51 protein-coding genes and 1 pseudogene (2 of these 52 cut by a window edge) are annotated in these 56,973 nt (G+C 71.2%); 22 read left to right on the top strand and 30 right to left on the bottom strand.

Features of this window, described 5'->3' with window-relative positions; genetic code table 11:
- The 3 genes in view from ACWCPY_RS17410 to ACWCPY_RS17400 are tightly spaced (each overlapping or abutting the next) and all read right to left on the bottom strand, a layout consistent with a single transcriptional unit that may run on beyond the window.
- Positions 1–52, bottom strand: the 5' end (the start) of a protein-coding gene (locus ACWCPY_RS17410) for an iron-containing alcohol dehydrogenase family protein (RefSeq protein WP_451265796.1). The gene continues 1,010 nt to the left of window position 1, outside the view; 52 of the gene's 1,062 nt are visible here — the first part of the coding sequence; it begins with the start codon at positions 50–52; its stop codon lies beyond the left edge, outside the window.
- On the bottom strand, positions 40–777 hold the full coding sequence (locus ACWCPY_RS17405; RefSeq protein ID WP_451265794.1) for a phosphocholine cytidylyltransferase family protein: 738 nt from the start codon (positions 775–777) through the stop codon (positions 40–42). The genes ACWCPY_RS17410 and ACWCPY_RS17405 overlap by 13 nt, the downstream gene beginning before the upstream one ends.
- Positions 774–2,543, bottom strand: a complete 1,770-nt coding sequence (locus ACWCPY_RS17400; protein WP_451265826.1) for a DUF5941 domain-containing protein — start codon at positions 2,541–2,543, stop codon at positions 774–776. Before ACWCPY_RS17400 ends, ACWCPY_RS17405 begins: the two co-directional genes overlap by 4 nt.
- Positions 2,544–2,980: 437 nt before the next feature.
- On the opposite strand from ACWCPY_RS17400, the gene ACWCPY_RS17395 reads away from it, so the two are divergent.
- From ACWCPY_RS17395 to idi, 3 genes are all read left to right on the top strand, one after another.
- The gene (locus tag ACWCPY_RS17395; protein ID WP_451265792.1) at positions 2,981–3,922 is read left to right on the top strand and encodes a cation diffusion facilitator family transporter; all 942 of its coding nucleotides are present in this window, start codon (positions 2,981–2,983) and stop codon (positions 3,920–3,922) included.
- 211 nt (positions 3,923–4,133) lie between these two features.
- Positions 4,134–5,402 carry a GNAT family N-acetyltransferase gene (locus tag ACWCPY_RS17390; protein ID WP_451265790.1) on the top strand — a complete coding sequence of 423 codons (1,269 nt, stop codon included), beginning with the start codon at positions 4,134–4,136 and terminating at the stop codon, positions 5,400–5,402.
- Positions 5,403–5,549: 147 nt separating this feature from the next.
- Positions 5,550–6,143 carry an isopentenyl-diphosphate Delta-isomerase gene (gene idi, locus ACWCPY_RS17385; RefSeq protein ID WP_072484961.1) on the top strand — a complete coding sequence of 198 codons (594 nt, stop codon included), beginning with the start codon at positions 5,550–5,552 and terminating at the stop codon, positions 6,141–6,143.
- Positions 6,144–6,182: 39 nt separating this feature from the next.
- On the opposite strand, the gene ACWCPY_RS17380 is transcribed toward idi, so the two are convergent.
- Positions 6,183–6,638 carry an ATP-binding protein gene (locus ACWCPY_RS17380; RefSeq protein WP_451265787.1) on the bottom strand — a complete coding sequence of 152 codons (456 nt, stop codon included), beginning with the start codon at positions 6,636–6,638 and terminating at the stop codon, positions 6,183–6,185.
- A gap of 135 nt (positions 6,639–6,773) precedes the next feature.
- Complete coding sequence (locus ACWCPY_RS17375; protein ID WP_451265785.1) at positions 6,774–7,397, bottom strand: HdeD family acid-resistance protein; 624 nt, start codon at positions 7,395–7,397, stop codon at positions 6,774–6,776.
- An 80-nt stretch (positions 7,398–7,477) separates the two neighbouring features.
- Between ACWCPY_RS17375 and ACWCPY_RS17370 the strand changes: the two genes are divergently transcribed.
- On the top strand, positions 7,478–8,257 hold the full coding sequence (locus ACWCPY_RS17370) for an enoyl-CoA hydratase/isomerase family protein (RefSeq protein WP_451265783.1): 780 nt from the start codon (positions 7,478–7,480) through the stop codon (positions 8,255–8,257).
- On the opposite strand, the gene ACWCPY_RS17365 is transcribed toward ACWCPY_RS17370, so the two are convergent.
- Both ACWCPY_RS17365 and ACWCPY_RS17360 read right to left on the bottom strand, forming a co-directional pair.
- Positions 8,242–8,877: a DJ-1/PfpI family protein gene (locus ACWCPY_RS17365; protein WP_451265781.1), complete on the bottom strand. Its 636-nt coding sequence runs from the start codon at positions 8,875–8,877 to the stop codon at positions 8,242–8,244. The genes ACWCPY_RS17370 and ACWCPY_RS17365 overlap by 16 nt on opposite strands.
- 52 nt (positions 8,878–8,929) lie before the next feature.
- Positions 8,930–9,892: a GlxA family transcriptional regulator gene (locus ACWCPY_RS17360; protein WP_451265779.1), complete on the bottom strand. Its 963-nt coding sequence runs from the start codon at positions 9,890–9,892 to the stop codon at positions 8,930–8,932.
- A 133-nt stretch (positions 9,893–10,025) separates the two neighbouring features.
- On the opposite strand from ACWCPY_RS17360, the gene ACWCPY_RS17355 reads away from it, so the two are divergent.
- The 7 genes from ACWCPY_RS17355 (at position 10,026) to ACWCPY_RS17325 (ending at position 19,519) form a co-directional block, all read left to right on the top strand.
- On the top strand, positions 10,026–10,889 hold the full coding sequence (locus ACWCPY_RS17355) for an SCO6745 family protein (protein ID WP_451265777.1): 864 nt from the start codon (positions 10,026–10,028) through the stop codon (positions 10,887–10,889).
- Positions 10,890–11,022: 133 nt separating this feature from the next.
- Positions 11,023–13,440 carry a Tex family protein gene (locus tag ACWCPY_RS17350; protein ID WP_451265775.1) on the top strand — a complete coding sequence of 806 codons (2,418 nt, stop codon included), beginning with the start codon at positions 11,023–11,025 and terminating at the stop codon, positions 13,438–13,440.
- A 476-nt stretch (positions 13,441–13,916) separates the two neighbouring features.
- Positions 13,917–15,527, top strand: a complete 1,611-nt coding sequence (locus ACWCPY_RS17345; RefSeq protein ID WP_451265773.1) for an ABC transporter substrate-binding protein — start codon at positions 13,917–13,919, stop codon at positions 15,525–15,527.
- On the top strand, positions 15,524–16,498 hold the full coding sequence (locus ACWCPY_RS17340) for an ABC transporter permease (protein ID WP_451265771.1): 975 nt from the start codon (positions 15,524–15,526) through the stop codon (positions 16,496–16,498). The genes ACWCPY_RS17345 and ACWCPY_RS17340 overlap by 4 nt, the downstream gene beginning before the upstream one ends.
- Positions 16,495–17,406 carry an ABC transporter permease gene (locus ACWCPY_RS17335; protein WP_451265769.1) on the top strand — a complete coding sequence of 304 codons (912 nt, stop codon included), beginning with the start codon at positions 16,495–16,497 and terminating at the stop codon, positions 17,404–17,406. Before ACWCPY_RS17340 ends, ACWCPY_RS17335 begins: the two co-directional genes overlap by 4 nt.
- On the top strand, positions 17,403–18,470 hold the full coding sequence (locus ACWCPY_RS17330; protein WP_451265767.1) for an ABC transporter ATP-binding protein: 1,068 nt from the start codon (positions 17,403–17,405) through the stop codon (positions 18,468–18,470). The genes ACWCPY_RS17335 and ACWCPY_RS17330 overlap by 4 nt, the downstream gene beginning before the upstream one ends.
- Positions 18,467–19,519, top strand: coding sequence for an ABC transporter ATP-binding protein (locus ACWCPY_RS17325; protein WP_451265765.1), 1,053 nt, complete (start codon positions 18,467–18,469; stop codon positions 19,517–19,519). The genes ACWCPY_RS17330 and ACWCPY_RS17325 overlap by 4 nt, the downstream gene beginning before the upstream one ends.
- Positions 19,520–19,587: 68 nt before the next feature.
- Here the strand turns inward: ACWCPY_RS17325 and ACWCPY_RS17320 are convergent, their stop codons facing one another.
- The 6 genes from ACWCPY_RS17320 to ACWCPY_RS17295 form a co-directional block, all read right to left on the bottom strand.
- Positions 19,588–20,796 (bottom strand): amidohydrolase family protein, encoded by a 1,209-nt coding sequence (locus ACWCPY_RS17320; protein ID WP_451265763.1) that lies wholly within the window; start codon positions 20,794–20,796, stop codon positions 19,588–19,590.
- 68 nt (positions 20,797–20,864) lie between these two features.
- Entirely contained in the window at positions 20,865–21,524 is a 660-nt protein-coding gene (locus ACWCPY_RS17315) for a GntR family transcriptional regulator (RefSeq protein ID WP_451265761.1), read from the bottom strand.
- Positions 21,521–22,996 (bottom strand): chlorohydrolase family protein, encoded by a 1,476-nt coding sequence (locus ACWCPY_RS17310; RefSeq protein WP_451265759.1) that lies wholly within the window; start codon positions 22,994–22,996, stop codon positions 21,521–21,523. The genes ACWCPY_RS17315 and ACWCPY_RS17310 overlap by 4 nt, the downstream gene beginning before the upstream one ends.
- 196 nt (positions 22,997–23,192) lie before the next feature.
- Positions 23,193–24,830, bottom strand: coding sequence for an ABC-F family ATP-binding cassette domain-containing protein (locus ACWCPY_RS17305; protein ID WP_451265757.1), 1,638 nt, complete (start codon positions 24,828–24,830; stop codon positions 23,193–23,195).
- Between the two features lie 50 nt (positions 24,831–24,880).
- Entirely contained in the window at positions 24,881–26,650 is a 1,770-nt protein-coding gene (locus ACWCPY_RS17300; RefSeq protein WP_451265755.1) for a BCCT family transporter, read from the bottom strand.
- 132 nt (positions 26,651–26,782) lie between these two features.
- On the bottom strand, positions 26,783–28,777 hold the full coding sequence (locus ACWCPY_RS17295) for a Xaa-Pro dipeptidyl-peptidase (RefSeq protein WP_451265753.1): 1,995 nt from the start codon (positions 28,775–28,777) through the stop codon (positions 26,783–26,785).
- 212 nt (positions 28,778–28,989) lie between these two features.
- Between ACWCPY_RS17295 and ACWCPY_RS17290 the strand changes: the two genes are divergently transcribed.
- Together ACWCPY_RS17290 and ACWCPY_RS17285 are read left to right on the top strand one after the other, a co-directional pair.
- Positions 28,990–30,483, top strand: coding sequence for a M1 family metallopeptidase (locus tag ACWCPY_RS17290; protein WP_451265751.1), 1,494 nt, complete (start codon positions 28,990–28,992; stop codon positions 30,481–30,483).
- A 147-nt stretch (positions 30,484–30,630) separates the two neighbouring features.
- Positions 30,631–31,680, top strand: coding sequence for a LacI family DNA-binding transcriptional regulator (locus ACWCPY_RS17285; protein WP_451265749.1), 1,050 nt, complete (start codon positions 30,631–30,633; stop codon positions 31,678–31,680).
- Here ACWCPY_RS17285 and ACWCPY_RS17280 read toward each other — a convergent pair.
- Complete coding sequence (locus tag ACWCPY_RS17280; protein WP_451265747.1) at positions 31,643–32,560, bottom strand: oxygenase MpaB family protein; 918 nt, start codon at positions 32,558–32,560, stop codon at positions 31,643–31,645. The genes ACWCPY_RS17285 and ACWCPY_RS17280 overlap by 38 nt on opposite strands.
- A gap of 294 nt (positions 32,561–32,854) precedes the next feature.
- On the opposite strand from ACWCPY_RS17280, the gene ACWCPY_RS17275 reads away from it, so the two are divergent.
- Positions 32,855–33,829, top strand: coding sequence for an oxygenase MpaB family protein (locus ACWCPY_RS17275; protein ID WP_451265745.1), 975 nt, complete (start codon positions 32,855–32,857; stop codon positions 33,827–33,829).
- Here ACWCPY_RS17275 and ACWCPY_RS17270 read toward each other — a convergent pair.
- From ACWCPY_RS17270 to ACWCPY_RS17255, 4 genes are all read right to left on the bottom strand, one after another.
- Complete coding sequence (locus ACWCPY_RS17270; RefSeq protein WP_451265743.1) at positions 33,747–34,379, bottom strand: TetR/AcrR family transcriptional regulator; 633 nt, start codon at positions 34,377–34,379, stop codon at positions 33,747–33,749. The genes ACWCPY_RS17275 and ACWCPY_RS17270 overlap by 83 nt on opposite strands.
- Positions 34,380–34,560: 181 nt before the next feature.
- Entirely contained in the window at positions 34,561–37,251 is a 2,691-nt protein-coding gene (locus ACWCPY_RS17265) for a M4 family metallopeptidase (protein WP_451265741.1), read from the bottom strand.
- Between the two features lie 131 nt (positions 37,252–37,382).
- Positions 37,383–38,489: a helix-turn-helix transcriptional regulator gene (locus ACWCPY_RS17260; protein WP_451265739.1), complete on the bottom strand. Its 1,107-nt coding sequence runs from the start codon at positions 38,487–38,489 to the stop codon at positions 37,383–37,385.
- A 145-nt stretch (positions 38,490–38,634) separates the two neighbouring features.
- Complete coding sequence (locus ACWCPY_RS17255) at positions 38,635–39,111, bottom strand: macro domain-containing protein (protein WP_451265737.1); 477 nt, start codon at positions 39,109–39,111, stop codon at positions 38,635–38,637.
- A 127-nt stretch (positions 39,112–39,238) separates the two neighbouring features.
- Here ACWCPY_RS17255 and ACWCPY_RS17250 point away from each other — a divergent pair, with 127 nt between their 5' ends.
- The gene (locus ACWCPY_RS17250; protein ID WP_451265735.1) at positions 39,239–39,970 is read left to right on the top strand and encodes a MerR family transcriptional regulator; all 732 of its coding nucleotides are present in this window, start codon (positions 39,239–39,241) and stop codon (positions 39,968–39,970) included.
- Between the two features lie 34 nt (positions 39,971–40,004).
- On the opposite strand, the gene ACWCPY_RS17245 is transcribed toward ACWCPY_RS17250, so the two are convergent.
- From ACWCPY_RS17245 to ACWCPY_RS17230, 4 genes are all read right to left on the bottom strand, one after another.
- On the bottom strand, positions 40,005–42,176 hold the full coding sequence (locus ACWCPY_RS17245) for a 3-hydroxyacyl-CoA dehydrogenase NAD-binding domain-containing protein (RefSeq protein WP_451265733.1): 2,172 nt from the start codon (positions 42,174–42,176) through the stop codon (positions 40,005–40,007).
- A 37-nt stretch (positions 42,177–42,213) separates the two neighbouring features.
- On the bottom strand, positions 42,214–43,428 hold the full coding sequence (locus tag ACWCPY_RS17240) for an acetyl-CoA C-acetyltransferase (RefSeq protein WP_451265731.1): 1,215 nt from the start codon (positions 43,426–43,428) through the stop codon (positions 42,214–42,216).
- Between the two features lie 35 nt (positions 43,429–43,463).
- On the bottom strand, positions 43,464–44,606 hold the full coding sequence (locus ACWCPY_RS17235; protein WP_451265729.1) for an acyl-CoA dehydrogenase family protein: 1,143 nt from the start codon (positions 44,604–44,606) through the stop codon (positions 43,464–43,466).
- Positions 44,607–44,674: 68 nt separating this feature from the next.
- Entirely contained in the window at positions 44,675–45,799 is a 1,125-nt protein-coding gene (locus tag ACWCPY_RS17230; protein WP_451265727.1) for a CaiB/BaiF CoA transferase family protein, read from the bottom strand.
- A gap of 205 nt (positions 45,800–46,004) precedes the next feature.
- Between ACWCPY_RS17230 and ACWCPY_RS17225 the strand changes: the two genes are divergently transcribed.
- Positions 46,005–47,195 carry a saccharopine dehydrogenase family protein gene (locus tag ACWCPY_RS17225; RefSeq protein WP_451265725.1) on the top strand — a complete coding sequence of 397 codons (1,191 nt, stop codon included), beginning with the start codon at positions 46,005–46,007 and terminating at the stop codon, positions 47,193–47,195.
- Positions 47,196–47,426: 231 nt separating this feature from the next.
- On the top strand, positions 47,427–48,488 hold the full coding sequence (locus tag ACWCPY_RS17220; protein ID WP_451265723.1) for a peptidoglycan-binding protein: 1,062 nt from the start codon (positions 47,427–47,429) through the stop codon (positions 48,486–48,488).
- On the opposite strand, the pseudogene ACWCPY_RS17215 reads toward ACWCPY_RS17220, so the two are convergent.
- Positions 48,458–48,535 (bottom strand): annotated as a pseudogene (locus ACWCPY_RS17215) (hypothetical protein); the annotation flags it as partial. The gene ACWCPY_RS17220 and the pseudogene ACWCPY_RS17215 overlap by 31 nt on opposite strands.
- A gap of 49 nt (positions 48,536–48,584) precedes the next feature.
- Complete coding sequence (locus tag ACWCPY_RS17210; protein ID WP_451265721.1) at positions 48,585–49,262, bottom strand: endonuclease V; 678 nt, start codon at positions 49,260–49,262, stop codon at positions 48,585–48,587.
- Between the two features lie 105 nt (positions 49,263–49,367).
- Between ACWCPY_RS17210 and ACWCPY_RS17205 the strand changes: the two genes are divergently transcribed.
- Complete coding sequence (locus ACWCPY_RS17205) at positions 49,368–49,667, top strand: YciI family protein (RefSeq protein ID WP_451265719.1); 300 nt, start codon at positions 49,368–49,370, stop codon at positions 49,665–49,667.
- Positions 49,668–49,729: 62 nt separating this feature from the next.
- Here the strand turns inward: ACWCPY_RS17205 and ACWCPY_RS17200 are convergent, their stop codons facing one another.
- Positions 49,730–50,830 carry a WD40/YVTN/BNR-like repeat-containing protein gene (locus tag ACWCPY_RS17200; RefSeq protein ID WP_451265717.1) on the bottom strand — a complete coding sequence of 367 codons (1,101 nt, stop codon included), beginning with the start codon at positions 50,828–50,830 and terminating at the stop codon, positions 49,730–49,732.
- Positions 50,831–51,004: 174 nt separating this feature from the next.
- Between ACWCPY_RS17200 and ACWCPY_RS17195 the strand changes: the two genes are divergently transcribed.
- Entirely contained in the window at positions 51,005–51,421 is a 417-nt protein-coding gene (locus ACWCPY_RS17195; protein WP_362450737.1) for a spore wall synthesis regulator SsgD, read from the top strand.
- Positions 51,422–51,489: 68 nt separating this feature from the next.
- Here ACWCPY_RS17195 and ACWCPY_RS17190 read toward each other — a convergent pair whose 3' ends face one another.
- On the bottom strand, positions 51,490–51,963 hold the full coding sequence (locus ACWCPY_RS17190; protein ID WP_451265715.1) for an ATP-binding protein: 474 nt from the start codon (positions 51,961–51,963) through the stop codon (positions 51,490–51,492).
- 142 nt (positions 51,964–52,105) lie between these two features.
- Between ACWCPY_RS17190 and ACWCPY_RS17185 the strand changes: the two genes are divergently transcribed.
- The 3 genes from ACWCPY_RS17185 to ACWCPY_RS17175 all read left to right on the top strand — a co-directional run bounded on the left by ACWCPY_RS17185 (position 52,106) and on the right by ACWCPY_RS17175 (position 54,356).
- On the top strand, positions 52,106–52,957 hold the full coding sequence (locus ACWCPY_RS17185; RefSeq protein ID WP_451265713.1) for a helix-turn-helix domain-containing protein: 852 nt from the start codon (positions 52,106–52,108) through the stop codon (positions 52,955–52,957).
- Between the two features lie 11 nt (positions 52,958–52,968).
- Complete coding sequence (locus ACWCPY_RS17180) at positions 52,969–53,160, top strand: hypothetical protein (protein WP_451265711.1); 192 nt, start codon at positions 52,969–52,971, stop codon at positions 53,158–53,160.
- A gap of 221 nt (positions 53,161–53,381) precedes the next feature.
- Positions 53,382–54,356 carry an acyl-ACP desaturase gene (locus ACWCPY_RS17175; RefSeq protein WP_356087370.1) on the top strand — a complete coding sequence of 325 codons (975 nt, stop codon included), beginning with the start codon at positions 53,382–53,384 and terminating at the stop codon, positions 54,354–54,356.
- Positions 54,357–54,441: 85 nt separating this feature from the next.
- Here the strand turns inward: ACWCPY_RS17175 and ACWCPY_RS17170 are convergent, their stop codons facing one another.
- The 4 genes from ACWCPY_RS17170 to ACWCPY_RS17155 form a co-directional block, all read right to left on the bottom strand.
- Positions 54,442–54,942, bottom strand: a complete 501-nt coding sequence (locus ACWCPY_RS17170) for a tetratricopeptide repeat protein (protein ID WP_451265709.1) — start codon at positions 54,940–54,942, stop codon at positions 54,442–54,444.
- Between the two features lie 31 nt (positions 54,943–54,973).
- Complete coding sequence (locus ACWCPY_RS17165; RefSeq protein WP_451265707.1) at positions 54,974–55,222, bottom strand: WhiB family transcriptional regulator; 249 nt, start codon at positions 55,220–55,222, stop codon at positions 54,974–54,976.
- A gap of 72 nt (positions 55,223–55,294) precedes the next feature.
- A complete protein-coding gene (locus ACWCPY_RS17160; protein WP_451265705.1) occupies positions 55,295–56,095 on the bottom strand; it encodes a VOC family protein in 801 nt (266 codons plus the stop codon).
- 112 nt (positions 56,096–56,207) lie between these two features.
- Positions 56,208–56,973: the 3' portion of an LLM class flavin-dependent oxidoreductase gene (locus tag ACWCPY_RS17155; protein WP_451265703.1), read on the bottom strand. The gene runs 308 nt beyond the window's last position; only the last 766 of its 1,074 coding nucleotides appear in the window; its start codon lies off the right edge, out of view; its stop codon occupies positions 56,208–56,210.

Genomic DNA, 56,973 nt, shown 5'->3' with positions numbered 1-56,973 from the left:
TGCGGATGTCGACGACGACCGGGGACGGAATGAGCCGGGTCAGTACTGGCACGCGATCTCACGGCCCTTCGCGAGGTCGTCGTGGTTGTCGATCTCCACCCACGTCACTTCGCCGATGGGGGCCACGTCGACGGTGAAGCCGCGGTTCACCAGCTCCTGGTAGCCGTCCTCGTAGTAGAGGTCGGGGTCGCGCTCGAAGGTCGTCCTCAGGGCGTCCGCGAGCTCCTCGGCGGCCTCGGGCTCGATGAGGGTGACGCCGATGTACTCACCGGTCGCGGTGGCCGGCTCCATCAGCTTGGTGATGCGCCGCACACCCTTGCCGTCCTCGGTGATGACCTTCATCTCCTCGTCGGCGAGGTGCTTCACCGTGTCGAGGGCGAGGATGATCTTCTGGCCGTTGCCCCGGGCTGCGAGCAGGGTCTTCTCCACGGAGACCGGGTGGACGGTGTCGCCGTTGGCCAGGATGACGCCTCGCTTGAGGACCTCGCGGGCGCACCACAGGGAGTAGGCGTTGTTCCACTCCTCGGCCTTGTCGTTGTCGATCAGGGTGAGGGTGACGCCGTACTTGGCCTCGAGCTCGGCCTTGCGGTCGTACACGGCTTCCTTGCGGTAGCCGACGACGACGGCGACCTCGGTGAGACCTATCTCCGCGAAGTTGGCCAGCGTGAGGTCCAGGACCGTCTTCTCGCCGTCGACAGGCACGAGCGCCTTCGGAAGCGTGTCGGTGTAGGGGCGCAGACGCCGTCCTGCACCGGCTGCCAGTACGAGGCCGATCATGCGGGTTCTCCTTCGTCGTGAACGGCGGGTGCTCCGGAGGACACCCAGAAGCGGATGGACTCCACGAGCACCACCAGTGCCACCGCCACAGCGAGCGTGGTGAGTGCCACGGTGAAAGCCGGGTGCTGAGTGAATACGGCGGCGAGTACGGCCACCACCAGGGTGCGGCCCTCGTGCCCACCGATCGTGCGTACCAGCCACTGGGGCGGCGCGCCGGTGCCGCCGCGAATGCGGTACACCGTGTCGTAGTGATGGTAGGCGACGGCGGAGACCAGCCCGAAGGCCGCAGGAAGGGCTCCCGGGACATCGCTGCGGGCCGCGAGGATCAGGATGGTGCAGTACTCGGCCGCCCTGAATATCGGGGGTACGAGCCAGTCGAGTGCGCCCTTGAGCGGGCGGGAGACGGCCATGCCGGAGAAGATCGCGTAGACCACCGCGGTCAGGATGGTGTGCCAGCTGCCGAAGGGCTGCGTGAGCGCGGAGGTGATCATGAGCACCCCGGCGAGCAGGGCCGTGAGCGGGGGGCTCCAGCTGCCGCCGAGCCGGGGCCCGACCGCGGCGACGAACTGGGCGATCGGTCCGGAGTCGGCCAGCTCGGCGAGTGCCCGGGCGGCGCGGTCGGTGCGCTCGGCCTTGCGGGTCAGGGAGCGCAGCAGCCGCCCGGCGGTGGTGTAGCAGGCGGCGAAGGCGCAGCCGATGAGCAGGGCGTAGAAGACGATCCGGGGGGTGGTCACCGCGGTCAGTACCGCGATCATCGCCCAGCGCTCACCGATCGGCAGCACTATCATCCGGCGCAGCCAGACGGTCCAGCCGACGCTGTCGAGCCGGTCGGAGAGTGCTGCCGTGGGACTCGAATTGGCCACCGCGTCGTGGTTGGCCTCGTTGAACGAGAAGTCGATGACGTGCCGGCAGGCCTGGAGCACCATCGCGCCGAGGGCGAGCGCCCATACGTCGTCGCCGCCGCGGGCGGCGCCGAGCGCGAGGCCCGCGTAGTAGGCGTACTCCTTGGCCCGGTCGAAGGTCGCGTCCAGCCAGGCGCCCATCGTCGAGTACTGGAGCGAGTAGCGGGCGAGCTGCCCGTCGGTGCAGTCCAGGACGAAGGAGAGGAGCAGCAGGAGCCCGGCGGCGATGTAGCCGCCGCGGGTTCCGGTCGCCGCGCTGCCGGCCGCGATCAACGCGGTCAGCAGGGACGCGGTGGTGACCTGGTTCGGTGTGAGGCCGCGGCGGGCGCACCAGCGGGCGATGTAGCGGGAGTACGGGCTGATGAAGAACGTGGTGAAGAAGCCGTCGTGGGCCTTCACGGCGCTGCGCAGCCGCACCGCCTCGTCGTCGACCGCGGCGCGGGCGCTCTCCGCCGCCTCGCGCGCGGGCCCGTCGACCGGCACGGCCGCGACCAGCGAGCCCAGCTCGGGGCGCTGCACGGCGGCGCCCTCGGCGTCCATGGTGGCCGCGATGCGGCCCGGCACGGTGCGGTCGGTGACCGGTGCGTCCGGCGGGCCCGTGGGGACGCCGGCGCCGACGGCCTCGGCCGTGGTGTCCAGGGCCCGGACGAGCGCGGGGCGTGCCTCCGGCTGCGCGGTGAGCGCGCCGGGCACGGTGGCTGCGGGGAAGCGCGGGTCGGTCAGTCCGAGCCGGAGGGCGTGGACATGGCCGACGAATCGGGGATCGACCAGTGCGACGCGACGGTCCGCGGGGACGGCCGAGAGCAGCCGTGCGGCCTCGGTCACATCGGCGGCGGCCTGTACGTCGAAGCCCAGTGAACGCAGGTCGTCCGCGAGCGACGACCCGGGTACCGGAGCACCGGTGAGGATGGCGGTCGACAGACGAACTCACTCCTTGGTGCTGACGGGGTCGGCGCGCGACTGTGCGGCCCGGATGCGGGCCGGCGGCACGTCGGCAGAGGCTATCGGATGAACGGAAGCGCGAGTTCACTGCCCGTTTGCGCTCTGTTCGATGTGGACCGGCATCATGCGACGCCGCCCGCGATCATCATCGTCGATCGCCGCCCCGCCTGACAAAACGCATCGGCGCGACCCACTCCCGGCCCTCGCGCCGCCGCTCTGACCTGCAAGCATTTCCGCAGGTCAGAGCATATGACAACGGTGTTCAGTACCGTATTGCCGGATACCCCCCACCCGTAGTTGACTGGCAGTGCCCGGGCCGACCGCGTCCGGGCCGGCGAGACGACCGGGAGGCGTTACCCATGGGGGCAGGGCACGACCACGGGCACACACACGGCGGGCCGCCGCCCACCGGCACGGCGGCCGCAGCACACAGGGGGCGGCTGCGGATCGCGCTCGGCATCACACTCACCGTGATGGTCGTGGAGATCGTCGGCGGTGTGCTCGCCGACTCCCTGGCGCTGATCGCCGACGCGGCCCACATGGCGACCGACGCGCTCGGCCTGGGCATGGCACTGCTGGCGATCCACTTCGCCAACCGGCCGGCCGGGCTGAACCGCACCTTCGGCTACGCCCGTGCCGAGATCCTCGCCGCGCTCGCCAACTGTCTGCTGCTGCTCGGTGTGGGCGGCTTCCTGCTCTTCGAGGCGGTCGAGCGCTTCATCACCCCGGCCGAGACCAGGGGCGGGCTGACGATCGTCTTCGCCCTGGTCGGCATGGTCGCCAACATGATCTCGCTGTCGCTGCTGATGCGCGGGCAGAAGGACAGCCTCAATGTGCGCGGTGCCTATCTGGAGGTGCTCGCGGACACGCTCGGCTCGTTCGCGGTGCTGATCTCGGCGGGGATCATCCTGGCCACCGGCTGGCAGGCCGCCGACCCGATCGCCTCGCTGGTCATCGGCCTGATGATCGTTCCCCGGACCGTGAAGCTGCTCAGGGAGACGCTCAATGTGCTGCTGGAGTCGGCACCCAAGGGGGTCGACATGGGTGAGGTACGGGCCCACATCACCGCCCTGCCCGGCGTGCTGGACGTACACGACCTGCACGCCTGGACGATCACCTCGGGAATGCCGGTGCTCTCCGCCCATGTGGTGGTGCGCCAGGACATGCTCGACTCGATCGGGCACGAGAAGCTCCTCCACGAACTGCAGGGCTGCCTGGGCGTCCACTTCGACGTGGAGCACTGCACCTTCCAGCTGGAGCCCAGCGGCCATGCCGAGCACGAGGCGAGGCTCTGCCACTGAGATGCCCGTCCGGCCGGGCCGTGTAGGGTATTCGCAGAGGCGTTCGGCCTCCCCATGTGCGAGAGAGGAGCTGAGGTTGATGACCGTCGCGACGGCGCCCGCCCGGCGCAGCATCCGGTCCTTCCTCATCTCCCGGGTTCTCGGCTAGCACCCCCGACTCGCACCGGGTCGACCCGTTGGCCGGAGCCCTCGTACACCAAGGGTTCCCACGTTGACCGACAACGACCACGCCGTCCGTACCGAGGCGTTCTTCTCCCTGCACCACGGCCTGCCCCGGCAGAGCCCCGGCTCCGATGCCACCACCCGGCGGCTGCTGGAGCTCACCGGCCCGTTGCCGCACCGTCCGCGCGTCCTGGACCTGGGCTGCGGGCCCGGCCGTGCCGCACTGCTCCTCGCCGCCGAGGCCGGCGCCGAGGTGACCGCCGTCGACCTCCATCAGCCGTTCCTCGACGAACTGCGCGAGTCGGCCGAGGCCCGCGGGCTCGGCGACCGCGTCCGTACGGTCCGGGCCGACATGGCGGAGCTGTCCGGCCCCGGTTTCCCCGACGGGTCGTTCGACCTGGTCTGGGCCGAAGGGTCGGCGTATGTCATCGGCTTCGACACCGCCCTGCGTGACTGGAAGCGGCTGCTCGCCCCGGGCGGCTCCCTGGTCGTCAGCGAGTGCGTCTGGACGACGGACGCGCCGACGGCCGAGGCGCGCGCCTTCTGGGAGCGCGAGACATCGATGCGCCCAGTGGCGGGCAACACCGCGGCGGCCGTGGCGGCCGGCTACCACGTCCTGGGGGCGCTGGTGCAGCCCGACAGCGACTGGGACGAGTACTACGTCCCGCTCGCCGGGCGCGTCGAGGCCGCCGACGTGTCGGCACCCGGCATGGCGTGGGCGCTCGCGGCGACCCGCGAGGAGCTGGCGATGCGGCGCGACCACGGTAAGGAGTACGGCTACGCCGGCTACGTGCTGCGCCCCGCCGACCCGCGCTGGGCGACCCGGCCGGAGACGGCGGCGGACACGGCGGCCGTGCACACGGTCAACGCCGCCGCCTTCCCGACCCCGGACGAGGCCGCTCTCGTCGACGCGCTGCGCGTCGACCCGGCGGCCTGGCTGCCCGGCCTCTCCCGGGTCGCGACAAACGGCCCGGACGGAGACGTCGCGGCGTACGCCCTGCTGACCCGGTGCCGGGTCGGGGACGCTCCGGCGCTCGCGCTGGCACCGGTGGCGACGGCCCCGGAGCACCAGCGCCGGGGCGCGGGGCAGGCGGTGGTGCGGGCGGTGCTCGACGCGGCAAGGCTGCGCGGCGAGTCACTCGTCCTGGTGCTCGGTCATCCCGAGTACTACCCGAAGTTCGGTTTCGTACCGGCGTCGCGGTACGGGATCCGGCCGGGCTTCGACGTCCCGGACGAGGCGATGATGGCCCTGGTGCTGGACGAATCCGCGCCGGTGCCGCAGGGCACGATCCGCTACCCGGCCGCCTTCGGCGTCTGACGCACCGTCCGGTCCCACCGCGCCCCGTGGTGCGGCGGGACCGGACATGCCAGACCCCGAGGTGCGGACAAGCGGCTTTTGTACGGCAGACTTGACCGGAATCGACGGGACCGGCGCACCGGGCCGGGACCATAGCGAAGGATGGGTATGCCGACCACACCAGCCACCGCGGCGCACAGCTCGTCGAACGGCACAGCAGAAGCGATCATGCTCGAACTGGTCGACGAGAACGGCACCACCATCGGCACGGCGGAGAAGCTCGCCGCCCACCAGCCGCCCGGTCAGCTGCACCGCGCCTTCTCGGTCTTCCTCTTCGACGAGCAGGGCAGGCTGCTGCTCCAGCGCCGTGCGCTCGGCAAGTACCACTCCCCCGGTGTCTGGTCGAACACCTGCTGCGGTCACCCCTACCCGGGTGAGGCGCCCTTCGCCGCCGCCGCCCGGCGCACCTACGAGGAGCTCGGGATCTCTCCCTCCCTGCTGGCCGAGGCGGGCACGGTCCGTTACAACCACCCCGACCCGGCCTCGGGTCTGGTGGAGCAGGAGTTCAACCATCTCTTCGTGGGAATGGCGCAGGAGCGGCCCGCGCCGGACCCGGAGGAGGTCGGTGAGACCGCGTTCGTGACGGCCGAGGAGCTCGCCGAGCGGCATGCCCGGTCGCCGTTCTCGGCCTGGTTCATGACGGTGCTGGATGCTGCGCGTCCGGCGATCAGGGAGCTGACCGGGCCGTCCGCCGGCTGGTGACGGGCGGGCGGCACCGGGCGCGCCGGCGGATGCCGGTGGTCAGAGCCTCGGGCCCAGCGGAAGCGCCGCCCAGATGATCTTTCCGCCGCCTGCGGTGTGCTCCACATCGCAGGCTCCGCCCGCTTCCCGGGTGATCTCCCGGACCAGCAGCAGACCGCGCCCGCCGGTCTGCGCGTAGTCCGTCTCCAGGGCCGTCGGACGGTAGGGGTGGTTGTCCTCGACGGACACCCTGATCCACTCCTCGCCGACGGCCACCTCGACGGCGAGCTCCGGCGAGAGCAGCGCGGCGTGCTTCACCGCGTTGGTGACCAGTTCGGAGACGATCAGCAGCAGCCCCTCGGCGACGCCCTCGTCCAGCGGCACGCCCTGGCGCTTCAGCAGATCGCGCACCGCGTGCCGGGCCTGCGGTACGGAGACCTCCACGGCCGGGGCGGTGAACCGCCAGACTCCCTCGTACGACACGGGCCGGGCCGGGACACTTCCGCGGCTCTCCATAGTCCGGTACCCGCTCTCCGCTCGATGGTGACTGCACGTCGGGTACAGAGTGCGGGGCGTAGTCGACTCATCCCGGGTCACTGAACAGAATTCGACCTCTATCGACATGTTCTGACCGGACAGAACACAAAAGACTCAATCATTGGACCGCTTCTGCTCGTCTCGCGGGGGTGAGTCGGGAAGCTCTCCGGTCACCCTCTGTTCCGAGACCATCGAGACGATGCGACGGCCGCCCACCCCCATCGCGATCAGACCGAGCCCGTCGAAGAGCAGCGCCAGGGAGAAGAAGAGTCCCAGTACGTAGAGGCTGCTGTGCGGCCAGTCGAAGAGCACCAGCAGCCCCAGCAGCAGGCCGAAGGCGCCCTGCAGCAGCGTCCAGCCGAACTGCGGGCCGCGCACCACCACGCTGCCCACGAGGCGGAACACCCCTCCGGTCAGGAAGAGCAGGGCGGCGAACATGGTCAGCGCCTCCGCCGTGCCGTGCGGGTGGCGGATGACGACGATTCCGGCCGCGATGTTCAGCGCGGCCACCACGACACCCAGCCAGAAGTAGTCGCTGCCGCGGGAGTCGATGGCGTGCAGCAGTCCGACGATGCCGCCGATCAGCAGCAGCCAGCCGAACAGGAGCATCGAGGTCAGCGTCGCGACGCCGGTGTAGACGAGACCGACGACGCCGGCCAGGACGAGAAGGGTGCCGAGCAGGGCGAGCCAGCCGAAGCTGCGGCTCAGCCTCCTGCCCTCGGTTGCGGGATCGGCCACGGGAAGCTCCTCACGGTGCGTGCCTGTTCGGCGACCCCTTCTTGATCATAGGTTCGAACGGTACGGATAGCATCCGGCGCATGGACCGTACGGAACCCGGGCTGGAACACGCCGTCGCGGACGGCGTCGCCACCGTCATGATCAGCAACCCCGCAAAACGCAACGCGATGACGGCCTCGATGTGGCGCGCGCTGCCCGGTCTGCTGGAGCGGCTGGCGGCCGATCCCGCGGTCCGGGTACTGGTGCTGACCGGTGCCGGGGACACCTTCTGCGCGGGTGCGGACATCTCCTCGCTGCGGGACCCGGCGGGCGATCCGCAGGCGCTCGCCGTGGCCGCCGAGGAGGCGCTGGCCGCGTTCCCCAAGCCGACGCTCGCGGCGATCCGCGGCTACTGCGTGGGCGGCGGCAGCCAGCTGGCGGCCGCCTGCGACCTGCGGTTCGCGGAGGAGGGCGCGTCCTTCGGTGTCACCCCGGCCAAGCTCGGCATCGTGTACGCCGCGTCGTCGACCCGGCGGCTGGTGGCACTGACCGGCCCGGCCACGGCGAAGCATCTGCTCTTCTCCGGCGAGCTGATCGACACCGCGCGGGCGCTGCGCACCGGTCTGGTCGACGAGGTGCTGCCTGCGGGCGACCTGGACAAGCGGGTCGAGGCGTACGCGGCGACCCTGACGGCCCGCTCGCAGCTGACGCAGGCGGCGGCGAAGGAGTTCGCCGCCGGGCGCGAGGACCGGGACGCGTACTGGGCGGAGCAGGCGCGCGGCAGCGGCGACACCGCCGAGGGGGTCGCCGCCTTCCTGGAACGGCGCGCGCCGCGCTTCACCTGGACGGTCCGACCGCCCGCGCCCTACTGGAGGAGATAGTGGCGCTGGGCGCGGAACCGCTCGACCATGGCCGCCGGGGCCTTCTCCGGCGAGCCCGCGTCGTACGGGGGCTGCGGGTCGTACTCGGTCAGCAGCTGTACGGCCATGGCGTGTTCGTCGCCCGAGATCCGGCCCGCCAGGGTGAGCCCCATGTCGATGCCGGACGAGACGCCCGCGGCGGTGACGTACTTCCCGTCGATGACGACGCGCTCGCCGGTCGCCTCGGCGCCGAACTCCTTCAGCACGTCCAGCAGGAGCCAGTGCGAGGTGGCGCGCCGGCCCGTCAGCAGTCCGGCCGCGGCGAGCAGCAGCGAACCGGTGCAGACGGAGGTGGTCCAGGTGCTGGTGGCATCGGCGGTGCGCAGCCAGCCGAGCAGCGTCTCGTTCTCCATCTGGTCGCGCTGGCCGGGGCCGCCGGGCACGATCACCACGTCCGGTGCCGGTACCTCGGAGAAGGTCCTTTCGGCGACGAGCGTGAGGGTGCCGGTGTCATTGCGCACCGGCCCGGACCGTTCGGCGACGAACACGGTCTCGGCGCCGGGGGTGCGGGCGAGCATTTCATGGGGGCCCACCGCGTCGAGTGCGGTGAAGCGGTCGAAGAGGACGATGGCGATCTGCATGGGTTCCCTTTCGCGGTCGAGCGGTCCAGCGGTCGGACGAGCGGGCGAGCGGTCAGTCGGTGGCCGGCCCGGTACGGAAGCGGCGGCGGTATTCGGCGGGGGCGGTGCCCAGCGCCTTGACGAACGCGCGGCGCATGGTCTCCGGGGTGCCGTAGCCGCAGGCCCGGGAGATGCCGGCGACACCGTCGGTGGTGTCCTCCAGCAGCCGGCGGGCCTGTTCCAGCCGTACACGGTCGACGTAACGGCCCGGCGTGAGGCCCGTCTCGGCCTGGAAGGCGCGGGCGAAATGACGGGGCGACAGACGGGCCCGGGCGGCGAGCGCCTCGACGCAGAGGTCCTCGCCGGGGTTCTCGGTGATCCAGTGCTGGACCTGGCGCAGCGGTTCGCGCCGGGCGGTCTGGGCGGTGAGCTGGGCACTGAACTGGGCCTGGTTGCCGGGCCTGCGCAGAAAGACCACGAGGTGCCGGGCGATGCTCAGCGCGATGTCCCTGCCGTGGTCCTCCTCGACGAGTGCGAGGGCCAGGTCGATTCCGGCGGTGACCCCGGCGGAGGTGGCGAGCCGGCCGTCGCGTACGAAGATCGGGTCCGGGTCGACCTCGACGGCCGGGTGGTTGCGGGCGAGGTGGTCGCAGACCGTCCAGTGCGTGGTCACCCGGTGCCCGTCGAGCAGTCCGGCCCCGGCGAGCAGCAGCGCGCCCGTGCAGACGGAGACGAGCCGTTCGGCCCGCGGGGCGTGTGTCCGCAGCCAGTCGACGAGTACCGGGTCCGGGGCGCGGGTGCCCTCGCCGCCGGGGACGAGCAGGGTGTGGGGCGGTTCGGCGTCGGCCAGGGCGCCGTCGGGGACGAGGACGAGGCCACTGCTGGTGCGGACCGGGGCGCCGTCGAGCGAGGCGGTGCGCAGCGCGTATCCGGCGCCGGGGAAGCGGGAGGCCCCGGCGAAGACCTCCACCGGCCCGGTGACATCGAGGCTCTGGACTCCCTCGTAGAGGACGACGAGTACGGATCGCTGCGTCATGGCTGTCATCCTGGTCGGCCCCGTATATGACCGCAATGACGAAGAACCCACCTTTTCTGCCATGACGGGGCCGCCGTGATTCGGGCACCGCCCGGGGTTACCAGGCGTACCAACCGGTCGGTAATGTGCCTTCATGAGTACTCTGCCGCCTCGCGCCGGACGCCGCTGCCACAACGCCATCAACCCGCTGCACTCGACGTTCTACTTCTCCCCCGACCTCGGCAAGGAGTTCGGGGAGCTCGGCATCGACGACTCGAACGCCGCCTACTTCGCCGTGCGTTCGGCGGCGATGGGCGCCGTCGGACCGGGCACGGTCACCGCGACGTTCTACAACTTCAACCACGACCTGGTGGCCCGGCACCTGCCCGCCGTCTGGTCCGTCGCCTCGCCGCAGGCGGTCCTGGACGCCCGGCTGCGCGCCGCCGACACCACCCTGCGGCGGCTGCTGGGCGAGGAGGTCATCGCCTCTCCGGAGCTGGCGGAGGCGGCGGAGCTCGCGCTGCGCGCGGCCGAGGGGTGCACCCGACACGCCCGGCCGCTCTACGCAGCCCATGCCGATCTCCCGGTGCCCGAGGAACCGCATCTGGCGTTCTGGCACGCCGGCGCGCTGCTGCGCGAACACCGCGGCGACGGCCATCTCGCCGCGCTCCTGGCCGCCGGACTCGACCCGCTGGAGGCCCTGGTCAGCCACACGGCGACCGGCAAGGGGATGTCCCCGGGCTGGGTGCTCGCCACCCGGGGCTGGCGCCGTGAGGACTGGGACGCGGCCTGCGAGCGGCTGCGCGGGCGCGGACTCCTGGACACCGAGGGCGAGTTGACGGAGGCGGGCGTCGCGCTCCGGGCGGAGCTGGAGGAGGCCACGGACCGGATGGACGCGGCCCCGTACGAGCACCTGGGCGCGGAGGGTGTGGAGCGGCTGACCGAACTGGCGCGCGGGTTCCTGTTCACGGCGGCTTCGGCGGGCGCGTTCCCGGCCGATCTGATCGGGAAGGGCTGAGCCGCCGTCCGGCCGACAACGGGGGTGGCCGGGCGACACGGCGCCCGGCCACCCGGCACAATGCAGGCGAAGGGGCCCTGCCCCGGCATGCACAGCCAGTAGAGCCAGTACGAGAAGGCGAGTCGGTAGAACCGTGACGACGTCCATCGAAGGCAGGATCGCCGAGGAGCTCGGCGTACGCGAACGGCAGGTGAAGGCGGCCGTCGAGCTGCTCGACGGCGGGTCGACCGTGCCGTTCATCGCGCGCTACCGCAAGGAAGCGACCGAGATGCTCGACGACGCGCAGCTGCGCACGTTGGAGGAGCGGCTGCGGTATCTGCGGGAGCTGGAGGACCGCCGGGCGGCGATCCTCGACTCGGTACGCGAGCAGGGCAAGCTGGACGAGGCGCTGGAGGCGCAGATCCGGGCCGCCGACACCAAGGCCCGCCTCGAGGACATCTATCTGCCGTTCAAGCCCAAGCGGCGCACCAAGGCGCAGATCGCCCGGGAGGCCGGGCTCGAACCGCTCGCCGACGGCCTGCTCGGTGATCCCTCGGTCGAGCCGCTCGCCGCTGCCGCCGCCTTCGTCGACGCCGGCAAGGGTGTCGCGGACGGTGCGGCGGCGCTGGAGGGGGCGCGTGCCATCCTCACCGAGCGGTTCTCCGAGGACGCCGATCTGATCGGTGAGCTGCGTGAGCGCATGTGGTCGCGCGGGCGGCTGGCCGCCAAGGTGCGGGACGGCAAGGAGGAGGCGGGCGCCAAGTTCGCCGACTACTTCGACTTCGCCGAGCCGTTCACCGCGCTGCCCTCGCACCGGGTGCTCGCGATGCTCCGGGGCGAGAAGGAGGACGTGCTCGATCTGGTCCTGGAGCCGGAGGAGCCCTCCGGGACGCCCGGCCCCTCGACGTACGAGAACATGGTCGCCCGGCGCTTCGGCGTGGCCGACCGCGGCCGACCCGGCGACAAGTGGCTCGGCGACACCGTGCGCTGGGCCTGGCGGACCCGGATCCTGGTGCACCTCGGCATCGATCTGCGGCTGCGGCTGCGCACGGCGGCGGAGGACGAGGCAGTACGCGTCTTCGCGTCGAACCTGCGCGATCTGCTGCTCGCCGCCCCGGCCGGGACCCGGGCCACGCTCGGGCTCGACCCCGGTTTCCGTACGGGTGTGAAGGTCGCCGTCGTCGACGCGACCGGCAAGGTCGTCGCGACGGATGTCATCCATCCGCACGTCCCGGCGAACAAGTGGGACCAGTCGCTGGCCGCGCTGGAGCGGCTGGCGAAGGCCCACGACGTCGACCTGATCGCGATCGGCAACGGCACGGCGTCCCGGGAGACCGACAAGCTCGCCGGTGAACTCATCGACAAGCACCCGGAGCTGAAGCTCACCAAGGTGATGGTTTCCGAGGCGGGCGCATCCGTGTACTCGGCGTCGGCCTTCGCCTCGCAGGAACTCCCCGACATGGACGTGTCGTTGCGCGGCGCCGTCTCCATCGCGCGGCGGCTGCAGGACCCGCTCGCCGAGCTGGTGAAGATCGACCCGAAGTCGATCGGTGTCGGGCAGTACCAGCACGACCTGTCCGAGGTGAAGCTGTCGCGCTCGCTGGACGCGGTCGTCGAGGACTGTGTGAACGGTGTCGGTGTCGACGTCAACACCGCCTCCGCGCCGCTGCTTTCGCGGGTGTCGGGAATCGGCTCGGGGCTCGCCGAGAACATCGTCGCGCACCGCGACGCCAACGGCCCCTTCCGGTCCCGCAAGGCGCTCAAGGACGTGGCACGGCTGGGCCCGAAGGCGTACGAGCAGTGCGCGGGCTTCCTTCGCATCCGGGGCGACGATCCGCTGGACGCGTCGAGCGTGCACCCGGAGGCGTATCCGGTGGTGCGGGCGATGGTGAAGCGGACCGGCGGTGACGTCGCCTCGCTGATCGGCAACACGGGGGTGCTGCGGTCGCTGCGGGCCGACGACTTCGTGGACGAGAAGTTCGGTCTGCCGACGGTCACCGACATCCTGAAGGAGCTGGAGAAGCCGGGGCGCGACCCGCGGCCCGCGTTCAGGACGGCCACCTTCAAGGAGGGCGTCGAGAAGATCGGCGATCTGGCGTCCGGAATGGTGCTGGAGGGCGTCGTCACCAATGTCGCGGCGTTCGGCGCGTTCGTGGACATCGGCGTGCACCAGGACGGCCTGGTGCACGTGTCGGCGATGTCGCGGACCTTCGTGAAGGACCCGAGGGACGTCGTGAAGCCGGGCGACATCGTGAAGGTCAAGGTCATGGACGTCGACGTGCCGCGCAAGCGGATCTCCTTGACGCTGCGGCTGGACGACGAGGCGGCGGCCGGTACGGGCCCCCAGGGCGGCGGCCCGAGGCGTGAGCGGGGCGAGCGCGGCGGCCGGAGCGGCCGGCCGCCGCGGCAGCGTCAGGGGCAGGGCGGCCAGGACCGCGACCGGCGCGGCGGCGGCAACGGGGGCGGCTCCGCCCGTCCGGCACCGGCGCCGGTGAACAGTGCCATGGCCGATGCCCTGCGGCGGGCCGGGCTGACGGACCCGGACCAGGGCGGCCGCGGCAGGAAGCGGTAGCAGGACCACTGAGCGGGGAGGGGCCACGCCTGCGGCGGGCCCCTCCCCGCTCCCTTTTTCTCCCGGGACCGGTGACCACACCCCGGCCCCGCCCCCCTTCGCCCCCTTCGCCGCCGTCGTCGACTCCTCCGACGGCGCACCGCAGCACCCTGGTCCAGCACCCGGTGGCAGCGGCACAACTCCCCCACGGGCGCCGGTTCTTCACCTCATTCACCAAGACTTTCCCATATCGGTATACCAAATAGGTCTCGGCTGAACAGTCGCTCCGGCACCACATAGGGCAGCTTGCCCCTTATATCCAGCATGTTTCCTTGCGGTACGACAAACGGCACACCATATTCCGATTGACGATCGAGCCTCTTGGTATACCGTTGCGCCTCAACGTGCACCCGCACCGGCAGTCGTCCGGCCCTCCGGCCGCCCTGCCGTTCTGCCGTTCTGCCGTCCTGCCTGCCGTCCCGAAGGAGGCTGTTCCCGTGCGTCGAATTCCGGCCGCTCTCTCGGTGGCCGCGCTGCTGGTGATCAACACCGCGTGCAGCTCGCTCTCTCCCCCCGGCGAGGAGACCACCGCCCGAGCCCGGCTCACCGACATGCGCCCCGTACGCGACGGCGGCACGGTCACGATCGGGCTGAAGTCCGATCCCGACATGCTGGACCCGAGCCTGACGTCGACCCTGGTCGCCCGCACCGTGTTCTCTTCCATGTGCGAACAGCTCTACGACGTGGACCAGGACAACAAGTTCGTACCGCAGCTCGCCGCCTCGATGCCGAAGATCACCGACGGCGGCAGGACCTTCACCTTCGACGTCCGCAAGGACGCCAGGTTCAGCGACGGCGCCCGGCTGGACGCGAAGGCGGTGAAGACCTCGCTCGACCGGCACCTGCGTCTGCGCGGCTCCGGGCGGGCCTCCGAGATCGACTCCGTACAGAAGGTCACGGCGATCGGTCCGTACACCGTGCGGCTCTCGCTCAGCCATCCCGATGTCCCGCTCCTGGGCCGGCTGGCCAACACGGCCGGGCTGATCATGTCCCCGAAGGCGCTCAGCACGTACGGCAGGGACTTCGCCGCGCATCCGTCGTGCGTCGGCCCGTTCCGGTACGTCAAGCGGGTCGTCGGCGACCGGATCGAGCTGGAGAAGGACCCGCTGTACTACGACGCGGACCAGGTCCACCTGGACCGCGTCATCTACAAGACGATCACCGACGGCACCATCCGGATGGCCAACATCCGGTCCGGTGACATCCAGATCGGCGACCAGATGGGCCCGGTCGAGGTACGCAACTCCATGGGCGAGAAGGACCTCCAGCTCCTCAACACCCCGTCGCTCGGCTACATGGCCCTCACCCTCAACGTCGGCAACTCGCACGGCATCGACAAGGACCCCAGCCCCGTCGACAGCCCCTTCGGCCACGACGTACGGGTACGGGAGGCCTTCGATCTCTCCCTGGACCGCGAACTGATCAACAAGCTGGTCTTCCAGGGGATGTACGAACCGGCCTGCGGCCCCGTACCTCCGGGGACTCCGCTCAGCTCTCCGCTCACCTGCCCGAAGCGGGACGTGGCGAAGGCCGAACGACTGCTGAAGGCCGCCGGGGTGAAGACTCCGGTGCCGCTGGAACTGATGATCAACACGACTCCCGACGACAGCCGTCTCGGCCAGGTCGTGCAGGCCATGGCCGCCGACGCCGGCTTCGAGGTCAAGCTGCGGCCGACCGAGTTCGCCACCGGCCTCACCCGCACCCTCGCGGGCGACTTCGAGGCACGGACGGGCGGCTGGGGCGGCCAGCCGGATCCGGCGGGCAACATCGACAGCCTCGTCGGCACCAAGGGCAGCAACAACCAGGGCAAGCTCTCGGACCCGACCATCGACCGGTTGATCGTCGAGGGCCGCAGCACCTCCGATGTCGCCGAACGCCGCGAGATCTACCGCAGGCTCACCGCCGCGATCAACAAGCAGCACGGCGTCATCTACCTCTACCGGAACATCAACTACGTCTCCGCCTCGCAGGACGTGAGCGGGATCAAGCTCTCCGGTGACGGCCTGATCAAGGTCAAGGAAGCCGGCTACACGAAGGGGAGCCGGTGAAACTCCTGCGCAGACTGCTCACGTCGTACGTGAGCCGCCGGATCGGCATGTCGCTGGTGACCATGGTGCTGGTCAGCATCACCGTCTTCCTCGGGGTCCGCGCGATGCCCGGCGACACCGCCCAGGCCCTCGCCGGTGAGCAGACCTCCCCGGAGGTCCTGGCCGCGATCCGCGAGGAGTACGGGCTCAACGACAACATCGCGGTCCAGTACTGGCGTTACGTCAGCCACGCGGCCACCGGTGACTTCGGCACCTCGGCCCGCACCGGGCTCCCCGTGCTGGACTCCATCACCCAGGCACTGCCCATCACCCTCGAACTGGCCGCGCTGTCCCTGCTGATGGCCGTCGTCGTCGGCATCGGCGCCGGGGTGCTGGCGGCGGTCCGGCGTGGCAAGCCGGCGGAGTGGCTGGCCAACGGCATCGCCCTGCTCGGCATGTCGGTGCCCTCGTTCTGGCTCGGGATCGTGCTGGTGCTGCTCTTCGCCATCGCCATGCCCGTCTTCGCGGCCTCCGGATTCGTGCCGTTCAGCACCGATCCACTGGAGAACCTGCGCCGGCTGGTGCTGCCCGCCGTGGTGCTGGGCTCCGGCCTCGCCGCGGTGGTGATGCGCCAGACCAGAGCGGCCATGATCGACGCGATGTCCTCGGACTATGTGCGCACCGCACGGGCCAAGGGGCTGGCCCCGGCCGCCGTGATCGGCCGGCACGGGCTGCGCAACTCACTCGTCACCGTGATCACCGTGCTGGGCCTGCAACTGGGCCATCTGATCTCCGGCGCCGTCGTCACCGAACAGGTCTTCGTCCTGCCGGGCTTCGGCAAGCTCACCATCGACGCGGTCTTCACCCGCGACTACGCCATGGTCCAGGGCGTGGTGCTGTTCACCTCGGCCGCCTACATCCTGATCAATCTGCTCGTCGACTTCCTGTACTCCGTGGTCGACCCGCGCATCCGGCTCGGAGGTTCCCGATGACCCTCGCCCCGTCCCCGGCGCCGAGTGCGGCCGTCGACCCCGTGCCACGGCCCTCCTCCGGCCGCGCCGCGCGGCTGGCCGCCTCGCTGCGCAGGCTGCGCCGCAACCGGCTGGCACTGGTCGGTGCCGTGCTCGCCGCGGTGTTCGTGCTCGTCGCGCTCTTCTCCTCGCTGCTGGCCCCGTACGACCCGGCCCGGCCGGACTTCGGCGCCGCGCTGGCCGAGCCCAGCTGGTCGCACTGGCTGGGCACCGACGACCTGGGCCGCGACCAGCTGTCCCGGGTGCTGGTCGGGGTCACCGCGTCCATGCAGGTCGGCGTGGCGGCGGTACTGCTGGCCTTCGTCGTGGCCGTCCCGCTGGGGCTGGTGGCCGGCTACTACGGCCGGTTCGCCGACACGGTGGTCTCCCGGCTGACCGACACCATGCTGGCCTTCCCGTTCCTGGTGCTGGCCGTCGGACTCGCCGCGGTGCTGGGCCCCTCGCTGCAGAACGCGACCATCGCGATCGGCATCTCCCAGATCCCGGGGATCGTCCGCGTCACCCGCGCCGAGACCCTGCGGCTCAAGCACCTGGACTACGTCGGCGCGGCGATCGCCAACGGCGCCGGGGACGGTGTGATCCTCTTCCGCCACATCCTGCCGAACGCGACCTCGACGCTGATCGTGCAGGCCACCGTGGGCATCCCGTCCGCGATCATCGGCGAGGCGGTGCTCAGCTTCCTCGGCCTCGGGGTGCAGCCGCCCGCCCCCTCGCTCGGTGTGATGCTCTCCAGCGCCCAGCCCTTCATCGCGGACGCGCCCTGGATGGCGGTCTTCCCCGGTCTGGTCATCGTGCTCGCCACCCTGGCGTTCAACCTGCTCGGTGACGGCGTACGCGACATCCTCGACCCCCGCGGAGGTTCCCGGTGACCGAAGTCGAAACGTCCACCGCGCCCGTGCCCGGCCCCCGCGACGGCTCCGGTCCGGTGCTCCGGGTCCGCGATCTGTCGGTCTCCTTCCACGGCGCGGAACGCACCGTGCACGCCGTGGACGGGGTCTCCTACGACCTGGCGCCCGGCGAGGTGCTGGCCGTGGTCGGCGAGTCGGGGTGCGGCAAGTCCGTCACCTCGATGGCCGTGATGGGGCTGCTGCCGCCGACCGCCCGGGTCGGCGGGTCGATCACCCTCGACGGTCAGGAGCTGGTCGGCGCGCCGGAGAAGCAGCTGCGCTCGCTGCGCGGCCGTCGGCTCTCGATGATCTTCCAGGAGCCGATGACCTCGCTCAATCCGGTGCTCACCGTCGGACGGCAGATCACCGAGGTCCTCCGCCGGCACCAGGGTCTGAGCCGGGGCGAGGCCAGGGAGCGGGCGGTCGAACTGCTAGGCATCGTCGGCATCCCGGCCCCGCGCAAGCGGGTGGACGAGTATCCTCACCAGCTCTCCGGCGGCATGCGGCAGCGGGTGATGATCGCGATCGCCGTGGCGTGCGACCCCGCGGTGCTGATCGCGGACGAGCCGACCACCGCGCTCGATGTGACGGTGCAGGCGGGCATCCTCGATGTACTGCGCTCCCTGCGGGACCGGCTGGGCACCGCGATCGTGCTGATCACCCACGACCTCGGGGTCGTCGCGGACACCGCTGACCGGGTCCTGGTGATGTACGCGGGCCGCCCGGTCGAACAGGCCCCGGTGGACGAACTGTTCGCCTCGCCGCAGCACCCGTACACCCGGGGCCTGCTCGGTGCCGTACTGCGTCCCGGCAGCCGCGGCGAGGGCGGCCGGACCCGGCTCAACGAGATCCCCGGGCTGGTGCCCGATCTGCGCGAGCAGCCCGTGGGATGCGGCTTCGCGCCGCGGTGCGCGTCGGCCGACGCGGACTGCCTGACGAGCCGTCCCCCGCTGCGGCAGGCCGCCGGGCCCCATCTGATCGCCTGCCACCACCCGGCCGGCACCGACCCGTCCCGTCCCGATCCGAGCAAGGGAACCGTCCGATGACCGCCAGCCCCACCCCACCCGCCGGCACCGCGGGGACCGTCACCCCGGTGCTGGCCGTGCGCGACCTCAAGCGGCACTTCGACGCGTCGGGCGGCACCGTGAAGGCGGTGGACGGTGTGTCGCTGACGATTCTGCCGGGTGAGGTCGTCGGCCTCGTCGGGGAGTCGGGCAGCGGCAAGTCGACCGTGGGACGCTGCGTGGTCCGCCTGGACCGTCCGACCGGCGGCAGCGTGGAGATCAACGGCACGGACGTCACCACGCTCACGCCGCGTGCGCTCCGGCCCCTGCGCAAGGACTTCCACCTGGTGTTCCAGGACCCGTCGTCCTCACTCAACCCGCGCATGACGATTCGTCAGATCATTGCGGAGCCGCTGCGCTTGCACGGCATGGCGAACCGCGCCGAGGCCGCGGACCGGGTGGACGAGCTGCTCGCCCAGGTCGGTCTGCGGCCCGAGCTGGCGGACCGCAACCCCCATGAGCTGTCCGGTGGCCAGCGCCAGCGGGTCTCCATCGCCCGCGCCCTGTCGGTCGACCCCGCGCTGCTGGTGGCCGACGAGCCGACCTCGGCGCTCGATGTGTCGGTCCAGGCCTCGGTGCTCAACCTGCTCGCGGACCTCCAGCGCGACCGGGGCTTCGGCTGCCTCTTCATCACCCACGACCTGGCTGCGGTGGAGTATCTGGCGGACCGCATCGCGGTGATGTATCTGGGCCGGATCGTCGAACAGGCCCCGGCCGCCGAGCTGTTCGCGGCGCCCAGGCATCCCTACACCCAGGCGCTGCTGTCCGCGGCGCCGGTGCCCGACCCCGCCGAGCAGCGGGGCCGCAGCCGGATCGTGCTCGGCGGCGAGCTGCCCAGCCCGCTGGACCCGCCGCCCGGCTGCCATTTCCACACCCGGTGTCCGCTGGCCACCGACCGGTGCCGTACCGAGTCGCCGGTGCTGCGGACGCTGCCGGGCGAGGGCGGCCCGGAAGCGGCGCCGCGCCAGGTGGCCTGCCACCTGGTGGCGGACGACAGTACCGTGCCGGATGCCGCGAAGGCCGCCGCGTAGCACCGCGGCACATACGCCGGAGCCCGTCCACCACGTGGTGGACGGGCTCCGGCGTATGTGCGCCCGGGTCAGCCGACGAGCTCCATACCGTCCGCGACGACGCGTCCGGCGTGCAGCACCGTACGGTCGTTCCCGCGGTCCATCACGGCGGACGTCACGGTCTCGCCGTCGACCAGCAGCAGATCGGCGGCGTCGCCCACCGAGACACCGGGCCGGTCGGCCACCGACGTCAGGCGCGGCAGCTCCGGACGCAGGATCGAGGCACCGCCACGACCGGCGACGGCCATGCAGTGCTCGATCAGCTCGTCGGCCCGGTAGCGGTTGGTGAAGGCCAGCTGCCAGGTGCGGTCCAGCATGTCCCCGTTGCCGTACGGCGACCAGAAGTCGCGTTGGCCGTCCTCGCCGAGGCCGACCCGCACACCGGCGGCCGTCAGATCGGCCAGCGGCAGCGCCCGGTGCTGCGCGGGCGCGACGGTCGCCATCGCGATGTCCAGCTCGGCGAACTCCTCGATGAGCCGCCTCGTCGTCGCCTCGTCGACACCGCCGAGGTCGTACGCGTGCGACAGTGTCACCTGGCCGGCCATGCCGAGGGCGCGCACCCGCTCCAGGATCAGGTCGACGCTGAACACGCCCAGCGGCCCGGGCTCGTGGAGGTGGATGTCGACCGGTGCCCGGTGGCGCTCGGCGAGGTCGAACACGATGTCCAGATGGCGTACCGGGTCCCGGTCCAGGGTGCAGGGATCGATGCCGCCGACCACGGCCGCGCCCGCGGACAGGGCCCGGTCCATCAGCTCCGGCACGCCCTTCTCCTTGAGCAGACCGGCCTGCGGGAAGGCCATGATCTCGACCTCGCAGCGGCCGGCGTGCGCCTCCTTGGCGGCGAGCACGCCCTCGAACCGCTCCAGGCCGCAGTCCGCGTCGATCTGCGCGTAGCTGCGGACGCGGGTGGTGCCGCGCTCGATCATGCGGCCCAGGGTGTACGTGGCCCGCTCGGCGACGCTCCATTCGTCCTCGCGCCAGTGGGCGCGGTCGTTCATGGTCATGGCCCAGACACCGGGTGCGCCGGTGTGGGGGCGGAAGGGGAGCCCGATGCGGGTGGAGTCCAGGTGGCAGTGGACGTCGGAGAACGACGGAAGGGCGAGCCGTCCCCGTCCTGCCACGGTGTCGCCGTCCTCGGTACGGTCCGGGTCGTGCGGGGTGATCGCGGCTATCGCACCGTTCTCGATCTCGATGTCGCTGGGTTCGCCGCCCCAGGGGCGGACGTTCGTGATCAGCATGTGGTGGATCTCCTTGTCTCGGGTGCCGGTGCGCGGTTCTCCGGCGGCGGCCGTCCTGCCGCCGCCGGTCACTCGGCCGGGAGCACCTCGGCCAGGGCCGCCAGGGAGGGGCCGCGGCCCCTCTCGATGTGCGCGTAGGCGAGGGCATCGGCCAGGTCGGGCTTGCCGGCGTGGATCGCGGCGCAGATGTCCTGGTGCTCGGTGCACTGGACGCGCGGGTCGAGGCCGCCGGTGAGGGTGAAGAGCCACTGCACCAGACCGAGCGAGGGCTGCAGGGCGTCCTGGAGCAGGCGGTTGCCGGTCATCGTGACGATCTCCGCGTGCAGGGCGGTGTTGGCGGCCGGGATCTCGTCGATGTCGCCGCGCCGGGTGGCGTCCCCGGCCGCCTCCATGAGCTCCCGCAGCCGCTCACCGCCGCGTCCGCCGGCGCAGGCCTCGGCGGCCCGGCGCGCGGCGAACACCTCCAGGCTCAGCCGGAGGTCGAAGAGTTCGGCCACGTCGCGGAGCGAGAGGTTGCGCACCCAGGCGCCACGTCGTGGCGAGATCACCACCAGGCCCTCCCCCGTCAGCCGGGTGAGTGCCTCGCGGACGGGGATGCGCGATACGCCCAGCGCGTCGGAGAGTTCGCGTTCGCGCAGCCGCGAGCCGGGCGGGTACGCGCCGCTGAGGACGCGGGTACGGATCGTCCGCTCGGCGTGCTCGACGTGGGACGGTCCGGACTCGGTCAAGAGCGCGTCTCCCGGAACGGCGGGAACGTCGGCGGGAACAGCTCATCGGCGCCGCGGCGCCGCACGTCGCGTTCGCTGTAGGCCTCGCGCATCCTGTCGAACAGGTCCTGGGCGCGGCGGCGCAGGTTGACCGGGTCCACGCCGGGGATGCGGCCGTCGGTCATGACCGGGCGTCCGGCCACGACGGAGTGGGTGGCCTGCCGGGCGGTGCCGTTCAGCAGGAAGGTGCGGACGGGGTCGTCCTGCACGCCGTCGCGGATGTCGTCCAGCCGGAACGCGACCAGGTCCGCCTGGGCACCCGGCTCCAGCCGGCCGAGGTCGGTGCGGCCCAGCGCGCGGGCGCCGCCGAGCGTGGCCGCCTCGACGTAGCGCTCGGCGGGCGCCGCGTCGGCGCGCCCGTCGACGACCTTCGCGAGGTGGACGCCGAGGTCCATGCCCCGGATCAGGTCCGGGGGGAAGGAGTCGGTGCCCAGGCAGAGGTTGACCCCGGCCTTCCGGTACGCGTCGAAGGAGTGCAGCACCTGGCCGTAGCGCAGCGAGGTCTGCGGGCAGTGGACGACCGAGACGCCGGCCGCCGCGAGGGTCGCCAAATCGCCGCGGTCCTCGCCGTGCACACCGGGATGCCGGTCGATGACGATGCCGTGCGGGACGAGGAGCCGGGTGTCCAGCAGCCCGGCGCGTTCGAGCAGGCGCAGGGGCGTGGTGCCGTGCAGCCGGCGCACCAGGTCCCGTTCGTGCATGCCCTGCAGGCAGTGGAGCCGTACGAGGGCGTCGCGCCGGCGCGCGATCGCGGCGGTCTCCCGCAGGAGTTCTTCGGTGAGTGTCTCGATGCGGCACGGCAGCAGTACGCCGTTGACCAGCGGGTCGTCCAGTCCGGCCACGTGGTCGAGGAAGCGCACGGCGTCCCGCAGCCCGTCGCGGCCGCGCTCCTCGTCGAACTCGACGCCGCGGCTGCCGTCGGGCAGTGTCACATTGACGCCGGACCGGTAGGCGGGGCCCAGGTAGCCCCGCAGGCCGATCCGCCGGGAGGTCTCCGCCATGGCGACGAGTTCGTCGTACGGCTCGGCCCAGGCGCTGTGGACCTCCGAGGCGATGGGCATGTAGGTGGTGATGCCGTGCAGCGCGAGCTGGACGAGTGCGTACTCGCGGACGGTGGCCCGTTCGGCCGGTGTGAAGACGTCGTGACGCCGGTCGGTGAAGTACTCCCGCGACCAGAGGAGTCCGCCGCCGGTATCCGGCGCCGCCCAGGAGTCCAGGACGAGGTGGTCGATGTCGGTGAGGGCGTCCAGGTCGATGAGCCCGGGCATCACCAGCGCCTCGCCGAGGTCCAGTTCCTCGTCCACGGGGCCGTCGTACCGCTTTCCGACGTACGCGATGGTGGATCCGTCCCACACGATCTCGCCGCCGCGCAGCAGCGCGTGACCGCCGTCATGGTGGGCGAGGATGTGGGCGGCGCGCCAGCGGGTTCGCACGGGGCCTCCTGCGGATGCGTATCAGGGCCGTTCCGGCCGGACGGCGGTCCTTGGCCGAACCGACACTAACACTTGGCATACCAAATTTTGATGCCACCGAGAAGTATGGGCGCTTGGTCGCAAATGACCCGCCGACGCAAGGCGCAGGAACGCAAGATCCGAACCTTTTGGCATACCAGGCCGGAGCGGCCCGGGCTCAGACCTCCGTCACCCTTCCCTCCGCCACCTCGACGCGCCGCGTCGTCCGCACGGCCTCCAGCATGCGCCGGTCGTGCGTGACCAGCAGCAGCGTGCCCGGGTACGACTCCAGGGCCGATTCCAGTTGCTCGATCGCGGGCAGGTCGAGATGGTTCGTGGGCTCGTCGAGCACCAGGAGATTGACGCCCCGGCCCTGGAGCAGGGCGAGCGCCGCCCGGGTGCGCTCACCCGGGGAGAGCGTCGTGGCGGGCCGCATCACATGGTCGGCGCGCAGGCCGAACTTGGCGAGCAGCGTGCGTACTTCGGCCGGATCGGTGTCGGGCACGGCCGCGCAGAACGCCTCCAGGAGCGACTCCGAGCCGTGGAAGAGCTTGCGGGCCTGGTCGACCTCGCCGACCACCACCCCCGAGCCGAGCACCGCGTGGCCGGAGTCGAGCGGGAGGCGGCCCAGGAGCGCGGCGAGGAGGGTGGACTTGCCCGCCCCGTTGGCGCCGGTGATGGCGACCCGGTCCGCCCAGTCGATCTGCAGCGATGCCGGGCCGAAGGCGAAGTCGCCGCGTACGGCGCACGCTTCGCGCAGGGTGGCCACCACCGAGCCGGAGCGGGGTGCGGCGGCGATCTCCATCCGCAGTTCCCATTCCTTGCGCGGTTCGTCGACGGCTTCGAGCCGTTCGATCATGCGCTGGGTCTGCCGGGCCTTGGCGGCCTGCTTCTCGCTCGACTCGCTGCGGAACTTGCGGCCGAGCTTGTCGGAGTCGGTGGCCTTGCGGCGGGCGTTCTTGACGCCCTTGTCCATCCAGGAGCGCTGCATCTGGGCGCGCCCTTCGAGAGCGGCGCGCTTGTCCGCGTACTCCTCGTACTCCTCGCGGGCGTGCCTGCGGGCGCGCTCGCGCTCCTCCAGATAGGCCGCGTATCCGCCGCCGTACAGATTGATCTGCTGCTGGGCCAGGTCCAGTTCGAGGACCTTGGTGACCGTGCGCATCAGGAATTCGCGGTCGTGGCTGATGACCACCGTGCCCGCGCGGAGCCCCGAGACATAGCGCTCCAGCCGCTCCAGGCCGTCCAGGTCGAGGTCGTTGGTGGGCTCGTCCAGCAGGAAGACGTCGTAGCGGGACAGGAGGAGCGAGGCCAGGCCGGCGCGGGCGGCCTGGCCGCCGGAGAGCGCGGCCATCGGCAGGTCGAGGCCGACGGTCAGCCCGAGCTCGGCCGCGACCTCCTCGGCACGCTCGTCCAGGTCCGCGCCGCCGAGGGCCAGCCAGCGCTCCAGCGTCTCGGAGTACGCGTCGTCCGCACCCGGTGCCCCGTCGACGAGGCCCTGCGTCGCCGCGTCCATCGCGGCCTGGGCGTCGGCGACGCCGGTGCGGCGGGCCAGGAACTCCCGCACGGTCTCCCCCGCGCGCCGTTCCGGCTCCTGCGGGAGGTGACCGACGGTGGCGGTGGGAGGGGAGAGCCGCAGCTCGCCCTCCTCCGGCCGGTCGAGTCCGGCGAGGAGCCGGAGCAGGGACGATTTTCCGGCCCCGTTGACTCCGACGAGACCGATCACGTCACCGGGCGCGACGACGAGGTCGAGTCCGGCGAAGAGTGTGCGGTCGCCGTGTCCGGCGGCGAGGTCCTTGGCGACGAGAGTGGCAGTCATCAGGGTGTCGATCCTAGGCCCTGTCGTACCGGGGCCGGGCAGGAGCGTCCTCAGCCGTCGCCCGGAGGACCCGTCGGGCCGGAGGTGCCCGGTCGCGGGTCGTGGCCCCCGTGGAGTCCGGTGGTGACCTCGCTGCCGCCCGGACCGATCCGGATCTCGAAGTCGCCGGCGTACTTCGCGTGCCCCTCGATGACCGCGGACTCGACCGCTTCGACGCCGAACTCGCGCCGTACGATCAGCGGGTCCTGGCGCAGGTCCCGCACCAGTGCCACGCACATGCCGATCATGACGAGGGTGAACGGCGCGGCGACCAGGATCGTCAGGTTCTGGAGTCCGGCGAGCGCGTCGCCCTTGCCGTTGCCGATGAGCAGCATGATCGCGGCCACGGCGCCGGTGACCACGCCCCAGAAGACGACGACCCACCTGGCCGGTTCGAGGACGCCCTTCTGGGAGAGCGTGCCCATCACGATGGAGGCGGCGTCGGCACCCGAGACGAAGAAGATGCCGACCAGGATCATCACCAGCAGGCTCATCACCGTGGGAATCGGGAACTGCTGGAGCACTCCGAAGAGCTGCGCCTCCTGGGTGACGGCCTTGCCGAGCCTGCCGGCCTCCTGCAGATCGATCGCCGTACCGCCGAAGATCGCGAACCAGACCAGGCTGACCGCGCTGGGCACCAGGATGACCCCGCCGATGAACTGCCGGATCGTCCGGCCGCGGCTGATCCGGGCGATGAACATGCCGACGAAGGGCGTCCAGGAGATCCACCAGGCCCAGTAGAAGACGGTCCAGTTGCCGAGCCACTCGGCCACCTCGCCCTTGCCGGTCGCCTCGGTGCGGCCGGCGAGCTGGGCGAGGTTGCCGAAGTAGGCGGCGATCGAGGTGGGCAGCAGGTCGAGCACGATGATGGTGGGGCCGGCGACGAAGACGAAGAGGGCGAGGACCAGGGCGAGCACCATGTTGGTGTTGGAGAGCCACTGGATGCCCTTCTCCACACCGGAGACCGCCGAGGCGACGAAGGCCACGGTCAGTGCGGCGATGATCAGGACCAGGAGCCCGGTGCCGGTCTTCTCCTTCCAGTGCAGTTCGTGGAAGCCGCTGCCGATCTGGAGGGCGCCCAGTCCCAGTGACGCGGCGGAGCCGAAGAGGGTCGCGAAGATGGCGAGGATGTCGATCAGCCGCCCGAGACCACCGTGGGCCCGCCGGGATCCGATGAGCGGCTCGAAGACGGCGCTGACCGTCTGCCTTCTGCGGCGCCGGAAGGTGCTGTACGCGATGGCCAGGCCGACGACGGCGTAGATCGCCCAGGGGTGCAGCGTCCAGTGGAACAGGGTGGTGGCCATCGCCGTCTGCATCGCCTCGGCGGCGTCGGCCGGGTGGGTGCCGGGCGGCGGGTTGGTGAAGTGGGCCAGCGGCTCGCTGACCCCGTAGAACATCAGGCCGATGCCCATGCCGGCGCTGAACATCATGGCGACCCAGGACACGGTCCTGAACTCCGGCTCCTCCCCCTCCTGGCCGAGGGAGATCTTGCCGTAGCGGCTGACGGCGAGCCAGAGAGCGAAGACGACGAAGCCGGAGGCGGCGAGCATGAAGGCCCAACCGCCGTTGTGGATCAGCCCGTTGAGCATGGAGCTGGAGATGTCCTGCAGCGAGTCGGTGGCGGTGGCTCCCCAGACCACGAAGGCCAGGGTGAGGACGGCGGTGACGCCGAACACCACCCGGTCCGTCGTGGGGTGCCGGTTCCGGTCCGGGTCGCCGGGGAGGTCCGCCGTCACCGGCAGCTCGCCCCGGCCACCCGTTCTCTGTTCGTCCTGCGACACGAAGGGCACCTTTCACGGAAGCAGACATTTCGCTCTCCGTAGGCAGTACCACACGCAGCGCTCCCCTCCGGGGATCAACAAGCGGTGCGAAGGGCCCCTCTCAGGAAGGGCCCTTCGCGGTCGGGCGAGCCGTTACGGTCGGACGCCACCCGGTACACGGGCGGCGGGCCGCGGCGGCGTCACGCCCCGGACGGCGTCCGCCCGGGACACGGCGGTCGCGGACGCGGAACCCGTGGTGGCCCGGACGAAGGCGCCGGCGCCACCGACGAACGGCAGCTTCGCGGAGGTCCGGGCCAGGTCGAGAGTGAGCGTGGGGGTGGAGTCCGGCGGGTCGATGAGGTCGCGGTCGGTGCCGGCGACGATGAGGGCCAGGCGGTGTCCGGCCGGGACGACATGGTCGGTGGCCGCCAGGTCGATGGTGAGGGTGACGGCCCGGCCGGGGACGAGCGGGCGGCCCTTCCCGGGGGAGGCGTACGTACCGAGGTCGGCCCAGCCGCGGCTGACCACGGTCCGGTCGACGGTGGTGGTCCGGGCCCTGGTCTCCTTGAAGCAGGAGCTGTCCCCCGTGGTGCTCGCGCCCCAGCAGCTGCGGGTGGTGAGGGTGGTGATGCCCTCCCCGGACGAGCCGTAGTCGCGGATGGTGTCGGGGCCGATGTCCACGAGGACCGCGGAGAGGTGGGCGGTCGAGGTGGTCGGGGTGGCGGTGACGGTCACCGCGGAGGATCCGGAGAGCCTGAGGTCGGCGGTGAGCGGCGCGGTGCGGAACCCAGCCTTGGCGCTCGTGGTCCGGTCCAGGTCGGCGGCCCACTCCGTCTCGCTCTGGGCCGGGTCGTCGGTGAACGTCTCGGTGGCACCGGGGCGGGCCGTCCGCAGGGACAGGGTGCCGACGCCCGGCGCGCTCCCGGCACCGGGGCGCACGGTGGTGGCGTGGGTGGTGCGGGGCGGCCAGACCCGGTCGGTGGACCACTGGTCGGGGTGGCGTTCGATGTCGGCCATCGGTTCGCGGTCGATGCCGTTGTCGTAGCCGAGGAGGTAGTGGTCGAACCAGCGGTGCAGCGTGTCGACCCATTCGGCGCGCCGGTAGTCGAACGGGTCGACGTGGCCGGTCTGGGAGAGCCAGATCTTGCGCTCCACGCCCCGGTCGGCGAGCGCGTCCCACCACTGGCCGAGGTGCTTGGTGCGGACGTTGAGGTCCTGCATGCCGTGGACGGCGAAGACGCTGGCGCGCACCTTGCGGGCGTCCTTCACGTAGTCGCGTCCGCTCCAGAGCTTCGTCCAGTCGCCGGTGCGCGGCGCCCCGTCGACGAGCCGCTGCTGGACGGCGGCGCAGCGTCCGCGCGCCTCCGGGCTCTCCACGTAGTCGGAGAGCCATTCGGGGCCGCTGTCGTAGAGCGGCGCTCCCTGGGCGAAGTAGTAGTCGTACCAGGAGGAGATGGCGCCGATGGGCACGATGGTCCGCAGCCCGTCCACACCGGTCGCGGCGACACCGTTGGCGATCGTGCCGTCGTAGCTCTTGCCGATCATTCCGGTGCGGCCGTTGGACCAGCCGGCCCTGGCGCGGGCGTTGCCGGTGCGGGTGGTGTAGCCGCGGGCGCGTCCGTTCAGCCAGTCGATCACGGCCTTGGCGGACTGCACGTCCGAGCGGCCTCCGACATCGACGCAGCCGTCTGAGCGATTGGTACCGGCCAGATCGACGGCGACGAAGGCGTAGCCGCGCGGCACGAAGTAGTTGTCGTAGTGGAGCGGGAACTGGACGGGCCGGCCATCGGCGTCATACGTCTTGAGCTGGCTCTCGTTGCCACGCCCGCAGCAGGAATAGTACGGGCTGGCGTCCATGATCACGGGGATCTTCCGGCCCTGCCCCGCGGGTTCGCGCGGCCTGACGATGTCGACGGCGACGCGGTCGCTCCGCCCGTCCTCGTCGCCGTCCAGTCCGGTGTCGACCCAGACCGATTCGCGGACGGCGTTCTCGTACGAGTAGACGGGTCTGCTCTGTGCCGGCCGCTCCTTCCCGGGGCTCGCGCCCTGTGCGCCTGCCGGTGACAGCAGGACGGCCGTCAGGGCGGCGACGGCCGCCACCACCAGCGATCTGTACCTCGGACGGGGGCCTCGCGCACGATTCGGCATGGGCGGAAGGTACCCCGGTCAACTCCGCGGCGACAGAGGGCGATCAGTGGCGCATACGGCGTGATCATGGCGCGAAATCGTACTGCCGCGGTGGCGGCCGAATGGCGATCGTGTGACAGCTGCGGCCATGGACACGACTGATGCCGTGGTCGCTGAATAGTGTCGACGTGACGGTTCGAAAGATCATTCGCCCCGACCACTTGGAGCATTCCGTGCACCGCAGACTCATCGTCCCGAGCGCACTCGCGGCCTCCCTGCTGCTGGCGATCCCGGCCTCGGCCGCCGAAGGCACCGTGGGCGCCCCGGGCATCGGCGACCCCTACTACCCGGCCAGCGGCAACGGCGGCTACGACGTGTCCCACTACGACCTGCGGCTGAAGTACCAGCCCTCGACCGATCTGCTGGAGGGCACGGCGACGATCCTCGCCACGACCACCCAGGAACTCTCCCGCTTCGACCTGGACTTCGGGCTGGACGTCTCCGAGGTGCGGGTGAACGGCAAGAAGGCCGGCCATGTGAAGAACGGCGAGCAGGAGCTGGAGATCACCCCGGCGGCCCCGCTGGCGAAGGGCAGGGCGATCTCGGTGGTCGTGCGGTACGCCGGGAAGCCCTCCGAGGTGAAGATCAACGGCTGGACCTCATGGGTCCGCACCCCCGACGGCGCGGTGGCCGCCCAGGAGCCGGAGTCGGCCGCGTGGTGGTTCCCCAGCAACGACCACCCGCTGGACAAGGCGACGTACGACATCTCCGTGTCCGTCCCGGACGGCACCCAGGCGATCAGCAACGGCACGCTGCAGTCGCAGAGTTCGAAGCTCGGCTGGACCCGCTTCAACTGGCGCTCCAGCAAGCCGCAGGCGACGTATCTGACGACGCTGGCGGTCGGGAGGTTCGACATCACCACCGACACCACGTCGGACGGGCTACCGGTCGTCAACGCGTACAGCAAGGACCTCGGCGCCAACGCCGGAGCGGCGCGGGCCAGCATCGAGCGGAGCGCCGAGGTCGCCGAGTGGCTGACGGAGGTCTTCGGGCCATACCCCTTCGACGCGCTGGGCGGATACTCCCCCAATGTGACGAGCGGCTTCGCGCTGGAGACCCAGACCCGGCCGTTCTACAGCCCGAAGCAGTTCGCGAACGGTGCGAACGTCTCGGTCGTCGTCCATGAGCTGGCGCACCAGTGGTACGGCGACAGTGTGTCCCTCAAGGGCTGGAAGGACATCTGGATCAACGAGGGCTTCGCCCGCTACAGCCAGTGGCTGTGGTCGGAGAAGGAGGGCGAGGGAACCGCGCAGGAGCTGGCGGACTACACCTACGCGCTGCACCCCGCGGACGACGCCTTCTGGACGGTGAAGCCCGGAGACCCGGGCCCCGACGACCAGTTCGACGCGGCCGTCTACGACCGGGGCGCGCTGGCGCTCCAGGCGCTGCGCGACGAGCTGGGCGACGAGACGTTCTTCGCGCTGCTGAAGGGCTGGCCCGCGGAGCACGCGTACGGGAACGCCGGCGTGAGCGACTTCGTCGCCTATGCGGAGCGGGTCTCGGGCAAGCCGCTCGCCGCCTTCTTCGACACCTGGCTGTTCCAGCCGACGCGGCCCGAGGCCCCTGCGGCAGCCGGGACACACGCCCTGCACGCCACCGGGCAGCCCGCGCGGCCCGCCTCCTGGAAGAAGATCGCCGCGACGGACTCCGTGCACGACCACCGCTGACGGGCCCGGGCACCGCTGCCCCTTTCCCCTGGTGGGGGCGGTGGTTCCCGGCGGCGGGCCGGCGGCGCCGGTTAGGCTGATGGCGTCGGTGCTGTCCGGCCGGCCCGGCCGTCTCCGGCCCGATCCCGCGTGTACGAGGAGCGTCCCTTGCCCGGTCCGTCCCACGATTCCGTTCGTGACGCCCGCCCCACGCTGGAGGCCGTGGCGGCCCGTGCCGGGGTCTCCCGGGCGACCGTCTCCCGGGTGGTGAACGGCGGGGCGGGGGTGCGCAAGCCGCTCGTGGACCAGGTGCGCAAGGCGGTCGAGGAGCTCGGATACGTGCCGAACCATGCCGCCCGGACCCTGGTCACCCGGCGCAACGGCGCGGTCGCCGTGATCATCGACGAGCCGGAGTTCCGGATCTTCTCCGACCCGTTCTTCTCCCAGCAGATCCGTGGCATCAGCCGGGAACTGACCCTTCACGACTCCCAGTTGGTCCTGCTCCTGGTGGAGGGAAGGGGAGACTTCGACCGGGTCGCCCGCTATCTGGCCGGCGGCCATGTGGACGGGGTGCTGGCCTTCTCGCTGCACACCGACGACGAACTCCCCGCGATCATCCGCAGGTTCCGGGTACCCACGGTCTACGGCGGCCGTCCGGGCCGGCCCGGCGCCGCGTCGGAACCGGCCGTCCCGTACGTCGACTGCGACAACCGGGGCGGCGCGGCCGAGGCCGTACGCCATCTCGTCGCCCTGGGCCGGCGGCGGATCGCGCACATCGCCGGGCCGCGCGACCAGACCTCGGCCCTCGACCGCATCGACGGCTACCGCGATGTGCTGCCCGACGCCGATCCGGCCCTGCTGGCGGACGGGGACTTCACCGTCGAGGGCGGCGCGCGGGCAATGGCGGAGCTGCTCGACCGCCACCCCGGTCTCGACGCGGTCTTCGCCGCCAACGACCTGATGGCGTCGGGCGCCCTGCGGGTGCTGCGCGAGCGCGGGCGCGGGGTGCCGGACGAGGTGGCCCTGGTCGGCTTCGACGACATGGTGTCGATAGCCGAGGCCACCGAGCCCGCTCTGACGACGGTCCGTCAGGACGTGGAAGGAATGGGCCGGTTGATGGTAAGGATGCTGATGAACCGCCTCAACGGCGAGGCCGGGGGCGACGAGCAGGAACCGGTGATCACGCCGACCGAGCTGGTCCGCCGGGCTTCCGCCTGAGCCCTCCCCCGCTCCGGAGGCCCTGCCGGTGGGCCGCCCGCGCCCTGCGCGCGTACGGCAGATAGCGCAGCCGCTCGGGGAGCACCGGCACCACACGCCGCACCACCCCGCAGAACCGCCGCAGTGCGCGCTCCTGCTCGTCCGTCCACTCCAGCCCGATCGCCTCGCGTGCCTCCGGCGGCATCAGCCCGACGGTGACGAACCGCCGGAACCGGGCCAGGGGCGGGAACAGCACCGGCCACAACACCCTCAGCAGCAGCCGGAGCGGCAGCGGCCCGCGGTCCGGCGGAGGCACGGGACGATCGGTGGCGATCAGGTCCTCGACGACCGCGGTCGCCTCGATCTCCTCGGCGAGCACCTTGCGGAAGTACGGCCAGAACTCCTCGATCGTCTGCGGCATGTCCCGGTCGTGGATGCCGAGGATCCGGCCGACCTGGAGCCACTCCCGGTACAGCGCCCGCTCCTGCGCAGCGGTGAGCGGGCGCACGAGATAGCGCGCGGCGTGCTGGTAGACCGGGAAGCCGGTGGCGTGCACCCACGCGTAGTTCGCGGGCGACAGCGCGTGGTAGCGGCGTCCCCGGGTGTCGGTGCCCTGGATGGTGCGGTGCAGGCGGCGCAGCCGGCGCCCCTCCTCGGCCGCCTCCTCGCCCCCGTACACCCAGAGCTGGAGCGAGCGCAGGGATCTCTCGCCGCGTCCCCAGGGGTCCGTGCGGAAGACGGAGTGCTCGTCGACGCCGGCACCGACCGCCGGGTGGGCGACCTGGAGGGTGAGCGCGGCAGGCAGCATCAGCAGGGCCCGGATGTCGCCCGAAAGGCTCCAGAGCACACCGCCGGGCGGCGGCGGTACGGGGTCGGCGCCCCTGGCCGGTCCGCTGTTCATGGCTGCTCCCGACGGTCGGCGGGCGCACGGCCCGGCGCCCGGCCCCCTGTGTGATCCAGTATGCGAGCGCTTGGGAAGTCATGCGCACCGGCCCCCCGCGGCACCCCGACGCATGCCCGGTCGTCCGCGGTGTTGACGGAACTCGTGAAACAAGTCGATAGTATTTGTAACTTTGACTCCCGGGCCGGGCGGTCCTTCATATTCCTTGAATGGAAGGCGAGTTGGTCCGTCGCGCAGCGACAACCCGCAGGAGCGGCCCCGCAGGGAGTCGGCACCCGGACAGGAGGGCGCACCATGGGCCGATACAGCCGCCTGCACGAGATACGCCGGATGGATCCGGCGCGCGACTACGCCGAGATCCTTCGGCTGATCTCTCAGTACGAGTTCCCCTGGGACTACCGGCAGGGGGTGAGTGTCGCTTTCCTCCGGGACTACGGCGTGCCCCGGATCTCCGTGCTCCTCGACCGGACCCAGGAGTTCGAACGGGCCGGGCAGAAGCGGTACGACGACACGGTGCTGATCGGGTACGAGATGGCCGCCGACGGCTTCGACTCGGAGCGCGGGCGGGCGGCCGCGCGTCATCTCAACCGGATCCACGGCAAGTACAGGATCCCGGACGACGACTTCCGCTATGTCCTCGCGACCACGGTCGTGGGGCCGAAGCGCTGGATCGACCGGTTCGGCTGGCGTCCCCTGTGCGCCCAGGAGGTCCAGGCGCTGGTGGAGGCCGGCCGCAAGACGGCGGCGATGATGGGCATCGAGGGGGCGCCCGACACCTATGAGGGGTTCGAGCGGTTTCTCGACTCCTACGAGGAGCGGATGTTCGCGTACGACCCGGCGAACCGGCGGGTCGCGAACGCCACGTTCCGCGTGATCGCGAGCTGGTATCCGCGCCCGTTACGGCCTCTGGTGGCGAGATTCGCCCTCGGACTGCTGGACGAGCCGCTGCTGGCGGCGCTGGGCTTCAGGCCGCAGCCGCGGTGGGTGCGGGCCTCGGCGTCGGCGGCCCTGCGCCTGCGGGCACAGTGTGTCCGCAGGCTGCCGGCCCGGCCACGCAGATTTCCCGCGCGCCCGCGGCCCCGTTCGTACCCCTTCGGCTGGCGGCTCGACGACCTCGGACCGAACTGGGCCCGCAGCCGCCCCGTGGAACCCCTGCCCGACGAGAGGGACGGCCACGCCGGTGGAGCTACCCGGCAGCGAGCAGCGGCACCAGATAGCGGCGGGCGAACTCCCGCACCTGGGTGTCGTCGTCCAGCTCGAAACAGCTGACGGGGTTGAGGAGGAAGGAGACGGTGATCCGCACCATCAGTTCGGCGACCGGAGTCGGGTCGCTCGCCGGCCGGCCCTCCGCGCGCCGGGCGTCACGGAGCCGGTCGGCCAGGTAGTCGCGGATGGCGAGGAAGGCCGGTCCGCTCTCCAGGGTCAGGAACGGCAGCATCGTCTCGGGCTCCAGCCTCAGCAGACCTCCGACGAGCGGATGCTCGCGGATGTGCCGGAGCACCGCGGCGAAGCCCTCGACCAGCCGGTCCTCCGTCGTGGGCAGCGCGGCCACGGCCTCGTCGACCTCCACGACGAAGCGACGGTACTCGCGCAGCAGACACGCGGAGACGAGGCTGTCCTTGTTGCCGATCCGGCGGTACACGGTCACTCGCGAGACCCTGGCGCGTTTGGCGACGTCGTCGACGGTGGAGCGGCGCAGCCCGAAGGTCATGAACTGCTCGCGCGCGGCGTCCAGGATCTGCTCGCTGAGCGCGTCGGAGGGCGGCGTCGCGCGGAGCGCCAGGGCCAGCCGTGTCTCGTCGGTGCTCCGTGCCGTCATGGACCCTCTCCCGTTCCGCCGCGTCCACCCCACCATAGGAGTCGATACGGAGTGACTCACCCCGTATCTCTGTATCTCCGCATCCGCTCTCTGTTTCTCCGCATCCGCGTCTCCGCTTCGACATGGGCAGGGGCGCCCACCTGACTGCGGTGGGCGCCCCTGCCTTCGATGCGGTGGGGTACTACTCGCAGGTCCCTGCGAACGTCTTGCGGGTCACCACATCGGTGGCCGCCGCGGTCGTGTCCAGCCAGGCGACGCGCTGGCCGTCACCGAGGGACGGGGCCAGCTGGGAGCCGGAGGAGCAGGAGACGCGGGTGAAGCTGTCGAGGCCCGCCAGCACATCGGCGGTCTTGGAGACCTTCACCTTCGTCGGCCCGCTCCAGGAGCCGAGCGCGCCCCAGAAGTCGTACGTGGAGTAGGCGAAGTACTCGTCGTTGACCGAGAACTGGGCGAGGTAGGTGCTCGACGGGTAGCGCAGCGTCGCGGCCCCGGACAGGTCGTCGAGCGGGGCGGACACGAACTTCGAGGACGGGATCAGGAAGCCGCCCGTCTCGCGCCAGAAGACATGGTCCGAGGTCAGCTGGATGTCCGAGACGTAGTTGAAGAGGAAGCCGGCGATCCGCTTGGTCTGTGTGGTGCCCTTCGCGATGTCGTGGACGTAGACGTATGTGCCGTCGCCGCCGGCCCAGGCGATCCGGCCGTTCTTCATGGCGAGGTGACTGGCCTTGGTACCGGCCTCCGGGGTCACGTTGACCGTGGTGCCGTCGGCCTTGCGGAGCATGACGTCCTGCTCACCGTCCGCGGTGGTGCTGATGTAGGCGAGCGCGCCGTTCTCGGTCACCGGCTCGGTCTCGTCCGCGTCCGGGCGGTCGACCAGCTTCTTGATCGCGCCCTGGCCCTTGTCACCGGCCCGGTAGATGCCGATGCCGTCGGCGGTGATCCGGGTGAAGACGATGCGGTCGTCGTCCAGGGAGGGGTCGAGCAGATAGGCGTCCTTCTGGGCCAGTTCGTGCTTCGGCTTCTTGCTGAAGCGGCCCACGGTGATACCGAAGGCGGCGCTGCCCTGGTCCCAGGCGATGGCGTCGCCGTGGCTGATGGCGTAGACGTCGCCGTTGATCTGCGCGGCCTGCTCGTCGACCCCGCTGTAGACCTCGTAGGCGGGCAGGACGTCGGCGCCGATGGTCGTGCCGTCGTGCGTACCGCCCTTCTTCTCCCAGCCGGTCTCGATGCCGTGGTCGTCGAAGGCCTTGGTGATGACGGCCAGATCGGCCTTCGAGACGTCCAGGGACTTGGCCGCGAGGACGACCGCGTTGCGCATGTCGGTGAAGCCGGACAGTGGGGTGAGGTAGTTCTGCGCGGACCGGTAGACGATCTTGTCGGCGAGCTTGCTGTCGAGGTTCTTGCGCATGTCCCACAGCGCGCCGCCGACGATGGTGGAGTTGTAGTGCACTCCGCCGTTGTCGATGTCGAGCGTGATGGGCTCGTAGTCCTTCTGCGCGTTGCGCCCGTCGTTCAGGTCGCGCAGGGCGCACTCCTCCAGCGGCTTGGTGCCGTTGCAGAGGTACTCCCCGACGAGGCCGGACGTCGGGTCGCTCATCGCGACGCCCTTGTCGGCGGTCTCCATGGCGTTGCCGAAGTAGTCGGATATCGCCTCGTTGAGCGCGCCCGACTGGTTGAGGTAGACGAGCCCGGCGGAGTGCTCGGTGACGCCGTGCGTCATCTCGTGGCCGACGACGTCCAGGCCGACGGACAGCGGTACGCCGTCCATGTGGCCGTAGACCATCTTGGAGCCGTCCCAGAAGGCGTTGGCGTAGTCCTTGCCGTTCGCGGCGACGTTGACGACGGAGTAGATCGTGCCGCCCTTGCCGTCGACACCGTCGCGGCCGATCTGGTTCTTGTAGTACTCGTACACCTTCGCCGCGTTCAGGTGCGCGTCGACCGCGCCCGACGAGGTGTTGGCGCCGTCGAAACGGTCGCTCGCCGATGTGCCCAGCCGGATGTCGTCGGTGACCGGGCCGCCCGCGACAGCCGTGTACTCCTTGCGGTTCGCGTCGTACGTACGGATCTGGCCGCCGGTCTGCGGGTACATGGCGCGCGTGGAGTCGACGAGCGTGTACGCGCCGTCCGGCTCCTTGTTGACGTCCAGCTTCGCCTCGGTGCCGTCGACGCGTACGCCCGTCCCCTGCGCGGGCGACGCGTCGGCCGCGTCGATGTTGTTGTACGAGAGCGCGATGCCCCCCACCCGCGCGTCGACGTAGACCTCCTGGCGCACCGGGCTGCCGTTCGCCCTGCCGCCGGTGACCGTGAAGTGCCAGGCCAGCCTGCCGCCCTGGGCGTCGGGCAGCACGGACAGGCCGTGCGCCTCGGTCTTCGCGCCCAGCACGCCGGACAGGCCGCGGTCGAGCGTGAACATCCGCTGCTTCGCGGTGGCTTCGCTCAGCTTCGGCGTGGTGGAGACCGTGAGGTCCGTGTAGAGCGTGCCGGTCGCGGAGGTGACCTGCTGGCCGCCGTCCGCCGCCTGGGTCTGCACCGCGTACTCGGCGCCGAAGACCGGGACGCCGTCGTGCTTCTGCTGGAAGCGCACCGAGGACTGCTTGCCGTCCTTGGTGGTCCTCACCGTCTTCAGGTCGGAGACCGGAACCCTGTACGTGTCCTCGTGGGCCTTGATGTGGGCCCGGGCGGCCTCGGCCGGGGTGCCCTCGCGGGCGGTCTTGTCCAGGCCCTGCGTCATCGCCGGGGCGACACCCACCGGGTCCGTCGTCTGCGCCGCGGCGGTGTCGTCCGCCCAGGCCGGCGCGGCCAGCAGCGTCGCGCCGGTCGCGGCGGCGACCACGCCGGTCGCCAGCATCCGCAGCACGCTCGTTCGTCTCACGGGACCTCCCCATCGCACACCTGCGCCCGGGCCGTCGGGGCCCCGGGCGTTGACGTGCTGATCGTTCGCCATGGGAGGTTGCGTGAACAAGGGATGGAGCTGGCGCGAAAGTGCCGTGGCGTAATTGCGCCTCAGGAGTTCTCGGCGACAGGCGAGTTGTCCGAAATATCGGGCAGCCATCCGGCGCGTGCGGCGTACCAGCCGAGCTGGAAGCGGGTCGCCGCACCCACTTCGTCCATCAGCGCGTGCAGCCGCCGCTGGACGGTGCGATGGCCCATGCCCAGCTGGCGGGCTATGGCCGCGTCGGTCAGGCCGACGTGGAGGAGGGACACGATCTGCCGGTCGATCGCCGCGACCGGGGTCTCGTGTTCCTCCTCCGTACCGGAGACACTCAGCCGCCAGCCCTTGTCGAAGTGCTCCTCGAAGAGCGAGACCAGAGCGGTGAGCAGCCCCGTCCGGTGCACGACGAGCGCCACCGGCTCCGCCTCGCGCTCGGGGTGCAGGGGCAGCAGGGCGACGCGGCGGTCTACGATGGCGAGCTTGATCGGCAGCCGGTCCGTGACGGATATGTGCTGGCCCTGGGCGACGCAGGAGGCCAGCACGGCCGCGGTCGCCGGATGCTCCAGCCATTCGCGTTCGACGACACTGCGCACGGTCACCCCGCGCCGCATCATCTCGGAGTCGACCTCTTCGTGGTTGTCCGCGAAGCTGAGCACCGCGGGCACATGCCTGGCCGGCACCAGGGTGCAGACCTCGCTCCTGGCCTGGCGCTGCATGGTCAGCAGGCGCCGCCGGATCGCCGCCGGACCGGACAGCACCTCCACCGGCGCGCCCGAGGCGTGCGACTGCGCGGCGCGGTGGCGTTCGGTGAGGTCCCCCACCAGTGACTCGACCCGGTGCAGCGCGGACCGGCGGGCTTCCAGGAGCGGCCCCAGCGCGAGGACGGGCGAGGCGGCCCGGTAGCGGACGGTGCCGTCGGCCTCCGGCCGCGCGGCACTGGCGAGCCCGCGATCGACGAGCGAGCCGAGGACACGCGTCACCGCCGAGCCGTCCAACGGGCCCATGAGCGCGTCCGGTTCGCTGTCGGGACGGTCCACCAGCAGGCGGTAGACCGCGTCCTCGTCCGCCCCGAGGCCGAGCAGGGTCAGCAGGGACCCGTCCACCGGGTCGCCCGGCGCGACGGCATCGGGACGTCCGGGCTCTTCGCGCCCCGCCTCGGCACCCTCCACCGGACCCACCCCTCTTCCTGCCGCCCGTCGGCCGGGGTCAGGTTATCCGGCGGATTTCCGCAGGCGAGGCCCCCGGGCGCCCGGACAGACCGCCGGGGCCTCTCGTCCGGATCGTGCCGGGCTCGCGGGACCCGGCCCGCTCCGAACGAAAGACCTAGCCGAAGTCGTACACCGTCACCGGTATGCCACGGCCGGTCAGCTGCTTCTCGATCAAGGGCTCGATCCGGGACCACTTCCCGCCCGCGAGCCCGCAGCCGATCCGCGGCATGTGGACCGAGGCCCCCAGCTCGCGGGCCCGTCCGGCCACCGCGTCCAGCCCCGTGTCGATCGCCTCGTAACGCACCGGGACCCCGTTGCTGCCCGTGCGCATCCCCCGCTGGCCCACCATGTTCGCCACCCAGATGTACGGGCTCACCTGCACGAACTGCACCGCGCCGAGGGCGAAGCCGTTGTCCGCGCGCTCCCGGTGCCACCGGCGGTAGGCCGCTTCGGGTTCGGGCCAGCGGCGCGAGAGCGCCAGGACGAATCCCTTGCCCCAGCCGCCCCGGTCGTTGCAGACGTGGACGATCAGCTTGACACCCTTGCCGTGGGGCGCCGTCGCGTCCCCCTGTACGTACATGATCTCGGACATGGCATCAGGCTAGGCGGCGCCTCTGACAGTCCGGCACTTTCACATCAATGGTGAGACAGCAATACTGTTGCACCGGGGTGGATCGCGCGCGGCGGATCGCCCTCAGGGCCGGACACGAGGAGCAGACATGGCGACCGGGGCCGAGGAACCTACGCTCACCGTCGACGAGCTGGCGGCACGCGCAGGAGTGACCGTGCGTACGGTGCGTTTCTACAGCACCCGCGGACTGCTGCCGCCCCCGGTCATCGGACCGCGCCGGGTGGGGCACTACGGCCACGAGCACCTGTCCCGGCTGGCGCTCATCGAGGAGCTCCAGCACCAGGGCATGACGCTGGCGGCGATCGAACGCTATCTGGAGCAGCTGCCGCCGGACCTGAGCGCGCACGACCTGGCGATCCACCGGGCCCTGGTGGCGTCCTGGGCACCGGACTCGGCGGAGGACGCGACGCGGGCGGAGCTGGAACGGCGGGCCGGCCGGGCACTGACCGGGCAGGACATCGCGCGGCTGGCCGCGATGGGGGTGCTGGAGTGCGCGGAACCGGTCGACGGCTGCTACCGGGTGGACCCGGGGCTGCTGCGGCTCGGGGTCGAGCTGCTCGGCGTGCCGATCGCGCACGAGACGATCCTGGCCGCCCGCACGGTTCTGCTGGAGCACTCCCGGTCCGCCGCACAGGAATTGACCCGGCTGTTCCGGGACGAGGTGTGGGGTCCGTACCGGGAACGGGAGTCGGACCCCGAGCACGTGGCGGCGATGAAGTCGCTCTCGGCGCACATGCAGCCGATGGTGATCCAGGCGCTGGTGACCGCCTTCCAGCGGTCGCTGAAGGAAGAGCTGCGGGCCGCGTTCACGACGGAGTGAACGCGGCCCGCGGGGTGGGCGTCGGCCGTGGGGCTCAGTCGTGGAAGGTCTCGCCCTTCTCGGCCTTCTCCACGAGCAGCGCGGGCGGCAGGAAACGGTCGCCGTACCGCTCCGCGAGCTCCCGGGCGCGGGCGACGAAGCCGGGCAGGCCGCCCTCGTACCCGTTGATGTACTGGAGCACGCCGCCGGTCCACGGCGGGAAGCCGATGCCCATGATGGAGCCGATGTTGGCGTCGGCGACGGTGATCAGGACGTTCTCCTCCAGGCATCGGACGCTGTCCAGAGCCTCGGAGAACAGCATCCGCTCCTTCATGTCGATGAAGGGGATGTCGGTGTCCGGCTTGGTGAAGTGCTCCCGCAGGCCGGGCCAGAGGCGGGTGCGCTTGCCGGCCTCGTCGTACTCGTAGAAGCCGGCGCCGCCGCTGCGGCCCGGTCGGCCGAACTCGTCGACCATCCGGTCGATGACCGCGTCCGCGGGGTGTCCGGCCCAGGTGCCGCCGGTCTCCTCGACGGCCCGCCGGGTCTCGTTGCGGATCTTGCGGGGCAGGGTGAGCGTCAGCTCGTCCATCAGGGAGAGCACCTTGGCCGGATACCCCGACTGCGCCGCGGCCTGCTCGACGGACGCGGGCTCGACGCCCTCGCCGACCATGGCGACGCCCTCGTTGATGAACTGTCCGATGACGCGCGAGGTGAAGAAGCCGCGCGAGTCGTTGACGACGATCGGGGTCTTCTTGATCCTGCGGACCAGATCGAAGGCGCGGGCCAGGGCCTCGTCGCCGGTCCGCTCGCCCTTGATGATCTCGACCAGCGGCATCTTGTCCACGGGCGAGAAGAAGTGCAGCCCGATGAAGTCGGCCGGGCGCTCCACGCCTTCGGCGAGGACGGTGATCGGCAGGGTCGAGGTGTTGGAGCAGAGCAGCGCGTCCGGCTCGATGATGCCCTGGATCTCCTGGAACACCTTGTGCTTGAGCGCGGTGTCCTCGAAGACGGCCTCGATGACGGCGTCGCAGCCCGCCAGGTCGGCCGGGTCGCCGGTCGGGGTGATCCGGGCCAGCAGTTCGTCGCGCTCGGCCTCGGTGGTGCGGCCCCGCGAGAGCGCCTTGTCCAGGAGCTTCTCGCTGTACGCCTTGCCCTTGGCCGCGGCCTCGGTGGAGACGTCCTTGAGCACGACCTCGATGCCGGCCCGCGCACAGGAGTACGCGATGCCCGCGCCCATCATCCCGGCGCCGAGCACGGCGACCTTGTCGACCTTGCGTTCCTCGATGCCCTTGGGGCGGCTAGCACCGGAGTTGACGGCCTGGAGGTCGAAGAAGAACGCCTGGATCATGTTCTTCGCGACCTGGCCGGTGACCAGCTCGGTGAAGTAGCGGGCCTCGATGGTCAGCGCGGTCTCGAAGTCGACCTGGGAGCCCTCGACGGCGGCGGCGAGGATGTTGCGGGGCGCGGGCATCGGGGCGCCCGCGAGCTGCTTCTTCAGGTTGGACGGGAACGCCGGCAGGTTGGCGGCGAACTTCGGGTCGGACGGGGTGCCGCCGGGGATCCGGTACCCCTTGACGTCCCAGGGCTGCTGGGATTCGGGGTTGGCGTCGATGAAGGCGCGGGCCTTGTCGAGCATCTCGTCCCGGGTGGCGGCGACCTCGTGGACCAGGCCGTTCTCCAGGGCCCGCCGCGGGGTGTACTGGGTGCCCTGGAGGAGGACCTTCAGCAGCGCGTCGGCGATGCCCATGAGGCGTACGGTGCGGGTGACGCCGCCGCCGGCGGGCAGCAGGCCGAGGGTGACCTCGGGCAGGCCGATCCGCGAGCCGGGTGCGTCGAGGGCGACGCGGTGGTGCGAGGCGAGCGCGATCTCGTAGCCGCCGCCGAGCGCGGCGCCGTTGATGGCGGCGACGACGGGCTTGCCGAGGGTCTCGATGCGGCGCAGCGAGTTCTTGATGGCGGTGCCGGTGTCGAAGGCCTGCTGGGCGTTCTCGGGACCGACCTTGATCATGTCCTTGAGGTCGCCGCCCGCGAAGAAGGTCTTCTTGGCGGAGGTGTAGATGATGCCGCGGATGGAGTCCTTCTCGGCCTCGGCGCGGTCGGCGACGGCCGCGATGGAGTCCTTGAAGGCCTGGTTCATCGTGTTGGCGGACTGGTCGGGATCGTCGAGTACGAGGGTGACGACGCCGGTCTCGTCCTGTTCCCAGCGGATGGTCGTGCTCTCGGTCATTTGCTCTTCTTCTCCGTAAGTGAGGAGCCGGGGACGGTCAGAGACGCTCGATGACGGTGGCGATGCCCATGCCGCCGCCGACGCAGAGGGTGGCGAGGCCGTACCGCCGGTCGCGGCGCTCCAGTTCGTCGATGAGGGTGCCGAGGATCATCGCGCCGGTGGCGCCGAGCGGGTGGCCGAGGGCGATGGCGCCGCCGTTGACGTTGATCTTGTCGAGCGGGAGGTCCATGTCCCGGGCGAAGCGGAGCACGACTCCGGCGAACGCCTCGTTGATCTCGACGAGGTCGATGTCCTCGATGGTCAGCCCGGCCTTGGCGAGGGCCTTGCGGGTGGCGGGCGCGGGGCCGGTCAGCATGATGGTCGGCTCGGAGCCGGAGACGGCGGCGGAGACGATCCGGGCGCGCGGCGTGAGCCCGTTGCGCTCGCCGACCTCCTTGTTGCCGATCGCGACGAGCGCGGCGCCGTCGACGATGCCGGAGGAGTTGCCCGCGTGGTGGACGTGGTCGATCTTCTCGACCCAGTGGTACTTCTGCAGCGCCACGGCGTCGAAGCCGCCCATCTCGCCGATCGCGGCGAAGGAGGGCTTGAGCGCGGCGAGCGAGTCGGCGGTGGTGCCGGGCCGCATGTGCTCGTCGTGGTCGAGCACGACGAGGCCGTTGCGGTCCTTGACGGGGACGACGGAGCGCGCGAAGCGGCCTTCCTTCCACGCCTCGGCGGCACGTTCCTGGGAGAGGGCGGCGAACTCGTCGACGTCGCGGCGGGAGAAGCCCTCGATGGTGGCGATGAGGTCGGCGCCGACGCCCTGCGGGGCGAAGCCGGTCTCGAAGTTGGTCATCGGATCCATCGCCCAGGCGCCGCCGTCGGAGCCCATCGGGACCCGGGACATCGACTCGACGCCGCCCGCCAGCACCAGGTCCTCCCAGCCCGAACGGACCTTGGCGGCGGCCAGGTTGACGGCTTCCAGTCCGGAGGCACAGAAGCGGTTCTCCTGGACGCCGGCGACGGTGTCCGGGAGGCCTGCCGCGATGGCGGCGATCCGGGCGATGTCGGAGCCCTGGTCACCGAGCGGGCTGACCACGCCGAGGACGATGTCGTCGACGGCCGCCGGGTCGAGGCCGGGGAAGCGGCTGCGGAGCTCGTGGATGAGGCCGACGACGAGGTCGATCGGCTTGGTGCCGTGCAGGGCGCCATTGGCCTTGCCGCGGCCGCGAGGGGTGCGGATCGCGTCGTAGACAAACGCTTCGGTACTCAAGACAGCAGCCTTTCGGGGGTGGTTGTGCGACAGGGTCAGGCGAGCAGCGAGCGGCCGATGATCTCCTTCATGATCTCGGTCGTGCCGCCGTAGATGGTCTGGATGCGGCCGTCGGTGAACGCCTTGGCGACCGGATATTCCGCCATGTAGCCGTATCCGCCGTGGAGTTGGAGGCACCGGTCGGCGACGCGCTTCTGCAGCTCGGTGGCCCACCACTTGGCCATCGAGGCGTGCACGGCGTCGAGGGTCCCGTCGGAGTGGTCGACGATGCAGCGGTCCAGGAAGGTGCGGGTGACGGCGCACTCGGTGGCCATCTCGGCGATCTCGAACCTGATGTGCTGGAGCTTGGAGAGCGGGCGTCCGAAGGCCTCGCGCTCCTTGACGTACCGCGTGGTGATCTCCAGCAGGTGTTCGGCCGCGGCGATCCCGGCGACCGCTATGCCCATCCGTTCCTGCGCGAGATTGGTCATCAGGTGGATGAAGGCGCCGTCCCGCTCGCCGAGCAGGTTCTCCTTGGGGACGCGGACGTCGTTGAAGAACAGCTCGGCGGTGTCCTGGGACTTCTGGCCGATCTTGTCGAGGTTGCGGCCCCGTTCGAAGCCCTCCGCGCCGCGTTCGACGACGATCAGCGAGAGTCCCTTGGCGCCGCCCTCTGGGGTGGTCCTCGCCACGACGACCACCAGGTCGGCGAGGATTCCGTTGGAGATGAAGGTCTTGGACCCGTTGAGCAGCCAGTGGTCGCCCTTGTCCTCGGCGGTGGTGCGGATGCCCTGGAGGTCGGAGCCGGCGCCGGGTTCGGTCATGGCGATGGCGGTGATGGTCTCGCCGCTGCAGAAACCGGGCAGCCAGCGCCGCTTCTGCTCGTCGGTGCCGAGGCCGGTGAGGTAGGGGCCGATGATGTCGTTGTGCAGCCCGAGCGCGAGGCCGGGCGCACCGGCCCGGGTGAACTCCTCGGCGAGCACGGCGCTGTACCGGAAGTCGGTGTTGCCGCCGCCTCCGTACTCCTCGGGTACGGCGAGGCCCAGCAGCCCCTGCCGGCCGGCCGCGAGCCAGGCCTCGCGCGAGACGATGCCGTCCTTCTCCCACTGCTCGTAGTGCGGGAGGACCTCCTTGGTGAGGAAGGTGCGCACGGTCTCGCGGAACGCGTCGTGCTCTTCGGTGAAGATCTGCCGCTGCACTGGGGTCCTCCTGGGGCCGGTTCTTGACGGGGCGGGAAGGGGCCGGGCCGGTCGGGGCCCGGCGGGGATCACGGCCCGGCGATGCCGGGTACGTCCCAGTCGGCGGCGACGGCCTCGGTGTCCGCGCCCGGTCGCGCGGGCCCGCCGCGCACGGAGACGGGGGTCGCGGAGAAGCGGGGCGCGGGCGCGGGCTGGATGAGCCCGTCGTGCTCGACGAAGGTGGAGCGGGCGGCGAGGTGCGGGTGGTGCGGCGCCTCGCGGAGCGAGAGGACGGGGGCGACGCAGGCGTCCGACCCTTCGAACACCTCGGTCCACTCGGCGCGCGTACGGGTCCGGAACCGGTCGGCGACGACGGTGCGCAGTTCCTCCCAACGGCCGATGTCGCCCCGGTCCGGGGCTTCGTCCCCGATCCCGAGGAGCCTGCGGAACTCCTCGTAGAACCGCTGCTCCAGCGGACCGACCGCCATGTACTGGCCGTCGGCGGTCTCGTACGTGCCGTAGAACGGGCAGCCGCCGTCCAGGAGATTGGAGCCGCGCCGGTCCTGCCAGCCGCCGGCCGCCAGCATCCCGTGGATCATCATGGCGAGATGGGCGGCGCCGTCGACGATCGCCGCGTCCACGACCTGGCCCCGGCCGCCGGGGGTGCGGGCGTGCTGGAGGGCGGCGAGCACGCCGACGACGAGATAGAGCGAGCCGCCCGCGTAGTCGCCGACGAGGTTGGCCGGGACGGTGGGCGGCTCGCCGGGCTTGCCGATCATGGAGAGGGTGCCGGTGAGCGCGATGTAGGAGATGTCGTGACCGGCCCGCTCGGCCAGTGGTCCGTCCTGGCCCCAGCCGGTCATCCGCCCGTAGACGAGCCGCGGATTGCGGGCCAGCGCGGCATCGGGTCCGACGCCGAGGCGTTCGGCGACGCCCGGCCGGTATCCCTCGATCAGGATGTCGGCGCGCGCGGCCAGATCGAGCACCCTGGCGGCTCCGCCCTCGGCCTTGAGGTCGATGAGCACGGAGCGCTTGTTGCGGTTGGTGAGGTCGTACGCGGGGTCGATGCCCAGCCCCGCGCCGCCGGGCCGGTCGACCCTGACGACATCGGCGCCGAGGTCGGCCAGGAGCATCGCGGCGAACGGGCCGGGTCCGATGCCGGCCAGTTCGACCACCCGCACCCCTGCCAGCGGGCCGTGCTCTGTCGTTGCCATCAAGCCCCCAGCGGTATGACACAACTGATGTAACATCGATGATGCTAAGAACGCACCGCGCTCCGCACAACCCCTTCGGCCGAGCAAGCGCTTAGTTCCTTCTCCGGGATCCTCCCCCACCGGGGCCGCCCTGCCGCACACCGCCACGAACCGCTCCGCTAGCCTCTGCCTGCCACATCGGCACCCGGCCCCCGCGGAGGCACTCGTGAACAGGCAGAACGGGGCACAACGCCCCTATGACGTGGTTCTCTTCGGCGCCACCGGTTTCGTGGGCGCCCTCACCGCCGCATACCTGGCCGTCCACGCTCCCTCCGGCTTCCGCTGGGCCGTGGCCGGGCGGAACCGGGCCAAGCTGGAACGTCTGCGCGAGCGTCTCGCCGTGATCGAGCCGCGCTGCGCCGACCTCCCGTTGCTGCACGCCGACGCCGACGACGAGCACTCGCTGCGCGAACTCGCCGAGTCCGCCCATGTGGTGGCCACCACGGTGGGCCCCTATGTCTGGTACGGCGAGAAGCTGGTCGCCGCCTGCGCCGAGGCGGGGACGGACTACACGGACCTCACCGGTGAGGCCGAGTTCGTGGACCGGATGTATCTGGAGCACGACGTGCGGGCCCGCGAGACCGGCGCCCGGATCGTGCACGCCTGCGGTTTCGACTCCGTACCGCACGACCTCGGGGTGTACTTCACCGTCCAGCAACTGCCGCGGGGGGTGCCGCTGACGGTCGACGGCTTCGTGCGCAGCAACGCCGTCTTCTCCGGCGGTACGTTCGCCTCGGCGCTCACCGCGATGGGCCGCGGCCCGCGGCTGCTGCGAGCCGCCCGGGAACGCCGGCTGCACGAACCGCGGCTGGTCGCCCGCCGGGCCCGCGCCCCGCTCGGCGCCCCGCACTTCAGCACGGAGACCGGCACCTGGGCGCTCCCGCTGCCGACGCTGGACCCGCAGGTCGTCCGGCGCTCGGCGCGGGCACTCGACCGCTACGGCCCCGACTTCCGCTACCGCCACTTCGCCTCGGTACGCCATCTGCCGGTGGCCCTCGGCGGCACGGCCGCGGCCGGCGCGCTCATGGGCGCCGCACAGATCCCGGCGGCCCGGTCCTGGCTGATGGACCGGTACGAGCCGGGCAGGGGGCCGGACACGGAGCGCCGGCGGCGCAGCTGGTTCACCGTGCGCTTCGTCGGTACGGGCGGCGGGCACCGGGTCCTCACCGAGGTCTCGGGCGGGGATCCCGGCTACGACGAGACCGCGAAGATGCTCGCCCAGTCCGCGCTCTGTCTCGCCCTGGACGAGCTCCCGCCGACCTCGGGGCAGGTCACCACGGCCGCCGCGATGGGTGACGCACTGCTGGAGCGGCTGCGCTCGGCCGGTATGCGCTTCCGGGTCGCCTCCGCGCGCTGAACCGAGGCCCGGCACACGGCGCCCACTCGTTCGGGTGACGTCGGGGGCATGCCCCTGTCTCCTCGTTCCCCGGGGGAGCGGGCCACGGCACCGCTTCGCGGGCTCCCCGGCTGCGCGGCACGGACCGGCGCTTTCACTACGATCTGCGTCCCGCAGGTCGACGCACCCGGGCATGCTCCCGATGCAGGGCTCTGACCTGTGGCTATGCACACAGAGAGTCGGGGAAGAACGATGACGGACAACACTGTGGCGGGTCGCGAGGAACAGCCGGGGCGGGCACTCGCCGGGTTACTGAGGAACTGGTGGGAGTCGTCGGCGCGCGACGGACGTGAGAAACCCACTCAGCAGTCCCTCGCCAAGCGGCTGGGGATCGACCAGACCACCCTGTCGCGCTATCTGAATCCCGCTCACGCCTCCAACGCCCCGTGCCGGATCGTCGAGCAGCTGCACTCGGTGCTGCGGGCCCCGGCCGGTGACCTGGACCGGGCGCTCGCCCTGGCGCTGGCGGCCGGGAAGCGCCCGGCGGCGGTGGCGGCCGGCCCGGCGCCGGCGCCCGCCGGGCCGGCCGGCGGTCTCGACGCGGCGGCCCGTTGGCGGGGCCGCTCCCCCGTCAGGTTCCCGTCCCTCGCCGTCGCGTCGCTTCTCCTGCTCGCGCTGGGCTGTTCCGTGTGGTGGCTGGCACCGGCCGGCCACCAGAGCGACGCCAAGGGCACGGCGCACGTGTCGGCCCGGCCGTCGGAAGGCACGGACTGGCCGCTCGCCCGCAAGGGCGACGTGCTCTGGAAGGCGCGTACAGTGCAGCTGCTGCTGCGCGCGAACGGCTTCGACGTGAAGGTCGACGCCGACTACGGTCCGGCCACGGCCGGTGCCGTCAAGGAGTTCCAGGCCGCTCATGGCCTGACCCCGGACGGCAAGGTCGGAAAGGACACCTGGCCGTTGCTGATCGTCACGGTCGACTCGCGCACGACGAAGCCCGACGCCGTCACGGCGGTGCAGTACCTGGTGCACCACGCCGGGGTGCCGACCGACAGCACCGGTACCTACACCCCCGCGACCATGCGGTCCCTGAAGGAGTTCCAGGAGTCCCGGAACCTGCCCGTGACGGGTGTCGGGGACGAGACCACCTGGCGCGCCCTGCTCAACGCCCAGGGGCCGGACCAGCACATCCAGGGCCTCTCGTCCGGATCACGCCGGGCTCAGAGCGCCCAGGACACCAGCGTGCAGATCATCGAGACGGCCCAGACCACCCCCGCGATCATGCCGAGTGTCATCCCCACCGCGACCCTGCGCTGAGCGAGATAGACGGTGCCGGGTCGCGTGGACGTTCGATGTTCGTTCATGTGTACCAGCTTGCCGGTCATGATCGGCAAACGGAATCCGTACGCGTACTCAGGTGGTCGCCTCCCGCAGGGCCTTCCGGCAGAGCGAGTCGGCCCTGCGGGTGGTCTCCGGCTGACGGAAGTCACGGGCCAGCAACAGGGTGTGGGCGCAGGCGTTGTCCAGGCTCGTCCGGTGTCCGACGGAGACGAAGACGGGTTTGACACCCTCCTGGGTGCGCAGCGCCCGGCCCACTTCCTCCTCGCCGTCGAGCAGCGGCGACCGGTCGCCGCGGTGCGGGCCCGGCTGCTCGTACGAGAAGGTGAACGGGTTCTTGGCGACGCCGATCACGGGGAGACCGGTGAGCACCCCGAGGTGGCTGGCGAGCCCGAAACGGCGCGGGTGCGCCCGGCCGTATCCGTCACAGACCACGAGTCCGGGGTCGACCGGGAGGGATTCGAGCGCGGCCAGCACGGTCGGGATCTCCCGGAAGGCGAGGAGGCCGGGGACGTACGGGAAGGTGATCCGGCCGACGGCGGTCGTCTCGGCGACCACGTCCAAGGTCGCCCCGTCGAGGACGACCGCCGCCGCGACGACGACATCGCGCTCGTCGTCGTAGGCGACATCGACCCCCGTGACCCGGCCGGTGCCGGGCGGCGGACCGGGTTCGTCGAGCACCACGCGGGCGCGCAACGCGTCCTGGACGGCTCGGGCTTCGGCCTCGTCGGCGGGCATCGCAAGGTTTGTCATGGTGGAGTCGAGTCTAGGCAACCGGCAGGGCGGCGCCCACGGCGGACGGCCGGGCCGCGGGCGGGACCGGCCGTCCGCCGGGACCCGTCCCGTAGCCTGGCGATCATGTTTGTACTCGAACTGACCTACACCGCCCCGGTCGAGCGCGTCGACGCGCTGCTCCAGGACCATGTCGCCTGGCTGGACACGCAGTACGCGGCCGGGGTGTTCATCGCGTCGGGCCGCAAGAATCCGCGCGACGGCGGGGTGATCCTGGCAGTCGGGGACGACCGCGAGCGCATCGAGAGGATCACCGCGGAGGACCCGTTCACGACGCAGGGGGTGTGCGCGTACCGGATCACGGAGTTCATCGCGACGAAGACCGCGGACGGACTCGCCCCGTACCGCCAGCAGTTGCCCGGATAGCAGAGCACTCCCCCCGGCGCGGAGCCCGCTCCGGGGGGGTGCGAAGAGCGCGCGGAACGGGCTCAGTGCCCCGCGCGCGCCACTCTTCCCTTTTCGCCCGCCGCCCAGCAGCCGCCGTCCGGTGTGCAGTCGACGGTGTCGTACGAGCCGGTGTCGACCGTGCGCCAGGTGCGGCCGCCGTCCGTCGTGAGGTCGGTGCCGGTCGGGCCGACCGCCAGCGCGCCGGACCTGCTGTGCGGCAGCCAGGCGACGCCCGAGCGGTAGGCGGCCGGCGGGGTGGTGGCCTGCCGCCAGGAGCGGCCGCCGTCGCCCGTCACGGCCGCGGCGTCCGGCGACGGCTCGCCGGCCCGGTAGTCGCCGCCGACCGCGATGCCGTGGTTGCGGTCGCGGAAGGCCAGGCCGAAGACGCCGCGGGCCGGGTCGCCTGCCGGGATCGTCGATTCGGCCGCGGTCCAGGTCAGCCCCCGGTCGGCGGAGTGCAGCACCCGTGCGGTGGCGGCGCCGCCGGTCGCCAGCCAGACGTCCCGGGGCCCCGACGAGACCAGGCACTGGCCACTGGCGGCGAATCCGGCCTCACCGTCCTGCGCCACCGGCATGCCCTCGGTGGGCAGCACCCGCCAGTTCCGGCCGCCGTCCGCGGTGGACAGGATGCGGTACTTCCCGTCCACGGGGTCGCTCATCGCCAGCCCGTGCCTGCTGTCGAAGAAGGTGAGGCAGTCGTAGAAGGCGCGCGCGTCGGTGTTGCGGAACGACTCCGTCCAGGTCGCTCCCCCGTCGTCCGTGCGGAACACCCGGGAGGCCTCGCCCTCCCCGATCGCCAGCGCCACCGCGCGCCGGGCGTCGAAGGCCTCGATGTCGCGGAACTCCAGCGCCTCCCGCGCCGCACCGGGCGGTGCCACGTCGCGCCAGTGCCGGCCGCCGTCGGTGGTGCGCAGCACCGTTCCCCCGGAACCCGCGACCCAGGCGGTGCGACGGTCGACGGCGGCAAGTCCGCGGAAGCGTGCGTCGGTTCCGGTATCGGTGAGCGTCCAGACCGGACGCTCACCGGGGCGGTGCCGGTCCCACGGAGCGGCCGCGGCCGCCGGTGTGGCCAGTGTCGCGGTCAGCGCCGCGGCACAGAGTCCCCATGACATCAGTCGTCTCGTCTTCCCCTTGACCCTCATGGCGCTGGAAGCTAGCCCACGCGCTGTGCCCAGTCCAGGGCGCGCCGCCGGGAAGTGGCCGCGCGCGAGGGGCGGTGACACAGCTCACGCCGCCTTTCGGTGCACGGATGAGGGACTTCGGTCGTCTGTATCAGTGCCGGGAACCGTTCATCTGGCCGAGAAAGGGAGCAGGTCTTGTCCACCGTCATCCAGCAGTCCGTGCAGGCCCGCATGGTCGCATCCGCGCCGCGGATGGAGACCCTTCCCGCCACTCTTCAGTACGACCCGAAGGATCCGTTCACCGTCCGCATGGCGTTCCCCGCCCCGGCGACCCTGGAAGGCACCGAGGTCGCCTGGGAGTTCTCCCGCGAGCTGCTGGCAGCGGGGATGGACGGGGCGGCCGGCGTCGGGGACGTACGCGTCAGGCCGTTCGGCTACGACCGTACGGTCCTGGAGTTCCATGCCGCCGAGGGAATCGCGATGGTGCACGTCCGCACGGCGGAGCTGCGCCGGTTCCTGGGGCGGGCACAGGAAATGGTGCCGGCCGGCGACGAGCACCGGTTCCTGGATCTCGACCGCGGTCTGGCCGAGCTGCTCGGCGGGCCCTGCTGACCTCGCCGCCGGCGGTCCGGCTCCGTCGGGGGGTGACCAGGCCCCCGGGTGACCCGCCGGTGCCGGGATCACCTGTGGAGTAAGGCCCAGGCCTTGCAGCCGCCGGAGGCGGTCAGCGCGGGCGCAAGCCCCCAGTCCCCTCCGTGCGCGTCGACCGCGGCGGCCAGCAGCCACATACTGCCGCTGCGCCGCTCCCGGCACTCCTCGGACTTCACGGCCGAGCCGTGGGACGGGTGCTGGTCGTAGAGGGTGATACGGAGTGCGTCGAACTGCCAGTGCACCCGCAGCAGCATCTCCCGGTCCGGGGTGAACCGGTAGGCGGTCGCGACCAGTTCGGAGGCGGCGAGTACAGCTGTCTCACGAAGCTCCGCAAGACCGTGCCGGGTCAGGAGATCACCGACGGCACCGCGTGCGAGTCCGGCGCAGAAGGCGCCGCCGGGCAACGCGAACGAATAACTCAGGTTGTCAACCACCGGCGGGTGGGGGCCGGCAGATGCGACCGCCGGGAGACGACGCAGTGCGCCCTTCATCAAGATGCTCACATTTCGGTAATTGTGGTGACAATCACACGTAGGCGCAGTCGCCCCGTGTGAGACTTGCGCTACCGACCGTAGCGCACCCAGGAGCACAGTGCTACTACTTGTGCTGATCCGGTCATTTCCACCCTCCCCCGGAAGGAACCCCTTGCCGCCCAGAAGCACCCCGACCGCCCGGCAGCAGCGACTCGGGTACGAACTGCGCAAGCTGCGCGAGCAGTCGGGCATGTCGGTCCAGCAGGCCGCCGCACTGCTCGGCGTCGACCGCACCCGCATCCCGAACATCGAGTCCGGGCGCTTCGGCATCAGCCCCGAGCGGGTCCGCACCCTCGCCTTCAACTACGGCTGCCCGGACACCGGGCTGGTCGACCTGCTCGCCACGATGGCGCAGGAGCGCGCCAGGGGCTGGTGGGAGGAGCATCGCGGACTACTGCTGCCGGCGCTGCTCGACATCGCCGAAATCGAGTACCACGCGGAGGAGCTGACCACCTCCACCACCACGCACATCCCCGGCCTGCTCCAGACCGAGGAGCATGCGCGGGCGGTCTTCGACACCGCCGATCCGCAGCTTCCCGGACCCGATCTGATGGCCCGGCTCTCGCTGCGGCTGCGCCGCCAGGAGGTACTGAAACGGGATCTCCCGCCGATGTACGAGTCGGTGATCCACGAGGCGGCGCTGCGCATGCAGTTCGGCGGCCCGAAGGTGGCGCGGGGCCAGCTGGACCACATCGTCGAGCAGTCCGAGCGGGACCGGATCACGGTCCGGGTGGTCCCGTTCGCGGCCGGCGGTTTCCCGGGCGCCGGGCAGTCGTTCACCTATGTGGGCGCAGCGGTGCCGCAACTCGACACCGTACAGCTCGATTCCTCGCATGGTTCGATGCTGCTGGACTCCGACATGCAACTACGCCGCTACCGGGGCCTGTTGGAGCGTCTGCGCACGCTCGCACTGCCCGTGGGGGAATCGCGCGACTTCATCCGATCCATAGCCCATGACCTCTGAGGAGAGTGACCATGACCGACATCTGCTGGGACGAGGCCTTCTGCAGCGAGGGCGCCAACTGCTTCCGCTTCGGGATCGACGACCGGGGCCGGGCCTACATCGGCTCCACCACGGACGCCACCACCTATGTCAGCGACTCCATGGAGGCGCTGCGGGCACTGATCTCCGCGGTGAAGTCCGGCGCGGCGGACCACCTGCTCTGACCGCGCGCCGAACGCACCCGTGCCCCCGCAAGCGTCAGCTCCGAGTACGCCGACAGCTCAGAGCACCCGCGACCGGGGCCGGCCGGCCCTGGCATGCGTACATAACGTCATATAACGGGGCATCGGGAGAGCGGGCTTGGCGGTGGGCTTACCCCCGCTTTAACCTACGGTCTCGTAACCTACGTGTCCGTAGGTAATTCTCCCGTCCCCAGGAGTTCCCCGTGACGATCACCGCTCCCCACCTCGGCAGCCCCAAGGCGTGGACCGACGCCCAGCTGCTGTACGCCCTGGAAGAGGTGGTGGAGAAGGAGCTCAACCGCCATCTCAAGGTCGCCAAGGACTGGATGCCCCACGAGTACGTCCCGTTCTCCGACGGGCGGAACTTCCCCGGCGTCTTCGAGGACGGTGAGGCCTGGCAGGCCGACCAGTCCAAGGTCACCGACATCGGCAAGATCGCGCTGGTGGTGAACCTGCTGACCGAGGACAACCTCCCCAGCTACCACCACGAGATCGCCTCCCTCTTCGGCCGCGACGGCGCCTGGGGCACGTGGGTGCACCGCTGGACCGCGGAGGAGGGCCGGCACGGCATCGTGATGCGTGACTACCTGCTCACCTCACGGGCGGTCGACCCGGACAAGCTGGAGCAGTTCCGGATGGCGCACATGGCGGAGGGCTTCGAGTCGGACAACCGGCACTCGATGCTGCACTCCGTGGCGTACGTCGCCTTCCAGGAGCTGGCCACCCGTGTCTCGCACCGCAACACCGGCCACCAGTCGGGCGACCCGGTCTGCGACCGCATGCTGGCGCGGATCGCCACCGACGAGAACCTGCACATGGTCTTCTACCGCAACCTGCTCGGTGCGGCCTTCGAACTGGCCCCGGACCTGACGATGCAGGCCGTGCGCGACGTCGTCGTCAACTTCCGGATGCCCGGCCACGGCATGCCGGGCTTCGAGCGGGCCGCCGCGCAGATGGCGATCGGCGAGATCTACAACATGCGCATCCACCACGACGACGTGATCCAGCCCGTGCTGCGCTACCTCAAGGTCCTCTCCATCGACGGCCTGGGCCCCGACGGCCTGAAGGCGCAGGAAGAGCTGGGTCTGTACATGGGCGGCCTCGACAGCGAGGCGGCGAAGTTCGACGAGAAGCTCGCCGCCCGCAAGGCCCGGATGGCCGCGCGCGCCGGCGCCTGACGCCCGCGAAGGCCGCCGCCCCGCCGGACGGGCACCGCAGTACGCCCCGTCCGGCGGCCCCGGCGGACCGACGTCCGCGCCCCTCTCACAGCGTTTCGTTCAGGTCCCGCGCATAGTGCTCGATCGCCGCCCGGTACTGGCGCACATACGGGTCCGTGCTGCCGGCCGCGAGCAGCTCCAGCAGCAAGCGCATGGCTTCGTGGTGCGCACCGGTGTTGAACAGGGCCATGGCGAGAAACGTCCGCAGCGCCCCGTCGTCCGGGAACCGCCCGGCCCCCTCACGCAGCACCTCGACGGCCTTGTCGTGCCGGCCGAGCACCCGGTACGTACTCCCGAGGCCGAGCAGCGCGCCCCTGCGGTCCTCCTCCGACAGCCCTGGCCCGGCCAGGCAGCGTTCGTAGAACGGCACCGCCTCGGCCTCAAGGCCGAGCACATCGTGCGCCCAGGCGGTCTGGTAGGCGATCTCCGCATCCGCCGGGAAGTCGGCGGCGAGGCAGAGCAGCCGCTGCCGCGCCTCCTCCCGATGGCCATCGGTGCGCAGCCGCACGGCCGCCGCGAGCAGGCTGTCCCGGTCGTGATCATTCATACGGACATCGTCCCAGGCCGGCCCTGATGCCTCAGCCGCGGCCTGTCCTGCGCAGCCGTTCCCGCTCCTTCTCGGAGAGCCCGCCCCATACACCGAAGCGCTCGTCGTTGGCGAGGGCGTACTCCAGGCAGGCCACGCGCCCCTCGCAGGCGTTGCAGAGCCGCTTGGCCTCACGGGTCGAGCTGCCGGGAGCGGGGAAGAAGAACTCGGGCCCCGCCTGGGCGCACAGCGCGGTCTCCTGCCAGGCGAGTGCGGGGTCGTCCGCGGTGTTGATCAGCATGCGTCCACAGTGCCTGGTCGCGATAAACGACTGATCAACGCCTCATCAATGCGGCGCGCCGATGAGTTCCGGTCAGGTCTGCGACGCCGTCGCGCTCGTGATCAGGGCGAATTCTGCCCCGTCCGGATCGGCGGCATGCGCGATTTTCCCCACGCCTTCCATCTCCATCGGTTCCAGGCTCAGCTTGCCGCCCAGCCGCTCCACTTCCGCCACCGCCGCGTCGCAGTCCTCGACCTCGAAGTACGGCAGCCAGTGCGATCCGGCCACCGCCCTGGTCGCCATCGCGTTGAGCGGTACGAGGCCGCCGAAGCCCGCCTCCTCGCCGCCGCCCCCGGTCCGGATCACCGTGTAGGACCCGCCACCGCCGGGGATCGGCGTCAGGGCGGTCTCCCATCCGAAGACCGCGTCGTAGAACGCGGCGGCCGCGGGCACGTCCGGGGTGTACAGCTCGGCCCAGCACAGGCTGCCCGGGACACCCACCACCCCCAGGCCCGGGTTCTTCCCCGGCTGCCAGATACCGAAGAAGGCCCCCGCCCGGTCCTTGAATCCGGCCATCCTGCCGAGGTCCAGGACGTCCATCGGAGGGAACGGCACGGTGCCGCCGGCCCGCTCGACCGTCTGCGCCGTGGCGTCGGCGTCCGACGACCGGAAATAGACCGACCAGGACGGCTCCCCCTGCTCCTCGGTGACCGTCATCGCCCCGCCGGCCGTCTTCCCGTCCAGCGTGAACGTGCCGTACCCACCGGTCTCCGGGCCTCCGGCCACGAACTCCCAGCCGAAGAGGCCGGTGTAGAACTCGACGGCACCGTCGAGATCGGGGGTGCCCAGATCGGTCCAGCTGGGCGCTCCGTCGGCGTAACGGGTGGTGAGCATGTCCTGCTCCTTCGACGATGCCCGGGCTGCGGGCTGCGGGAGCCTTCCCGACGTTCCGAGTCTCGCACCGGGTACCGCCGCCCGCAGCCCGCGCCCGGGGCACCCGCCTCGGTCAGCGCTTGACGCCCAGTGCGGGGAGCACGGTCTCCGCCACCCGGTAGGCCTCCTCCAGCAGCGGGTTGCCGGAGAGGATGAAGGTGTCGACGCCCAGGTCCTGGAACTCCCCGAGGCGCTCGACGACCTGGGCCGTGGAACCGACGACCGCCGTGCCGGGGCCCGGGCGGAACAGGCTCATGCCCGGCCACATGTTGGGGTGCTCCTCCAGCTCGCGGGCGTGCGCGGGGACCTTGCCGCCGTGCTGGCGGAACTGGCGCTGCCAGCCCACGCCGTCCTCCCCCACCCGGTCGCCGAGCTGCCTGGCGTACGTCGCGTCGCTCGTCACGTCGAGGAGCCGGTCGGCCGCCGCCCATGCCTCGTCCTCCGTGTCGCGGACGATGAGGTGGAGGCGGAGCCCGATCCTGAGCGTGCGACCGTACGCGGCTGCCCGTGCCCTGACCCTGTCCAGCTTCTCCTTGAGCAGGTGCGGGGGTTCTCCCCAGGTGAGGTAGACATCGACATGCTCGGCCGCCATCTCAATGCCGGGGTCGGACGAGCCGCCGAACCAGAGCGGGATGTGCGACTCCTGGACCGGCTTCAGCTCCCTGAAGGACGCGCCCGCGTTCTTCAGGTCGTAGAAGCGGCCCTTGTGGTCGAAGACCTCACCGGCGGTGAGCCGCTTCACGATCGACCAGTACTCGGCGCTCAGTTCGTACCGTTCGTCGTGCTCCACGTGGAGCCCGTACTCCTGGAGGGACTTCGTCGAGCCGTTGACGACGTTG

This window comes from Streptomyces sp. NPDC002403 (genome assembly GCF_053593015.1).
The sequence above is the reverse complement of the archived record's forward strand: the minus strand, read 5'-3'. Positions and strand labels throughout refer to the sequence as shown.

What these genes read in the sequence shown, in the direction of transcription:
- ACWCPY_RS17325 (WP_451265765.1), top strand. Translation starts at nt 18,467, where the DNA reads ATGACCGCCAGCCCCACCCCACCCGCCGGCACCGCGGGGACCGTCACC.
- ACWCPY_RS17165 (WP_451265707.1), bottom strand. Translation starts at nt 55,222, where the DNA reads ATGCTGATCAACACCGCGGACGACCCCGCACTCGCCTGGCAGGAGACC.
- ACWCPY_RS17320 (WP_451265763.1), bottom strand. Translation starts at nt 20,796, where the DNA reads ATGCTGATCACGAACGTCCGCCCCTGGGGCGGCGAACCCAGCGACATC.
- ACWCPY_RS17270 (WP_451265743.1), bottom strand. Translation starts at nt 34,379, where the DNA reads ATGACGGCACGGAGCACCGACGAGACACGGCTGGCCCTGGCGCTCCGC.
- ACWCPY_RS17355 (WP_451265777.1), top strand. Translation starts at nt 10,026, where the DNA reads ATGAGTACTCTGCCGCCTCGCGCCGGACGCCGCTGCCACAACGCCATC.
- ACWCPY_RS17220 (WP_451265723.1), top strand. Translation starts at nt 47,427, where the DNA reads ATGACGGACAACACTGTGGCGGGTCGCGAGGAACAGCCGGGGCGGGCA.
- ACWCPY_RS17305 (WP_451265757.1), bottom strand. Translation starts at nt 24,830, where the DNA reads ATGACTGCCACTCTCGTCGCCAAGGACCTCGCCGCCGGACACGGCGAC.
- ACWCPY_RS17365 (WP_451265781.1), bottom strand. Translation starts at nt 8,877, where the DNA reads ATGCAGATCGCCATCGTCCTCTTCGACCGCTTCACCGCACTCGACGCG.
- ACWCPY_RS17295 (WP_451265753.1), bottom strand. Translation starts at nt 28,777, where the DNA reads ATGCCGAATCGTGCGCGAGGCCCCCGTCCGAGGTACAGATCGCTGGTG.
- ACWCPY_RS17255 (WP_451265737.1), bottom strand. Translation starts at nt 39,111, where the DNA reads ATGTCCGAGATCATGTACGTACAGGGGGACGCGACGGCGCCCCACGGC.
- ACWCPY_RS17210 (WP_451265721.1), bottom strand. Translation starts at nt 49,262, where the DNA reads ATGACAAACCTTGCGATGCCCGCCGACGAGGCCGAAGCCCGAGCCGTC.
- idi (WP_072484961.1), top strand. Translation starts at nt 5,550, where the DNA reads ATGCCGACCACACCAGCCACCGCGGCGCACAGCTCGTCGAACGGCACA.
- ACWCPY_RS17245 (WP_451265733.1), bottom strand. Translation starts at nt 42,176, where the DNA reads ATGACCGAGAGCACGACCATCCGCTGGGAACAGGACGAGACCGGCGTC.
- ACWCPY_RS17360 (WP_451265779.1), bottom strand. Translation starts at nt 9,892, where the DNA reads ATGACGCAGCGATCCGTACTCGTCGTCCTCTACGAGGGAGTCCAGAGC.
- ACWCPY_RS17335 (WP_451265769.1), top strand. Translation starts at nt 16,495, where the DNA reads ATGACCCTCGCCCCGTCCCCGGCGCCGAGTGCGGCCGTCGACCCCGTG.
- ACWCPY_RS17160 (WP_451265705.1), bottom strand. Translation starts at nt 56,095, where the DNA reads ATGCTCACCACCCGTTACGCCGACGGAGCGCCCAGCTGGACCGATCTG.
- ACWCPY_RS17180 (WP_451265711.1), top strand. Translation starts at nt 52,969, where the DNA reads ATGACCGACATCTGCTGGGACGAGGCCTTCTGCAGCGAGGGCGCCAAC.
- ACWCPY_RS17230 (WP_451265727.1), bottom strand. Translation starts at nt 45,799, where the DNA reads ATGGCAACGACAGAGCACGGCCCGCTGGCAGGGGTGCGGGTGGTCGAA.
- ACWCPY_RS17380 (WP_451265787.1), bottom strand. Translation starts at nt 6,638, where the DNA reads ATGGAGAGCCGCGGAAGTGTCCCGGCCCGGCCCGTGTCGTACGAGGGA.
- ACWCPY_RS17275 (WP_451265745.1), top strand. Translation starts at nt 32,855, where the DNA reads ATGGGCCGATACAGCCGCCTGCACGAGATACGCCGGATGGATCCGGCG.
- ACWCPY_RS17395 (WP_451265792.1), top strand. Translation starts at nt 2,981, where the DNA reads ATGGGGGCAGGGCACGACCACGGGCACACACACGGCGGGCCGCCGCCC.
- ACWCPY_RS17200 (WP_451265717.1), bottom strand. Translation starts at nt 50,830, where the DNA reads ATGAGGGTCAAGGGGAAGACGAGACGACTGATGTCATGGGGACTCTGT.
- ACWCPY_RS17370 (WP_451265783.1), top strand. Translation starts at nt 7,478, where the DNA reads ATGGACCGTACGGAACCCGGGCTGGAACACGCCGTCGCGGACGGCGTC.
- ACWCPY_RS17250 (WP_451265735.1), top strand. Translation starts at nt 39,239, where the DNA reads ATGGCGACCGGGGCCGAGGAACCTACGCTCACCGTCGACGAGCTGGCG.
- ACWCPY_RS17205 (WP_451265719.1), top strand. Translation starts at nt 49,368, where the DNA reads ATGTTTGTACTCGAACTGACCTACACCGCCCCGGTCGAGCGCGTCGAC.
- ACWCPY_RS17405 (WP_451265794.1), bottom strand. Translation starts at nt 777, where the DNA reads ATGATCGGCCTCGTACTGGCAGCCGGTGCAGGACGGCGTCTGCGCCCC.
- ACWCPY_RS17280 (WP_451265747.1), bottom strand. Translation starts at nt 32,560, where the DNA reads ATGAACAGCGGACCGGCCAGGGGCGCCGACCCCGTACCGCCGCCGCCC.
- ACWCPY_RS17170 (WP_451265709.1), bottom strand. Translation starts at nt 54,942, where the DNA reads ATGAATGATCACGACCGGGACAGCCTGCTCGCGGCGGCCGTGCGGCTG.